The sequence below is a fragment of the Microcystis sp. M015S2 genome (genome assembly GCF_020245945.1).
In the GTDB taxonomy this organism is placed as follows: domain Bacteria; phylum Cyanobacteriota; class Cyanobacteriia; order Cyanobacteriales; family Microcystaceae; genus Microcystis.
The window spans coordinates 1-57189 of sequence record NZ_JADBTX010000011.1; the positions used below are offsets into that span (position 1 = coordinate 1).

The window sequence follows — 57189 nt, forward strand, 5'->3', positions numbered from 1 at the left end:
AGATTCGCTTAACATAAAACTACTCTTTCTCTACAGTGATAACAAGAAAATTTTCGATTTTGTACAGTTGTCTAGAGAACTTGACAGAATTTTTTCTCCCCTCTCCCCAATTCATAATTCATAATTCATAATTCATAATTCCCACCTAATTTTTTTGACGGGGGAGAGTGACTTGTAGGCGAGCGCCGCCGGTGTTAGGATCGTTTTGAGCGACGATCGAACCGCCATGGGCTTGAATAATCTCTTTAGCAATCGATAAACCTAAACCGGTACTATAATCCTTTGTGCCTTGTTTTTGACGGGTGCGGGAAGGATCACCACGAAAGAGGCGATCAAAAACGTAGGGCAGATCCGCTTCGTTAAATCCTTTACCGTTGTCGATAACGTCAATTCTCAGCCATTTTTTCGCGATAGTATCGGATATTTCCCGAATTTCTAGGCGAATTTCCCCCCGCTCGGGACTATACTTAATGGCATTATCAAAGAGATTCAGGAAAACTTGCAGCAGACGAGAATGATCCACTTCCAGCGTCCAATCCGCCAGAGAGGAATAATCTAAGCTAATCTGTTTTTGGGCCGCTAAAGGGGTGACAGTCTGCCAAGCGGTGGTGATTAGATCCTGTAGATTAATGATTTGGTATTGTAAAGAGCGCCCCGCATCCGCTTGTAATTCACTAATTTCTAGCCAATCGCAGACTAATTGACTCAAACGCTCCACTTCTTTCCCCATTTGTTCTAACCAGCGTCTTTCGGGAGCTTGGAGGCGTTTTTGTAAAGCTTCGGTAAGGAGAGAAATGGAGGTTAAGGGAGTGCGTAACTCGTGAGTTAAGTCAGAGAAAGCTCGCTCGCGATTTTGCGATAATTCCACTAAAGGCTGTCTATTTTCGATAAATACAGCGATTTCACCTTCTGGCAAGGGATAACCGTAACCCTTCAAGGCAATCGATTTAGGAGCAATCACTTGGCGATCGCTAATGGGGTTGACAGGATAATTAGTCGGGTAAAAAGTCCAAGTTTGCACCTGTGGACTCTGTTTTTGGCGCGTTTCTTGAATTAATTGATCTAATTCGTAGGAGCGCACCAATTCTAGCAGCAGACGTACCTGATCTGGCTGCCAGCGATCGAGTTTTAAAAGGGTTATTGCCTGTTGATTGCACCAGAGCAGTTGATTATCGGCATCTATATGAAGATAGGCGATCGGCGCTATTTCTAGCAAGGATTTCTGAATTTCTAAGCTCTTTTCTCGCTCTTGCAGACTTTGGGAGAGAAACTGTAATTCTCGACGCACTAGGGAGGTAACGGGAAAAGAAGCCGACAAATCCACCGAATCCGAGAGAGCGCTTAGGGTTCGCTTTAACTCTCTATTTAAGCGTGAGACTTGCCAGTAACAAATACTCAAACCTAAAACTACTCCCAAAATAAAAGCGAAAATAGTCATTATCTGCGGGAACGGCGATCGCTAATCGGGAAAATATAATCGCTCACCTAGCCAAAACGATAACCGAAACCGCGTACAGTAATCAGGTATTCCGGTTGACTGGGATCGATTTCTAGTTTTTCGCGTAACCAGCGAATGTGAACATCGACGGTTTTGGTGTCTCCTAAAAAATCTGGTCCCCAAATTTGTTCAATTAACTGCTCTCTTGACCAAACTCGGCGCGGATAACTCATAAATAGGTCGAGGAGACGGAATTCTTTAGGAGAAAGGTTAATTTCTTCATCTCGCACTGTCACCCGACATTCCTGGGTATAGAGAAGAACATCGCGGAATTTTCGCACGGTAGCGGCAGCTAGGGAAGTAAATCCTTGACGACGAATGAGAGCGCGACAACGAGCGACTAATTCGCGCATACTAAAGGGTTTAGTCAGATAATCATCGGCACCCACTTCTAAACCCAAAACTCGATCGGTTTCGCTGGCCTTAGCACTTAAGATTAAAATCGGGATAATATTGCCGTGATAGCGCAACAGACGGCAGATATCAAGACCGTTGATTTGGGGTAACATTAAATCCAAAACGACCAAATCAAAACGAGACTCACCGTGATGAGATTCTTGACTTTGCAGTAATTCTAGGGCAACGCGACCATCACTAACACCGAGAGCCTCGTAACCTTCTTCTTCCAAAGCCAAAATAATCATATCCCGAATCACTTCTTCATCTTCAACGATTAAAATCCGATGATTGGGAACGAAATCCGTACTCACCGACAAGGGGGGGGTGTCAAGGGTTAACATAAAAATACTTGATTATTCGTCTTGATTTTATCTCAATTTGTCAACCCGCACTCGTTTTGGAAGGCTAGAGCCGAATGTTATTACAGTTATCTACCTGGTTAGAGGTGGAATCCTATCTAGAACAATCTCAGGGAATTATTATTCCCATTGGTTCCACGGAACAACACGGGCCGACGGGACTGATTGGTACAGATGCTCTATGTGCGGAGGCGATCGCTAAAGGAGTAGGGACACAGGTACAAGCAATGGTAGCACCTACCTTAAATGTGGGTATGGCCCTACATCATACGGCTTTCCCCGGTACAATTAGCCTTCGTCCTAGCACTTTGATTCAAGTAATCCTCGACTATGTGACTTGTTTAGCTAGAGCGGGTTTTCGTCAATTTTTCTTTATTAATGGTCACGGGGGCAATATTGCCACCCTAAAAGCCGCTTTTGCGGAAACCTATTATCATTTGGATTCCCTCAATTTACCTAACACAAACGAGGTTAAATGTCAAGTGGCCAATTGGTTTATGGTGCGAGAAGTTTATCTTTTAGCCAAAGAATTGTATGGATATCAGGAGGGTTCCCACGCTACACCGAGCGAAGTGGCGTTAACTCAGTATCTTTACCCTGAGAGCCTTAAAAACGCCTTTTTATCGGAAAAAGTGGCTTCTGGTCATGGTATTTACGGTGCGGCTAATTTTCGCCAAAACTACCCCGATGGTCGTATGGGTTCCAATCCTGCTTTAGCCACTCCCGAACACGGTCAGAGATTCTATGAATTAGCCGTGAAAGAATTGAGTAATACTTATCTGGAATGGCTCTCTTGTCCTGTGTCTGAGTGATAGTGACTAAGCCACCGAGACCCGGAATAATTTGGCTGTAACCCTAGAGACAAAACATAAATATCCAAGGACAAAATTGATGATTACCACCACTGACAATAACTCCAATCAACCTCTGGTTAGTTTGCGGGAAATACAAGAACTTGCCATCGCAATTACCGCCAAAAGCCTTAATCCCGCCATGCTAACGGTTGATTTCCTCAAATATTCGGGAATAGTTCCCCCCGACTGGGAATTAAATGGCCAGCCGGTACTCAATCCTAATTACGCTCAAGTTAATTTTCAAAATGGCATCAGCATCGTCGCTCAACCCCGGAAAATTACCTTTGTGGAGATAATTAACTCTCCCGATAGCCTGAACCTGAAACTGCCAGAAATTGTTGGTTTATATCTAGATAAACTCCCTTTAGCCGAATATCAAGCCCTGGGTATCGCGCCGAAAAGTATTGTTCCTTTCCCTAGTAGTCCCGATGCCGCTAAAAAATACATCACCGAAACTCTTCTCGCCCCCGGTCCCTGGCACAATTTCGGTACAGCCCCCCTACAAGCCAGCATCAATCTACTTTATCAGTTAGAAACCTCTCAGCTATCCCTGGCGATTAACGAGGCAAAATTGCAATTACCCGATGGCCAAACCTTAGCGGCGCTATTATTTGCCGGTAACTTTAACTATAATCTGGCCGAGGGCAGCGATCGATTAAATCTGCTCAAACAATCTCTGGGACAATGGCAAAAAGACCTAGAGATTTTCCGAGAATTAATCACTCAACGCTTTCTGGAAAGACAAGTCCAGGTTTTCCCCTCTAATATCAATCTGCCCCTAGGACCCCAAGGTGGACTGTAATCAGTAGTCAGTAATCAGTAATCAGTAATCAGTCAGAAAAATCTTTAGACTTCCTGCAAAAGTAAGTTCTCGAACCGCTATCAGGTCAAAATATCTAAGAACTCAGATAACCTAAAACACATCCACCCCCGCAAACCCTTGCATTTTGGCATTAGCGGCTTCCCCACAGCTGCGCGGGGTGGGGAATAATTTCCCCGGGTTAGCTAAACCTTTGGGATTAAAGCAGTCCCGCACATAGCCCATAGTTTCTAAGTCAATCTCGTTGAACATGGCGGGCATATAACAATTTTTATCGATGCCGATACCATGTTCGCCCGATAAACTGCCCCCAACCCGCACACAAAGTTTGAGAATTTCACCGCCTAATTCCTCCACTTCTGCCCAGGCCCCCTCTACCCTGTTATCGTAGAGAATCAACGGGTGTAAATTGCCATCTCCGGCGTGGAAAACATTGGCGATTTTATAACCGTATTTTTCACTTAAAGCCTTAATTTCCTCAAGAACATACACCAATTGAGTGCGGGGAATCACCCCATCTTGGACAAAGTAATTAGGGCTAATTTTCCCCGCCGCCGCAAAAGCCGCTTTTCTGCCCTTCCAGAGTTTCAAGCGGGTTTCGGCATCATTAGCCGTGGTGATATTTCTCGCCCCATTTTGACGGCAAATCTCGGCAACCCGATGTTTATTCTTGGCTACTTCTACCCCTAAACCATCCAATTCCACTAATAAAACTGACTCGGCATCCCGGGGATAACAGCCGGTAGCCACCACGTCTTCCACGGCGTTGATACTGAGATTATCCATAATCTCCATCCCCGCCGGAATCATTCCCGATTTAATAATATCCGCCACCGCTTGGCCCGCCGCCTCGATACTGGTAAAATCGGCCAGTAAAACACAGATAGATTCCGGAGTTTTCAGGATTCTTAGGGTGATTTCCGTGGCGATGCCTAAAGTTCCCTCGGAACCCACAAATAAACCGGTTAAATCGTAGCCCGGTTGTTCTGGTACTGCCCCCCCCACATCGATAATTGAACCGTCGGGAAGGACGATTTTTAAGCCCATAACGTGATTGGTAGTCACGCCGTATTTTAAACAGTGAACCCCGCCAGAATTTTCCGCCACATTACCGCCGATCGAGCAGATAATTTGACTAGAGGGATCCGGTGCATAATAAAATCCCGCCCCGCTTACCGCTTGCGTCACCCAATTATTAATCACCCCGGGCTGTACCACCACCCTTTGATTATCTAAATCAACCCTGAGAATCTGATTCATCCGCGCCGTGACGATGAGAATCCCCTCTTCTAAGGGTAACGCCCCTCCCGATAAGCCCGTTCCTGCCCCCCTCGCTACCCAGGCAATCTCGTTATCGTGACAGAGTTTCACCACCGCCGCAATTTCTGCGGTGCTGCGAGGCAGTGCCACAAGAGCGGGTCTTTGTCTGTATCCTGTGATACCATCGCACTCGTAGGTTAATAATTCATCTTTGCGACGGATGACTCCATCTTTACCAAGGATCGTTTCTAGCTGTTTAATCAGATTGGGGGAGATTTTCGGGGGATTTTTGAGTAACATAGGTTTCAGGGCGGCGGAGTCGCAGTAAAATGGCTCTATAGGTTAAAATATCGCAAAAAAGCCAGAAATTAAGCTTTAAAAACTGCTCTCTCCTATTTTACCACTATAACCCCTTCCTCTGTAGATAGAAACCTGCAAGAGTCTGGATTATAGAGAAAATTGCCGATAAATTTCCCAGCGCTTACCGTTATGAATTAGGAGGGTAATTTGATCGATCATCACCTCAAAAAATAGCTCTTGATTAGCATATTTTGACCAAGCTTTCCAGAAATTATCTTTAGTTAAATCTCGGAAGCCAACGGTTAAATGGGGCGAAAAAGCTCGGCTTTTTGAGGCATTATCAATGATATTCAAGGAAGATTCTAGCTCCTGTAAAAGCCGTTTTTGTAGGGTTAATAATTCTGGGGTTTTCTGGACATTAATATAAATGACTCGCGGTTTAAAGGCGGCAAAATTCTGGAGAATCAGGGGAATAGGAGAGTGCCAGAGGGCAAATTCCTCTAAACATCTTTCTAAATCGGGTAATTGTTCTAAATTCCACCGGAAAGGGGGTTGGAGAGTGACGTGGGGAGGCGATTTCAGGGCGGCACGACTATTGTAAATTTCTGCAAACTCTAACTTGATTTTTGTGGCAATTTCCTGTACTTCTGGCGGCGGCAAAAGCGCAATAAAAAATAGATATCCCTGGGGTTGATTCATGGAGACAAGCAAGGTAGAGAAATGAAGATATTATCTCGATTCTAGCAATCTTCAACAACTCTAGCTAATTGTATATCTCTGTTACATGGCACCATCGACGGCCAAGATTAATCGGTATAATTATATGATTGTTAATCAGTCCTAGCCTCCTGAGAATTTATGCCCTGGTTTGTCAAGATAGAAAAAGGCATTGTTGATAAAACTACCTTCGATCGCTATGTCAGCGCTCATAAGGACTATGTGCGTGATTTAATTAGCCAAGGACGAGAAGCAAAAACCGGTTATTGGGCAGAAAGAGGCGGCGGAATGTTATTATTTAAGGCCGATTCTCTTGAGGAGGCTCAAGCAATTATAGTTAGGGACCCTTTAATCGAGAATGGTTGTGTGGAATACGAACTCCATGAATGGCGAATTGTCGTCGAGTAATCTAGCTTTTCAGTGAACAGTGAACAGTAATCAGTAATCAGTGAAAAGACAGCAATGTTAAGCTGTTGATTATCTAAATATTACTCGTTAATACTGCCTGGGAGTGGGGAGATGGGGGTGGGGAGTGGGGAGTGCCGGAGATGGGAGTGGGGAGATGGGGAGCTTTTTTGCTGTGGACTGAAAACTCACATCTGAGTTACTGATTACTGATTACTGATCACTGATAACTGATAAGCTATACTGGGGGAATTGTGCTAACAGCACGGTTGCTGCTGCCGCTCATTAAATTGTCCCCAGTGAAATTGAGGAATTAACTTTGTCTAAACAAGATCTCATCGAAATGGAAGGAACCGTCACCGAATCCTTGCCTAACGCCATGTTTAGGGTGGATTTAGATAACGGTTTCAACGTCTTAGCCCATATATCTGGCAAAATCCGCCGTAATTATATCAAAATCCTCCCCGGCGATCGAGTTAAAGTGGAACTGACCCCCTACGACCTAACCAAAGGCAGAATTACCTATCGCCTGAAAAATCAAAAAAAATAGGGACAAATGGGGGCAGAGAAGCCAAAAAGTCTAATAAGCGGCCAAATTTATTTTAAAAAAATAGGTGACACGAGTAAAAGAAATCTGATATAATAATAAGCTTGCAGTGTTGCCAGAATAGTTAGGCATGAAAGTTAGAGCGTCTGTCAAAAAAATGTGCGAAAAGTGCCGCGTCATCCGTCGGCGCGGTCGAGTCATGGTAATTTGTTCTAACCCCAAACACAAGCAGAGACAAGGTTAAACCACCAAAGTCACTGTCTTGGGGCAGAGAATCGTTACCGTTAATTGTAGTCGTTTTCGGAAAAAAAATCGTTCATAGGGAGAAAGAAAAAGCGTGGCAAGGATAGCTGGTGTAGACCTACCTCGCGATAAGCGTGTGGAAATCGCCCTGACCTACCTCTACGGAGTGGGTCTATCGCGTTCCCAAGAAGTCTTATCTGCGACGGGTGTTAACCCTGACACTCGGGTCAAGGATCTCAGCGATGAAGACGTGGCGGCGCTACGGACTTATATCGAGACAAATTATCAAATCGAGGGGGATTTGAGACGCTGGGAGGCGATGAACATCAAACGCCTCGCCGATATCGGCACCTATCGAGGTCGTCGGCATCGGCTAGGATTACCCGTGCGCGGGCAACGGACGCGAACCAATGCGCGGACTCGTCGCGGTCGTCGGGTGACAGTGGCAGGGAAGAAAAAAGCCCCCTCCAAGAAATAATTTTTTATTCATTGCGATATCCCCCAATCAAGAAAAACTATGGCGCGACCAACCAAAAAAACCGGACCAAAAAAACAGAAGAAAAATATTCCTACCGGAGTCGCTCACATTCAATCGACCTTCAACAATACCATTGTCACGATCGCCGATACCAAAGGCGATGTGATCTCTTGGGCATCGGCGGGATCGAGTGGTTTTAAAGGAGCCAAAAAAGGAACCCCCTTCGCCGCCCAAACCGCCGCCGATAACGCCGCCCGCCGAGCGATCGAACAGGGAATGCGTCAACTAGAAGTGATGGTTAGCGGCCCCGGGGCAGGACGGGAAACCGCAATCCGGGCCCTGCAAGGAGCAGGATTAGAAATCACCCTGATCCGGGACGTGACCCCCATCCCCCACAATGGTTGTCGTCCTCCCAAACGCCGGAGAGTGTAAACAGTGAACAGCTTTTTCAGGTGACAGGGATCTTGAGGCTGGCAGCCGTTAGCTTTTGGCGCATCAGCAGGAGAATCGGGTCGTCAAAGACCATCGGATCAAAAAACTGAACGCTGAAAGCTAGAGAAAACTGATAACTGATAACTGATAACTGAATAACTGAACAAGGGAGGTCAATCGGTGGCGCAATTTCAAATCGAGTGTGTAGAAGCAAAAACTTACAAGAATCAGAGTCAGTACAGTAAATTCGTACTAGAACCTCTAGAAAGAGGCCAGGGTACAACCGTAGGTAATGCCCTGAGACGGATTCTCATTTCCAATCTGGAAGGAGCGGCCGTGACGGCCCTGCGGATCGCGGGAGTCAATCACGAATTTGCCACCGTCCAGGGAGTACGCGAGGACGTGATGGAACTCATGCTCAACATGAAAGAAATCATCCTGAAAAGCTACACCAATCAAACCCAGATCGGGCGTTTAGTGGCAACTGGGCCGGCGACGGTAGTGGCGGCACAATTCGATTTACCCTCAGAAATCGAGATAGTTGATCGCAATCAGTACGTCGCCACCCTAGCCGAAGGAGCCAAGCTAGAGATGGAATTTCGCGTGGAAAAAGGCAAAGGCTATCGGGCGATCGATCGCAGTAAAGAAGAAGCCACTTCGCTCGACTTTCTGCAAATCGACTCTATCTTTATGCCCGTAACCAAAGTCAACTACAGCGTCGAAGATATCCGTTCCGAAAGCGGTCAAGCTAGAGATCGTCTGCTCTTAGAAATTTGGACAAACGGGAGCATTAACCCCAAAGAAGCCCTTTCCCAAGCGGCCGATATGCTAGTTAATCTCTTTAACCCGCTCAAGGATCTAAACGCCCTCGAATCCTCCGGTAACTTTGACGACCAAGAGATCAACCAAGAAAACCAAATTCCGATCGAGGAACTACAATTATCCGTGCGCGCCTACAATTGCCTGAAGCGAGCGCAGATCAACACCGTAGCCGACCTCCTCGATTACAGCCAAGAAGATCTCTTAGAAATCAAAAACTTTGGGCAGAAATCGGCGGAGGAAGTCATTGAAGCCCTACAAAAACGGTTAGGTATCACCCTACCCCAAGAAAAAAGCAAGTAAACCCAATTCCAGGAAAATACCATGAGACATCGGTGTAAAGTGCCTCAATTGGGTCTACCAGCTGACCAAAGAAAGGCACTGCTGCGCAGCTTGGCCACCCAGCTAATTCGCCATGGTCAGATCACCACCACCCTAGCGAAAGCGAAAGCGGTGCGAGCAGAGGTAGACCACATTATCACCCTAGCTAAAGACGGTTCCCTGAGCGCCCGTCGCCAAGCTATGGGCTACATCTACGACAAACAACTGGTTCACGCCCTCTTTGAAGGCGCACAAGCCCGTTATGGCAGTCGTAACGGCGGTTATACCAGGGTGGTGCGTACCCTGCGCCGTCGCGGGGATAATGCCCCCATGGCGATTATCGAACTGATGTAACGATGACAGCTTGCCCCCAGTCGCGGATCGCCCTAGTTATCCAGTATGTGGGAACTAATTTCCACGGCTGGCAACGGCAACCCCATCACAGGAGCGTGCAGGAGGAAATCGAGAAGGCTCTGGCCGATATTCTCGGTCATGCCGTCACTCTGCACGGGGCCGGACGTACCGATAGCGGTGTTCACGCCGCCGCCCAAGTTGCCCATTTCCAGCAGCAGAGTCCGATCCCACCCTCCCATTGGTCCAAGGTTCTCAATGCTCGGCTAGATGACGATATCGTCATTCGGGCTTCAGCCCAAGTTCCCGATCGCTGGCACGCCCGTTTCTCGGCCCTCTGGCGACGTTATCGTTACACCCTCTATACGGACCCCATCCCCAATCTCTTTGTTAGCCCCTTTAGTTGGCACTACTACCATCGTCCCCTCGATGCCGATTTGATGGCCAGGGCCTTACGGCCCCTATTGGGCAAGCACCATCTGGCCGCCTTTCACCGTGCTAACTCTAGTCGCGACCATTCCTGGGTAGAAGTACAGGGGGTGGAATGCTACCGTCAAGGGCCATTTGTACAGATGGAAATTCAGGCCAATGGCTTTTTGTACGGGATGGTGCGCCTATTGGTGGGAATGTTGGTGGAGGTGGGAACTGGTGAGCGATCGCTAGAAAACTTTACCGACATCTGGGTCAATCAGCGCCGAGAATTGGTCAAATACGCCGCACCAGCTAAAGGACTATGTTTACTGCGGGTGGGTTACGCCGATTTTCCCTTTGCCGATAGCGTCTGGTTCGAGACTCAGCCTCTTTATTATTTCCGAGCATAGAGATTAAAAGTTTATTTTTGTAAACCAAGGCAAACTGACCATGAACAAAACACCTCTACCAAATTTAGAGACTCTAGAGCAGAAATGGTACGTCATCGATGCGGCCGATCAGCGTCTAGGTCGTCTGGCCACCGAGATCGCTATGATTCTACGGGGCAAAAATAAAGCCACCTTCACCCCCCATCTGGATACGGGGGATTTTGTCATTGTTATTAACGCCGAAAAAGTGACGGTAACGGGCAAAAAACGCCAACAGAAAGTTTATCGCCGCGACTCCGGCAGACCGGGTGGTATGAAGGTAGAAAGCTTCGAGAAACTGCAAAAACGCATTCCCGAACGGATTATCGAACACGCTGTTAAGGGAATGCTCCCGAAAAATAGCTTAGGTCGGAAATTGTTCACGAAACTGAAAGTTTATGCCGGTGCGGAACATCCCCATCAGGCACAACAACCGGAAGTTTTAGCGATTAATACGATTCCCGCAGGAGGAAATTAAGTCAATGCAAGCCACGGACAGTAAAAATAAGGTAGTTTATTGGGGAACGGGACGACGCAAATCGGCGGTCGCTTCCGTGCGTCTGGTGCCGGGGACGGGGGCAATTACCGTTAACGGTCGCGATGGAGAAACCCATTTTAACCGCATTCCCACCTATATCCAGACGATTAAGGCTCCTCTGGAGACTTTGGGACTGGAAAACGAGTATGATATCATCGTTAAGGCCGAGGGCGGTGGTTTGACCGGCCAAGCGGACGCGGTGAAATTGGGGGTCGCTAGAGCTTTATGTCAATTAGCGCCGGAAAATCGTCCTCCCCTTAAGAGTGAAGGTTATCTGACTCGGGATCCCCGGGCGAAGGAACGGAAAAAATACGGTCTTCACAAAGCGCGCAAAGCGCCTCAATACTCGAAACGTTAGGTTAATAGAGAGGTTTATTATGCCGAAAAAAATTCATCCTACTTGGTATCCGGAAGCCAAGGTGATCTGTAATGGTGAACTGGTGATGACGGTGGGTTCGACAAAACCAGAAATTCATGTGGAGGTTTGGTCGGGTAATCATCCTTTTTATACGGGAACCCAGAAGATGATCGATACGGAGGGCCGGGTCGATCGCTTCTTGCGTAAGTACAAAATGGGCGATAAGTCAAGCAAAAAGGCCGATCAGAAATAATTCTTTACTTTTGCCTTTTTGACCCGGCGGGGAGATTTTTCCGCCGGGTTTTTTGCTATCTTTAGGCTGGTAGAGTCATTATAGTTATTTCAAAGAAGAACGAGACACTAAGCGACACAATAAGTACGAATAATTTCATCAAGGTTTGTACCCAAAAGAGCATACATTAAGGCTTTATCATTGCGGCGTAAACGAGATATTACATCGTTTAACGGAAACAACAGGTACTTACGAGGTTATAACTGGTGCTATGAAATCTAAGCGATGATCGCCTCACCTCAAATCTAGAGAACTAACGCTCTTTTAATACCATAATTCCGGAATCAGGTCATAATAACCAGCTTGGGGCGGTGGGTAAACACCCGCTTCAATTTTTTCGATAATAGTCGGCCAAGCTTGCCTAAAAGCGGCAGATCGCTCGTTGGGGTGCAGAGTCCAACCCTTGGCATTGGTGAGAGTGGCGCGATAATAGTTGCTTTGTTCTAGGGAGCGAGAAACCATAATTTCCCAAGAGTCGAGTTTTCCTTTGCCGGTCAAAATATTGCCCCAAGCTTTTAAACCATCGGGTAAGTGATCGAGAAAGGTATTTTTATAAGAGCGCCAGAGGGGGGTCATCGGTAAAAGGCGATCATAGCGACGACAATTAAGTAGATAGGCACGACTGCCAAAAAATTTAAATTGATAGAATCCGTCGGGATTTTTCGTGCAAGGATGGGGAGAATAAATCGTACCATCGGGCCGCGGTGGACCGGACAAAGGACGCACAAACATCATTTCTGGATGGGTTTCCATTAACTCGATCCCTTCGCGGATCCAACTGTAATCCGGTTCTTGGTAGAGCATCATGTCACTGTCATAATGGACCATATAATCACTGCGACAGGACTCGATTTTGAAGATTGAGCCAAAAATCGGATAACCTTTGTAGTTATGGGTGGAACGGAGGGGACTGCCGAAATGCTTTTGATAGATACGCTGACGATAGCTGGGATCGTAGTTAAAATCCACTAGGCGATCGATTATGCCATCTTTAACTAATTTTTCGCCACAGGCTCTTAATTCCTCCATTGTACCCAGTCCGGGGCGATTAACCTTTTCCCCGCTTAAAGGGGCCGTATCAATAGCGAGTACCTTTTCCTGGAAGGGAAACTGACTCATTTTGACTAGATGAGGGATAGTATTCATCATAAACCAGACATCGGTTCGCGCCGTAAAAAACCAGAGCGAACAACTTGGCAATCCCATTTTGTATAAACCTCACTTTTGTTTGGGTCTTAAATGGGATACATTATAGGGGAATCTTAGCGACAAGTTGACACAATTCTTTATTAACCTATGACTATAGCCATCGATCGCCTACCCCAATCTTGGCAGGATTTAACCCATCGTTTAACTTATAAGTATTTTCAGATCCGCATTGATACACCTAAAGACCCCTATAAAATCCTCTTTCGTCCCCAACCCTATCAGGTTTTATTTATTCTTAGCCATATGCGATCGGGTTCGTCTTTATTGACCCATATCCTCAATTCTAATCCCGAAATTATCGGTTTTGGCGAAACTCATCTGGTTTATGAGAGTGAACAGGATTTTAAAACTTTAATGTTTAAACTCTACTGGCGTTTGAAAGATTTAAACATGAATCATAAATATATTTTAGATAAAGTTCTTCACGATCAGAAGTTTTTAGATCATAGTTTTTTGCAATCTGATCCAGTTAAGACCATATTTTTACTACGAGAACCGCAGCGCACTTTAGCTAGTATTCTAGATATTAAACCCCATCAAAATGAGCAGCACGCCCTGGGTTATTATACTGGTCGTTTAGCCACCTTAGAAAGTTATGCTCGATTAATTAACAGCAAAGAAAAGAGTTTATTTATCAGCCATGATCAGGTATTAAACCAAAGTCAATTGGTTTTTAATAGTTTACAGAGTCATCTCGATACTAAAACGGGATTTTCTGAAGAATATCGAGTTTTAAAAACCACTGGCAGCCGTGGTATAGGAGATTCTTCCGAGAATATCAAAGCGGGTAAAATTATCAAACAAGCCAGAAAATTAGATATAGAAATTTCCGACGATGTTTTAACCCAAGCCCAAAAAGCCTATGATCAATGCTACGAAACCCTCAGCCATTATTGTCATTGTATCTAAGCTGAATTGGGGATTAGTAATAGCCTTGATTCTCTCCTCCGAGTCCAAAGAAAATCCCCCTAACTCAACTCTAAGTTGATCATTTAAAAGGTCCCATTAGCCTTCAATATTAGCAATTGTAAAGCCCATCTGACACTCGTAGAGATTGGGCTGCTGGCTGCCCCCTTTGCCCAAGGAGTGACCACAGCCTAGTTTACCCTCTCGCCACCGGGGTTGCCCCTGCTGGTTGGCTAAAAGACAGCCCTGACACACAGAACCCGTATCGAGAATGTGTTCGTCGGTTAAAATCACTAACATGACGTTCACCCCCATTGATCTCCGATCACTTTTGTCTCTATTGTAAGAGGTTTTTTCTGAGATGTAGTGGCGCGCTATACATTCCGCTACTTTTTGGCTTTTTTTCGCCTGGACTCTTCTTATACAAGGTATTTACCGATCGATCAATTAGGAATGCTCAGAAGATGAGGCGGCTCTTCTAGGTTCTGTGTGAGGATGTTATAATATTAATACAGAATAGGAGGTGGGTTATCTGGATAAATTTTGAGCAACTCCTCGATTTACCAAATGTAACAGTGGTCAATTATCAAAAAATTGAGAAGATATTAAGAATTAAACAATTTGACAACAACCATCGTAAGTCATGGGAGATAAACCCTGTATTCGTGATTAGCGAGTCACCGTGAGAACCTAACTAAAAAACTTTATGAACCCACCAGAATTAGCCATTGCTACCGTTGGTTTAACCAAACAATTTGACCGCCATGGAGCTGTTAATCAAGTGGATTTACAGATTGAAGCGGGGGAAGTTTACGGGTTAATCGGTCCAAATGGAGCGGGAAAAACCACTTTAATTAGGATGTTAGCGGCAGCGGAAGAACCGACAACCGGAGAAATATATCTGCACGGAGAACGTCTTTTAAGAGATGAGAGTAATCCCCGTCTCAAAAGAAATTTAGGTTATCTACCCGATAATTTTCCTCTCTACGATGACCTAAATGTCTGGAATTATCTGGATTATTTTGCCCGTCTTTATCATATCCCTCGCTCCCAACGTCATCGCCGCATTTATGAGGTTCTAGAACTGGTACAATTAACCAATAAAAGCCATAATCCGATCGCTACTTTGTCCCGGGGGATGAAACAACGTTTAAGTTTAGCCCGAACGATTATCCATGAACCTTTAATTTTACTTCTCGATGAACCGGTTTCTGGATTAGACCCGATCGCTCGTTTACAATTTCGTGAGATTATTAAAGTCTTACAATCGGCAGGTATGACTATTTTAATTTCCTCCCATGTCCTTAGTGATTTAGCGGAACTTTGTAGTTCTGTGGGCATCATGGAATTAGGTTATCTAGTGGAAAGTACCTCTTTACAAGAATTAAATCAACGTCTAGCTGGCCAATACTTGCAGATCACGACTCTAGGCAATTTAGAAGCCTTAGAAACGGCTCTTAAACAATGTGTTTTTGTGGAAAGTTGGCAAAGAGTTATTAATACTAATACTCTCCGAGTTAAATTTACGGGAACCCTAGAAGATAGTGCCGAATTGTTGAAATCTTTAGTCGTTTCTGGCCTGACCTTAAGCGAGTTTTATACTTGCCGCGAAGATTTAGAAACTATTTTCCTAAAACTGGGACATCGACAGGCATCCTAAGGAGAAATAATAATTTTCAATCTAGGATAGTAACTTTTCGACTAATTGAATTTGCTCCTGACTAAAACCAGCTTCCTTCAGGTGCGCCAGAAACCATTTTTGTCGATAACGACCGTCTAAATCCACAGCCTTTCTATAGGTATCATGCGCTTTTTTACTATCACCTTGGTCTAAATAAATCATTGCCAAAGCCACAAGAGGATGGGGATTATTTGGCTCTAATTTAACTGCTTTTTCAGCGTTAGTAATAGCTGAATCAAAATCTTTTAAGCGATGATAGGCGAGGGATAAATTATAGTAGGCGATTTCATTATCGGGTTTTAAATTAGCGGCTTTAGTATGAGTGACTACGGCTTTTTCAAGATGACCCGCCACTAGATAAACAATACCCAAAGCATTATAAGCAGCCACATGATCGGGAGCAATTTTAATCGTTTCTTCGAGAGTTGTTTGTGCCGCTAAAGGTTGTTTAGCTAGGTGTTGTGTCCATCCTAAAATTACTCTCCCGTCTAGATGATTGGGGTTTAACTGTACCGATTTTTTAAAAGCTTCAATACTTTTGATAAAATCTCCCTGTTGACGATACTGTAATCCCAATTGACGATAACGATTAGCAGCTTTAATGTCTGATGCGGAAATAATCGGACTGGGAGAAGGAGAAACGAGCATCTCGGCCGTAGGCTCTTTTTTAAGGGGAGAGGGAGGACTACAGCCCCAAAAAACCGGGGAACTAAACATGATCAAAATAGTCAGGAGTCGATAACTATTCATGGGACAATTAATACCAGTCCAATTGTTAAGGGTGTCATCAAATTATGAATTATTCCCCCGAATCCGTGCAACGGCTGCTCGATTCCGATGATTATGGCCATCGCTTATCGGGAGTTAATCAACTGCGTTATTTAGCCCCAGAAATCGCCTTCGAGATGTTACAGCCTTTAATTAAGGATAGTAACGCTAGAGTGCGTTATTCGGCGGTAAGTCAGCTAGATATCCTCGGTCGTCAGAATCTCGATCTGGCCTTAACTATTCTACGCGATCGCTTGTTGCATGATCCCGAAGCAGACGTGAAAGCGGCCGCGGCCGATGCGATCGGGGGGTTAAAATTAACGGCAGCCTACGATGATCTGGTGGCCGTCTATCAACAATCCTGTGACTGGTTAATTCAATTTAGCATTGTGGCAGCTTTGGGCGAATTGGGGGAACCCCGGGGCTTTGAACTGCTCGAAATCGCCCTTAACTCCGATAATGAATTGGTAAAAACGGCCGCCGTTAGCGCTTTTGGGGAACTAGGCGACCCTCGCGCCGTCTCTTTACTCGTTCCCTTGGCTAGTGATGATGACTGGCAACTGCGCTATCGTCTCGCTCAAGCTTTAGGCCGCTTAGGGGGGGAAGATGCGATCGCTGTTTTGACCCAGTTAACCAGCGACAAAAGCGCCCAAGTCGCCCAAGAGGCCCGCAATAATCTCGTCCAAGGGTGATGCAGAATAGTTGATTTTTGTCAATAGCATTTACAATAAACTTTAATTAAGAATCGTTAACAAAGGTAAAGCGATGAAACAATTTACCCGTTTAATCTTGCTCGTCGGTCTTCTCGCGGGGGGCTGTTTCTCTGCCTCAATTGCGATCGCTGATAATCCGGCGGGGGCAATCGTGAGCAAGGATTCACAGGTTAACGAACTACTGCGTCAAGCGCGGCAATTGGTCAAAAATGGCAATTATGGGGAAGCTATAGCCGTTTACGAGCGGGCTGCCGCCCTTGATGGCAATAATGCCAGAATTTTCTCTGGGATTGGCTTTTTACAAACGCTGCAAGGGGATTATAACGCCGCCGCCCAAGCATACCAAAAAGCTTTAAGTCTCGATCCGAGTAATCCCGACTTTTTCCATGCCCTCGGTTATAGTTTGGCTAATATCGGCGATTATGACAATGCCGCCACCGCTTACTATTACGCTATCCAAATAGAACCGAAAAACGTCCAACACTACCTCGGTTTAGGGGTGGTATTATTACGGCAAAAAAACTATGCTAAAGCGGGCGAAGTTTACCAATGGGTTTTAGCTCTCGACCCCAATAATCAGCAAGCCCACGAAATCATGGGTAAGGCCTTGATTGAACAAAATAAAAGCAGCGAAGCCCTCGATTTTCTCCAAAAATCCTTGCAAAGATTCCCTAACAATAGTGAATTAAGATTGCAACTGGCCAGCCTTTTGCTTAAACAGGGCGATTTAAATGGTGGAACCCAAATTTTAAAAGAAATAGAGCGACAAAATGCAGGAAATTTTTTAATTCAGCTAAAAATAGGGATTTTACTCGAAAAACAAGAGCGTTTTGACGAGGCTCTCCCCTTTTATCGGCGGGCTGTTTTCCTGCAACCCCAATCTTTGGAAGCACAAGCGGGAATCGGTCGCATCCATCTGGCCAGAAAAGATTATCTTGCGGCAATTATCGCCTATCAAGATTTGGCCAAAATCGCCCCCAATAACGCCGATGTCTATCTTAATCTCGGTCGGGCCTACGCGGGCCGAGGACGAAAAAGAGAGGCGGAGGAAGCTTTTAAGCAAGCGCGAGCGGTTTATGTGCTGAAAAATAATCAATCCGGCCTGAAGGAAGTGGATGCCCTACTGAAGAAATTGCTTGAGTAAAACCAGATCAGTGATCAGTGATCAGATTTGAGTTTTCAGATTTGAGTTTTCAGTTCACTGATGACTGTTTAGCGATCAAGGAGTAATTTAGATAGTCAATAGTTTATTCCCAATCGATTGGCAGCCATTGATTATCTAAAACCTGTTCGAGATTAAAAATTATCTGACTAGGTAAACCGCCGGGGGATAAACCCATTTTTTTCCGGACGGCCTCTAAAGCTGTATGGTAGGATGGCTCAAAAATCTCCCGAAGATAGGGCTTTAAACTAGGGCTATCCTCCAGTAAATCTTGAATTTCTGCCCGAAAATTATTGATTTCTCCATTCCAATGATTGCCATTCCGGTCTCTTTCCGATTGCCAGTAAGTTAATTTGAGTAAATGTTCTAGGAGACGAGTTAAAAGACTTTTGAGCGCGTGTCTTTCACTTCTCCCCATCGATTCAATCTCCTCAATTAAATTGTCTAAATCCACCTCGGCAAACTGGCCTTTTTTTAATTGTTCTGCCGTAGTTTTTAGCCAGAGATAAAAATCTTCTTCGTATAGTGTTGGGGTCGCTGTTTCTGTTGATCTAGTCATGACGGAACTGCCACAGGTGAAAACTAATCGGGATTCTATATTAATTAAACCCAAAAAAAAGAGAGCTTGAACTCTCCTTCTTGGTTATTTGCTAATCTTACTAACTAGCGACAATATATTCCTTGACGTTGGCCCGGCGACGGCGTAAATGGGCCAGGGCCTGGTGTTCTAATTGTCGCACTCGTTCCCGGCTGATATTCATTCTCTGGCCGATTTTGGCTAGGGATAACTCTTTGCCATCGGTTAAACCGAAACGGAGAGTAATCACTTCCCGTTGTTGGGGAGTTAATTCGGCCAGGAGATTGGCTAAGTCTTGCCGTAATAACTCTTGGGTGATGAAGGTATCGGGAGAAACTCCGCTATCTTCTAATAATTCCGACAATTCCGTATCTTGGTTATCGCCGACGCGCACATCAAGGGAGATGGGTTGACGAGCCATACTGAGATATTCGCGGATTTGAGCGGGTTCTAGCTCTAATTCCAGGGCAATCTCGGCAGGAGTGGCACTTCTCCCCAGTTTTTGGGCGAGTTCGCGCTGGGTTCTTTTGATTTTATTCAGTTTTTCGGTGATATGGATGGGTAAACGAATGGTGCGGGCCTGTTGAGCGATCGCGCGGGTAATCGCTTGTCGAATCCACCAGTAGGCATAGGTAGAAAATTTATAACCTTTGGTGGGATCAAATTTCTCTACACCTCTTTCTAATCCCAGACTACCCTCTTGAATTAGATCTAGGAATTCCATGTTCCGCTTTTGATATTTTTTGGCGATCGCAACTACCAAGCGGAGGTTAGCTTCAATCATTTTCCGTTTAGCTCGATCGCCGGTTTTCAAGGCGCGATCCAGTTCATTTTCGCTTAAATTCACCGAATCCGCCCACTCCAAGCGATCTGGTTCCCGTCCTAATTGCTTCGATAGTGCTTCTTTCGCTTCTAACAGGCTCATCATCCGTTGGACTTGTTTGCCGTAAATAATTTCTTGTTCGTGAGTTAGGAGAGGAACTCGCCCAATTTCGTGCAGATAGGTACGCACCATATCGGCATTGAGGGTGGGCTGTGATTGAGTTTGGTTGGTTTTTGCGGTGGGCATTGGTTTGGTGGTGACTCCTTGACACAGAAAAAGTCTGTTACTATTCCGACTCGCGGGTGAGTCTGGCTTATCTGAAGTCGGTATGAGTTTGATCGGAATTTCTTTGATTGTATCCTGCGCTTTTAGACGCGGGCAATCCCCTAAAGGTTCAAAGTTAATTCATTCTTTGGTATGATGTTAAGTTTATCCTCTTTTTTCAACACCCAGAACAGAAGTATTATACCAAAGGGCTATCAACTGAAATCGCTTGTTTTTGGGTCGCTTTTTCCTGAATCCTCGACAGTGCCGCTTGTATTGTTAGGTAAGATTACAAGACAAAAAGGTTATTTTCCCGATTAGTCACAAACAATTTGGCTGACTTCCGACCCTTTCGCCCTCAGCTTTGAGAGCAAAGCAGAACCAAGCTGAAAACTGACAGCCGAGAACCGACTTCTATATATATAATGACCGATCAACACCAGCAAAGGGAGATGTAATCATTGCGGATTTCCGAACTATTTTCTGTAGTATTTGCTACAAAATGCCAAATTAGCCGCGATTGAGAATCGGGAAAAATTGTTATAAAAATTAGGATTGCTAGGGGGGTAATAACTATCATAGAGACAGCAGGGCGGAGATCGGGATAAATTATCGTTGAAACCAAGCTCGATCGCACTCTCCACAATACCGTTCTGTGGAACTCCTGAACAATGAGGACTTACTATGACTAAAACCGTCGTTATCGATCCCGTCACCCGGATCGAAGGCCATGCCAAGATCTCGATTTTCCTTGACGATGGGGGGGAAGTGGATGACGTGCGTTTTCATGTGGTCGAGTATCGCGGTTTCGAGAAATTCTGCGAGGGACGGCCGATGTGGGAGATGGCGGGAATTACTGCCCGAATTTGCGGCATTTGCCCCGTTAGTCACCTACTTTGTGCCGCCAAAACTGGTGATAAAATTCTAGCGGTGCAAATCCCCCCCGCGGGGGAAAAACTGCGGCGCTTGATGAATTTGGGACAGTTAACCCAATCCCATGCTTTAAGCTTTTTCCATCTTAGCAGTCCCGATTTTCTGCTTGGTTGGGAAAGTGACGCCGCTAAACGGAATATTTTCGGTTTAATCGCCGCCGATCCCGACCTAGCGCGAGCGGGCATCCGTTTACGTCAATTTGGACAGAAAGTTATTGAACTTTTGGGAGCAAAAAAAATTCACCCCGCTTGGTCTGTCCCGGGAGGTGTGCGTTCTCCCCTGAGCGAAGAAGGGCGACAATGGATTAAAGAACGACTGCCGGAGTCTAAAGCGACTCTTTACACGGCCTTAAACCTATTTAAAGGACTTCTAGACAATTTAACCACAGAAATCGCCGCTTTTGGTAATTTCCCTTCCCTGTTTATGGGATTGGTCGGTAAACGGGACGAGTGGGAACACTACGGCGGTCATATTCGTTTTACCGATAGTCAAGGCAATATTGTGGCCGATAACCTCAGCGAAGACAATTATCGCGATTATATCGGCGAATCAGTGGAAAAATGGTCTTATTTAAAGTTTCCCTACTATAAACCCCTCGGTTATCCCAACGGTATCTATCGGGTTGGTCCGTTGGCACGGTTAAATGTTTGTTCCCATTTTGGCACGGAGGGAGCGGATATCGAGTTACGCGAATATCGCCATCGGGTCGGTGGTGTAGCGACGTCTTCTTTTTACTATCATTATGCCCGTTTAGTGGAGATTTTAGGCTGTTTAGAGCGTATCGAACTTTTAATCGACGATCCCGATATAGTTTCTCAACGCTGCCGGGCCGAAGCGGGAATTAATAATCTGCAAGGGGTGGGAGTTAGTGAAGCGCCCCGGGGTACTTTATTCCATGATTATAAAGTGGATGAAAATGGTTTAATTGAAACGGTGAATTTAATTATTGCCACGGGTAATAATAATTTGGCCATGAATCAAACGGTGAAACAAATCGCCCAACATTATATCCATGGTGGCGAAATTCCCGAAGCGATGTTAAACCGGGTGGAAGCGGGTATTCGTTGCTATGATCCCTGTTTAAGTTGTTCCACTCACGCTATGGGACAAATGCCGCTACAGCTAGAGTTAGTTAATGCAGCCGGTGAGGTGATTAATACTCGACAAAGGGGTTAATTATCTAAGTTGTTAGGGTGTTAGGAAATAGGGCCAATTCCTCCTAACACCCGGCGCTATTTCATTCTATAGCGGTTCTCACACCTGTGTGGCACAGTTAAACCTTTGCTGATTAAGCTTTTCAACATTAATAATGTACCTCGTGCGAACAGGAAACGCTATAGATGATATAATATTGAGGTAAAACAGACCTCTTGCAAAAATCAAAAATCTTCCGTTAGGTGAGGAGTCTCCGAGCCAGTAGTCAGGAGTCAGGAGAATTAAGAATGAGTATTAATCAATTAAATGCTCTATTTAGGGATTTTATGCAATTTTATGTCTATTTTTCTCATTTTTGCACTCTCAAAAATTAATTAGGGTTTGCTGAAAAAGTGTATTGGTGGGGTTAGGAGTCAGGAGTCAGTAGCCGGTCGTTTCAGGCTTTGTTGCCCTTGTTTTTGTACAAGCTTGTGTACTACAAGAAGGATAATGCAAGGTTTTTGAATGTCCCAATCCTATTTTCTTGCACTAACATCGGATTTTAACAGGTCAAAAGCCTTATTTTAAAAGGGTTTTCCCATTATTCAGCCAACCCTATAGAGAGGGAGATTTAATAGCAAAATGTAGTATATTTTTTTCCGGTTCGGTTATGGTTTCTGGAAATCGCTGATCGTTAAAATTGATCTGCTCGGAATATAGATGATAGGCTGTATTGTAAAAGTTACGAAGGATAAAAGCAATAAATACACTGGGTGTTAAAGGGGAGGACACTGGAATTCGGCAGTTTTTGAATTGTCCTAGGGTGAGATGACATCTGGGGTGATGAATCTCTTGAAAATTATCAGGATCGTAATCAAATCTAATCGGTACAGCTACAATATTTTTGGCGATAATATCGGCAAATATCTCGTCTTCTTCATATAGTTCTGGCTCATTTTGAAAAGATTCTAAATAAGGGGATGAGAAGAAAGCTAGTCTATGGGATAATAACTGCGATCCTTGGAAGCGATAAAGTAATTGAATCAAGGCTCCATCAATCATTTTAATATTATAATTCTTACCGCGATCAAGCTCATCATAAATATCTTGATAGGCAACATTTTTTAGGGCAATGGATAAGTCGGAACTATTGGCATAGCTAATCTCAGAAATATTTTGACTCAATTTATTCAAAGTCGGAAAATTCTGCTGACTTGATAATCCTACTTCTATCAATTTAGCCGTTAAATTTTTAACATCTTTAAAGATATTCTGAACATTAAGCATTTCTTAACTATTCTTGGAATATTTTGATAATTTCGTTTTTTTCATCTGATGAAAATTCTATACTTTTTAACTTGGCAATTAATTCTTGCTTTTCCCTGTCATTTTTATATCTCTTGGTATTAAGAGTATCTCGATAAACCTTCTTCATTTGTTGAAGTTCTTCTGGGGTTGGATAGGTAAACTCAAGAGCAAAATTTCTCGATTTAATTTCCTGAAATTCCGTCTCTAAAGCTTGCATATTTGCTCCATAACCAATAACTCTTAACCAAGCTTTACTTCTAGTCATCGCTGTAAATAAAATATTGCGTTTACTAGCAATTTCTGATGGTGAACCAGAGAAACCTTCTTGAGCGTTAATGAAATAAACCATTGCCGCTTCATTGCCTTTTGCACGATAAATCTGTGTAAAAGCAATCGAGTTTTCTTGAAAAAACTCATCGGGAGAAGATGTGCTGCCTGCTAAATGAGAATTAATATTTTTTGTAAATAACATTTCTCTAGCTTTTCCAAAAACGTTGCGAGCATTTTTAGGTATTGGATGGATAACCATAATATCTTGGCATCTTAATTCATCTTCGTTGAGATTCTTTTCAATTTGTTCCACTAGCCATTCAAGTTGCTCCTGATTGTTATCGAAAGATTTAAAGTTGATAATATCATCGATAGAAGAATGGTCTTCAAGGAATTTAGGACTGGTTTTCGAGGTTCTAATCAGTTTAACAAATTCTCCTGATTTTAATTCTCCTTCTTCAACCTCATAACCAATATCTTGCCATAATTGAGGATTATCAAACATTTGAATTATTCCCTTTGGATAATAAACTCCAAAACCTAGAGCATGAGCAGAGGAAAGAATAGGACGAGAATTTCTGTAACAAGTATTTAAAACTACATCTTGTTGGGGTTCGCTGGGTAAATTCTCCAATTTAACTCTAGGATTACCATGGTTATCATTTCCAAAAATAACTTCGGGAGAATCCATGACTTTACTATTTAAGCTTTGCAACTCATCATAGGCATAAACTAAACGTTTATCATCTTTCAAGATTTCATAGCAGAGTCTTAAGAAGTCTTGAGGAAAATCTTGAGCTTCATCAATTAAAATAACATCATAATATTGATGAAAATTTTTAATCTCTCGCAAGGCTTTTTGACAGGCAAAGTCAAAAGGTTCTTCATGCGAATATGTTAGGTTGTCTGCTTGACTAAAATCTAAATATTCAATATTATGTCGTTTACATAGCTCATAATAAATTCCTTCTATCTTAGGACTTCCCCACGCATGAATAATTTTTACTTTTTCCCAGTCTGGTTCGGAATTTTTATGCTCATAACTAAACCGAGTAATTAAATCTTTGTATTGATCCTTTAACGAGCGTGTATAGAAGGTAACAGCAATATTCCAATCGGGATGAGTTGCATGAAGATAAGCTACTTTCAGCGCTAAGACAATTGTTTTTCCCGAACCTGCTAAACCTCTGATTCTTTGTACACCTTTAGTGGTTTCTAAAACAGCCTTATTTTGAGTTTCATCAAGATTAGCGATAGAATCTTCTAATTTTTTTAACTTTGCTCCCCTAGAATCTGGTTTAACAACATAACTGCGAGCGTCTTTTTTTCTAATGGTTGTAACAGCTTGTATAACTGAGTTGACTTTCTCGAAATATTCAGAATCATTGCCTTGACATTTCTTGATAAAATCATCAATATCTTTATCTTTAATAAGAACAGGATATTCCTCTGGGTTAATTGCTTCTGGATAATTATTCCAAATCGGTGCATAGGTGGCTACAGAAATGTTAACTATTAGCTTTCTTTTTTGAACAAGCTCTTTATAAGACAGCAGTTTTGCTTCTAACTTGGTTATGCTCTCATCTTGAGTGCCTTCAATATCCAAATCATAATTTTTTCCCTCATCAATATTAAAAATAATAATCCCTTGCTGACGAGAGACTAATAGAGCATCAATTTGATATCCTCCTTGGGGAGTTCCAATAATAGGATAGCCGATATACAATGTTCCCTCTATATCTGTTCTTTCCTCAAAATATTTAGCTAATCTTTGAGAAGATACAGGTTTAGCTGAAGAACCGCGAATAACGTTAACCATAATTTTTACCTCGGGAGTTCTTTTAGCAGAATCATTAGATGCCTATTGATTCTTGAGGAGGGCAACAAAATTACTATAGCATTTTTTCAACCATCAAGTCATGTTATGCTCATCGGTTAATCCCCAGTTTTGACCTAAAGCTATAAATATAGATATTAACCTCTCACAATAAACCGCGATAGCGGATAAAAACGAGGATTACTGCCCAGGAACCTAAAGCTACTTTAACGGCAACTAAAATGTTTAGTATTGGTAAAATGCCGCCACTAAATAGCGCTCCTAATTCCCCGTGGGGTAACTCAAATCCTGAGAGAGTAATGGCGGCTAAAACAATAAAAACTAAGACGGAAATTTTCTCCCATGTTGCCGCTTGCCAACGGCGATAAATTGCTTGCATCCATTCGGGAGACGAGGTAATTGCTATTAAACCAATTGCCGTACCTCCGGCGACTCCGGCGGCAAAACCTCCCCCCGGACTTAAATGTCCGCGGATAGCTAATTCAATGCCCACTAAAGCGGCAATTGTTGACCCTAAACGGGCTAAAATAATTGAAGGTTGGTCGGTAAATTGATGGATTTTACTGGCGGGTTTTTCGGTGGCTAAAAGAAAATTTGCCCCCATAATGGCAATGGTAAAAACAACCACTTCATAGATGGTATCGTAGAGACGATTACGAAAAATAACCACCGAAACCGCATTAGGAACACCGCCGTCGCGCACCAGGGATTCAACAATTTCTAAGGATAATACAGGGGAAGCAGTATTCGGAATAATTACCATTTTGACAGCGAAGGCAATGGCGGCTAGAGTGTAAATCCATTTCATTAGTGTTTCTCCTCTAATTTTGGGGTTTCAATACAGGTTAAAATCGTGTTTGCTGCCGTTAATTCATTTTTAAAAATATCGTAGAGATAGGGTAATCTAATTGTGGTTTCGTAGGGGATGTTTTCTGGATTATCTTGACGGATACAGACGGCATGAACATCTTTATCAATAAGTGCCTGTTGCAAAGCTTGCCTGTCACTGTAGGCAACTAATTCTAAACGCATAAAACGCTTACTTAAAACCGTTTGTAGTTGAGTTTTTAACTGTTCTAAAACCGATACGGTTTCCTCAGCAATTACTCCTAAACGCATAACCAAAGAGGAACGAATCGCCACCGCGTAGAGAGTTACAGCTAACATGGTTCCCATCAAAGCTTCGGTTAAAGATACATCTGCTGCCCCTAATAAAGCATAAACTAAGGCTGCTATTGCCCCTAAAACCCCGCGAATTACTAGAGCTTGGTAGGGATTAGATTGTAACATCACCATCGCCGCAGTTAAAGGCAAGAGGGCAACAATAACATAGAGATAACTTTCATTCATCTTTAATTCTACTCTCGATCGCTAGAAGTATAAGCTAAAACGTAGCCTAACATGGTGTTCCAAATTGCTAGGGAAATTATTGCCAATAATAATAAAGGCCAATTTTGGGGAACTTTCAAAAGTAGCCCGAAAATAATCGCCATGGAACCTAATGTATCAGCCACAGATAGACCGTGTAATTTATATAATACCGAGCGCTTGTCTAAAAGATGCGCCGTTCCCCAAAACCAGAAAAAAACTCCGATAGTGATGCAGATATAACTTAAAATGTCAATCATGATTCGTTCAATCGTTTAAGAATTTGTGCTAATAACATAAAGCCAGCATTACCGACACTGAGAATAATCACTGCTACCACTCCAATCATCCAATCATCCCGCAGAACTGAAACCACTAGAATAATAATCGATGATTTACTGGAAGCACTGGCAAAGGCAGCCATTTTTTGCCAGATGTCATCATTTTTTGCCACTTCATAAAGGGGAATTAATAGGGCGACAATCATGGCAATGAGAACAATATTCATCCCTGGGGACTCCGTTTAATTAGATGAACTTCATAACCTTCATTTTCCTTGTATTCGGTGACGATAGTTTTCGGGGTAAAAGTAATGAGAAATATATCCCAAAAAGCTAATCTAGGTGAACGTTTACCCGAAATTCTCTCTAAAATAATTTCTTCTTCCTTGTGGGGACGAAAGATAATTTCAAAAGCTTCTTTATAAGCTTGGGGAATAGCCAGAAAGACTTTAATTATTACCTTTAACCAATCGCCTAAAGTTTCGCTAGAGGCGAAATTACGGGGCAAAAGAAAAGCAATAGCCACCCCGATCATAATATTAGCGGGGGTAAAATTAGCGGTGAGTAAAAACCACATAGTTAAACGCAGAATTATATGTCCGATCATGCTAAGACCATCCAAAACAATAGAACTAACATTATACTCATCATCCCGACGAGATTATCAAATTGTTCCCAGGCTCGCGATAATTTTAGGGATAACTTTTTGAAAACTCCCAGATATAACCACCACCCGGCACCGATGACGGCTAAAGCTTTGATAATATTGGGTAGATTATAAGCTTCAACATAGACGGCATTGGATAAAAATAGGGCGGCAAGGAGCAGAATTATTGCTATCCAGAAACCGATAGTTAGCTTCTGTTTGCTTTCGCCACCGGCGTGGGGTAAAAAGATAAATTTAGCAAAGGAAATCGCCGTCCCCACCGCCACAAGATTGATCATAATTTCTTGCCAAGGGACTAAATTTTTCATCGTTAACGCTTTCGCACCAAAACCAGATAATAGGGGGAATCCGGAGATAGAAAAACTAGCAACCACTAGGGCAATCCAGAGAGAATTAGGGAGCGATTGTTGCTGTAATTCTTTAAAATTGCGACTGGGTAAAACTCCCGCTAACAGAAATAGGCAAGATTTAACTAAACCGTGGGTAAGGGTATAAAAACCACTGACTACCGGGGCAGCTAAAATAAAACCTAACTGGGAAATAGTATGGAAGGCTAACATCCGCTTGCTATCCTTTTCAAACACTGCGTATGACACGCCAAAAATCGCCGTTAGCACCCCGAAAAGCCGAATTAGGACATCCAAATCGTCTAGGATTAAAGCACAGCGCAGGAGGGGAAAAATGCCAGCTTTTACCACCACCCCTGACATCAGCGCCGAGACGGAGGTTTCCGATTCCGAGTGTGTCATCGGTAGCCATAATCCCGAGACAAAGATTCCCCCTTTGACTAATAATCCCATGAAGATTAAAGCCAAGGCTTCGGGAGGTGCGTCCTTTAAACCAGCAAAAGCAAAGGAATTATTGGCTTTATAGACTAAAACTGCGCCAATAAGGTAAAATAACATCGCCACATTGCTGATAAACAGATAACGCAGGGCAACCCAGAGAGAGCGATCGCTGCGAGGATAGGCAATCATCAGAAAAGCGGCAATACTAATTACTTCTAGGGCAACGTAAACGCTAATAAAATCCTCACAGACGAAGACAGAGTTAATACTCCCGTGGAGAATGATAGCTTGAGCGTAAAAAAAGGCGGTTTTGCTACTTTCCCAGTTATAAAAAATAACTGCCATCGTCACCAGGGCATTGGTGAGGATAAAATAGGCACTTAACTGATCGGCTACCAGTTTCACGCCATAATTATCTAGTAGGTTAAGGGTTATGGGAGAGGATTGGCTAAATAGAAGGAGAGAATAGGCGAGAGAGATAATAGTGGCGGCGAGAGCCAGATATTTGTCTAATCGCGGCAATAAATAGATGATAAAGCCGATCAAAAAGGGTAAACTTATCCAAGCGATCGTTAAAGTATTCATGGTGTGTTATTTTTTTCTATCTCACTGCTGTCGAGGGTGGGGTTATCTTTGGCTAATTTCATTACTCCCACCAGCATTAACGCCTGAATGGAAAAACCGATGACGATCGCTGTTAAAATCACTGCTTGGGGTACAGGATCGGCGTAATTTTGCTGTTTAACTGTACTGAGGATGGGAGTAAATAAACCGTCACGGGAAGAAATCACCACATAGTAGGCGATAACGCCGGTACTCATGACATCCATGGCGATAATCTTCATGATTAAGTTTTTTTTCAGGAATGTTCCTAAAAATCCGCACAAAACGGTGGCGAATACAAACAACTCTAGCGGGGGGATCGTCACTGGGCTTCTTGATTAGATTTGGTTATGAGTCAAAATACTTTTTCTAATTATCCTCGATCGAGTCCCAATTGATCAAAAAATTCTCAAGATTATGGGGGGAATTTTCGGGCGGCAAATAGATTGTTTTGGATCTATAATTATTATTGAAAAAAATAAAAACAAGCGGTTTCGCTTTAATAATGTATATCTTGCCAGAGAGCGCAATCAGTAATGTTTTGGAAATCTTTGATATTTTTGCTGGGCATAATAACCCGACGACTGGGATATTTTTCTTTGAGTAGAGACCATTGAAACGATAGGATACAATCTATATCAATATTTTCTTTAACTTTTCAGCCCAAAGATAAGCGGCTTTTTGTAGTAAAATAAAACTGACTTTCTGAAACTCAATTACATTCCTTAACTTATCTAATTCTTGCACGCTTTTACTTCTCGTCTAACCTCATAATCACATAGATCAGATGAAGTCAGACAAGCTCCTCTTGCCAGCAGACGATAAAACCATTCGGTACATTGATAAACTTCTGTAAATAACTTTTGATCTTCTGGCCAGTCTTCAGCGATCGGGGTTACTAATAAGCTTAAAATGTTAGAGTCCAGAATTACAATCACTCTTTTAATCCCATCCCTTAACTTTTCTCAGATTTTCTAACTGTTCCAAGCGAGATTTTGCCCATGCTATCGCTGGCTGATTTTTTTGTTTCTGCACTTGATCAGTATCGGATTTATTCGAGGTATAAAAGTCTGTCCAATTGAGAGGTTTAGTTTCTTGATTTTCGTATTCTTGTATTTGCCAGAGGATTGCTCTAGCCGTATTCTTTAAAGAGATTAAAACTTGCTTAAACTGACTTGTTTTCTCTGGTTGCAAGCTAGGATCATCTAAAAAAGCCTTGGCGATCATCTTAAAAGATTCTAGGTAGTTGTGGGGAAAATAGCCAATATATTTTTCTATTATTATCTCTGAGAGTATGGTAAGACCGAAGCAAATACGATTATATTGAGCGGATTTATCTGTTGATTTTAACGAAGCATCTAACATTATTTTCTTCACTCGAATTAACTCGATAAAACCCTGTAAATAATTATCATAATATGCCATTTTTTAAGCTATCAGCAGACAAAAATTCACCATACTTAGCTTGAAATTCTCTTGTTATTGGTTGATATTCAAGAGAATAAATATTCTCCGCTTGAGGTGGAGTTTGAGCTGCTCTGATTTTTTCTATAACTATCGTCTAATTCTAGAAAAATTCCCTCGGCATTGAGGACTAGATCTTCATCAGATAAGGGCGGAAAATCCAGGTGAATTGTCCGCTTCAGAATCTCTAATAGCAAATCTGAGCGCTCTGAGTCTGTCAAGCGGTCAAAGGTATCTAAAAGTTCCTGAACTATAGCAGTCATAGCAGTTACCCTATATCTGCTCAATACTATAACACAAGCTTAACAAGGCTCTTAGTTATTGCTTGACAGCCCCAATAAATTCTGAATGTAAGTTTGGAATCCCCCCAAACCGCCATCGTCATCCCAACGCTGTCTGAAAGTTGGTAACTTCTCCAATTCCATCACATTCCCACCCTGATACCTGACTCGATAATCAAACATCGCATCTGCTTTTGCTGATACAGGTGGATTATCAAAATCAATAGCCCAAAGCACCTTAACAATTCGATAGATGTCATAATCATCCTTGCCAATTTCACGTTTGGCTTTGCAGTCGAGAACTTTTACTAAATGGGTAACATACCCTTGCTGCCTGAGTAGTATCAAACTACCTTTTTCGGGTTTATTGGCATTGACTTCATCGTCTTTCCATGCCAGTTGGAAGGAATCAGAAACCTTATATTCCCGATATGCCCATGTACCATCGTTTCGCCTTACATTTTTAGTCCACTTCAGAGCTTGTAAATCCATGTCAATATCTCTAAATAAAACTATAAGTTAAACTCGATCGCGATGACGTCGATCAGCGATAAAAGACTCCACCAATTTAACATCTTCGACACTACCGATCACTAAAGGTGTGCGGTAGTGTAATTTATCGGGAACGATATCTAAAAGATTTGTCACCCCATCACTAGCTTTACCTCCTGCCTGTTCAATTAAAAAAGCAAGGGGTGCAGTTTCATAAATTAAGCGCAATTTTCCCTGGGGATTTTTAACAGTACCAGGATAGAGAAAAACACCGCCCTGCATTAAAATTCGATGGATATCTCCCACTAACGCCCCACTGTAACGGGCCGTGTAACCATCATGGCGGTGGACATAACGGGTATAGTCGCGAATTGCCTCATCCCACTGCCAAAAATTGCCCTCATTGGTACTATAAATCGGGCCATGGTCGGGGATAATAATATTCTCTTGGGCAAGGATAAATTCCCCTAAACTGGGGTCAAGAACAAAGGCATGAACACCGCGACCGATCGAGTAAACTAAAATAGTTGAAGGTCCGTAGAGAATATAACCGGCGGCGATTTGTTGACGACCATTTTGCAGTAAATCCCGCGCCTCTCCGTCTAAATCATTGCCTTCCTGTTGACGGATGGCAAAAATCGAACCCACATTTAGGTTAATATCCACATTAGAAGAACCATCGATCGGGTCGTAGAGTAGGGTATAGCGACCGATGGGACAGTTTTCCGGGATATAATAGGGTTTATCCATTTCCTCGGAAGCAAGACGGCAAACTAAGCCACTTTGCTTAAAAACCGAGATAAATACCTCATTGGCAAAAACGTCCATTTTCTTGACCGATTCCCCTTGGACGTTGGTTTCTCCAGTAAAACCTAGCACATCCGCCATTAATCCCGCTTTACTGAGACGACGGGCAATTAATTTTCCCGCTAGGGCAATTCGACTCATAATTGCGCTTAAATCCTGCGCGTCGGGGGAAAAACTTTGTAGTTGTTGCAGGACGTGACGGGAGAGGGTGGTACAATCTCGATCGAGGCTATGTTCGGGGATAGAAAAGGGAATATTGCTAACCATAACTGTAATTGCCAGTAATAAAGTAAAAAAGGAAAACCCGTCTAGTCTCAATTGTGACTATGATTTGATCCTAGCCAAGATTTTCCCTATTGTTGGCCAATTTTTAGATCAGTTTTAGAGTTGGCTAATTTTCCCCTCATTGATCATTAAATTTTGGGCAATAAGTAGCTGTTTATAATTAAATTGAAGATGGATCCCCCCTTAATCCCCCCTTGATAAGGGGGGTGCCGATCCCCCCTTAATCCTAGGGTTGATTCAAGGTAAGGTTGATTCAAGGTAGGGTTGATTCATGAATCAACCCTACCCTTAATAAGGGGGGTGTCTGACAGTTTTTAACACCTAACTACTTAGTTGCCCTCTCAATTTAAGTCGATGGGGATACACCGGGCAAGCGTTTATATTTCAAGTAATAGGCAAAACCTGTTATTAAAATAATAACTATTGTGCCGATACCTAAATAGTTAGGAACCCAAAAAGATGCCGCAATGGTGTTAATTTCTCCCGGTTTTAAATGCCAAATTAACTGATTATCAACTTTTTCTACCGGGGGATTTAATCCTGAGTCATCTTCAATATTTTGACCAGCGAAGGGAGTCTTTAAAGCGAAGTCGATATCGACTAAGGAACCGGGACTAACGATAATATTTCCCTGTTCAGAAAGTACACCTAAAGCCCGCAAATCAACGGTTAATTTTAAGTTTTTCTGAGTCAAAAAGAACCAATCTCGTTCTGTAACTGCCAGTTTTGAGTCTAGTTGCAGTAACTTTATATCATCGGTATCGGCGGAATTTTTGATTTTAAAGGAAGAACTAGGGTCAAAAAATTGATTGAATTTTTCCTCTAATTCCTGACTATTACTAAAGGGAATAGTCACCATTATTTCTCGTTCGGAAATAGGAGCGGTTTTCCCCTTAAGTAATTTTGCCCTCTGTTCGATACTATTTAACCATTTAGTGGCTTCGGTTTGACTGAGACTGGTTAAGCGTTGTCCGAGGGTGATATGTTGAATAATTTCCCCGTGGTGTTGGTGGGGAAAATTAATGCCCACATCGTAACGGACACAGCCGGTTAAAAAGAGAAAAATACCGCATAAAAAGGGCAGAATAAAGCGGGTTTTTCCGATTTTTTCGGTGGTTGGTTGATTCATAATTAATCTTCTTCTAAGTCGTCATAACTTGCTGAACTGCCACCGCTAACCGTAACTAGATCGATTTGCTGACGATAATAGTCTACATCTTTTACCTCCACTTCTACCTCATCACCGAGACGATAGGCAACGCGATTTTTCCGTCCTACCAAACAGCTATGACGAGCGCGATATTCGTACCAATCATCCTTGAGAGAAGAAACATGAACCAATCCTTCCACTAATAAATCGGAAATTTCCACGAAGAAACCATAGGATTGTACACCAGTAATTAAGCCGCGAAAAACTTGACCCATTCTTTCTTTCATTTTCTCGGCTTTTTTCAATCCTTCTAGGTCTTTTTCGGCATCTTCAGCAATTTTTGAGCGATCATTGAGATGGGAAACAATTAGATGGCTTTCTTCTTCTAACTCCTCCTGAATTTGACTTGGGAGAATATTCCAATTAATCTGTCCATGACAGCTATTACTGCCCAAATTAACCCCGACTTTGACAATTTTGCTGCGGCGATCTTTCCCCTCTGTTAATAGGATTTTTAACACCCGTTGTACCCAAAGATCGGCATATCTTTGCAGGGGTGAGAGACAGTGGGTATAATTGCCAGGATAGGCCAAACCAAAATGGGGTAAAGGATGGCTGCTATATCTAACTAATTTGAGAGTTTCTTGCAGGAGATAATTGAGGACTTTCACCGATGTGGAAGCGGAAAAAGTGCGGGTGAGATTTTGATAGTCATTGGGTTTAATCTCCTCCTCGGCAGTTAAATTTAATTCTGCCCCTAAATTATTGGCTAATTTGAGTAAATCCTCCAATTCATCCCAATCCGGTTCCGATTGTCCGCAGTAGATACAGGGCAATTTTAAGGCCTGTAAATGTTCGGCGACAACTTTGCCAGCTAAAATTGCCACTTCTGTCAGTAAAGAACGGGCCGGTAAATTATTAGAAGCGAGAACAGTCCCCCCCCGTCCCTCGTCTTTGTAGGGAGAGATTTTGTCTAATTGAATATCAAAACTACCCCGCTGCAGACGTTGGGATTTTAGGGTGGGGCAAACGCTAAAAAATAAATCTTTCAGGGTTTCAACCGTATCGGTGGGGGCAGCGACGCTATCTTCTTCACTGAGCAGATCGCGCACCTGTTGATAGGTAAAATGTTGATCCACTTGGATGAGGCTGCGAGTGATTTCGTACTCCACTAGCTCCCCCTTGTCATCGAGGGTGACGAGGATAGAAATAGCGGGGCGCTGTTCTTGCGGTGACAGGGAACAACGACTGGCAAGGGCAGCCGGGACTAATGGCAGCACTTTTTCGCCTAAATAGACGGCAGTTCCCCGTTTTTTGGCAACTTTATCCAATAATCCGCCCCGTTCAATGTAACGGGTGACATCGCTAATATGAATGGCGACTCGCCAGCGATTTTGGTTGATTTTCTCTAAAGAAAAGGCATTTTCAATGATTGGGGGATAATCTAGGGGGGTGTCATCTTCGATGGTAAAGGTGAAGAGTGGGGTTAAATCTCGCAGTTGTTCTTTTTCGCCACTATCGAAGAAATCCGCTAAATTATCGGCAATTTCGAGGGCTTCTGGCGGAAAATTATGGGGTAGATCGTGTTTACAGGAGACGATATCTGTGTCGGCAGCGGCCTCAGCCGTGGAACCGAGAACGCGAGTAACTTTACCGATGGGAGGCATTTCCCCTAGGGGATAACGGAGGACGGAAACATGAACGAGGTGATCGATGTTTTCTAGGAGATTTTGACCATTTTCGAGGAGATTAAGGGTAAATTTCAGGCGATCATCGAGGGGAACCGCCACGAACTGCTCATTTTCCTGTTTTACTTGCGCTAGAAGCGAAGGATTAGCTCGTTCGAGAATTAATCTCACCTCTCCTTCCGGGGAACGACGACGGGTTCCCTCGCGGATGATTTTGACTAAAACTCGATCGCCATTCCAAGCGTTACTTAAATGATTTTTCGAGACGTAGATGTCATCAGCATCTTCGCTATCTTGGATAGCAAAGCAAAATTCTTTACTGGAACAGCGCAGCTTTGCTTCTACGATATTTTCCTCGATCACACGACGATAGCGCCCGCGTTCTTTGGCAACCATTCCCAGACGTTCCAAAGCATCGAGAATCACTTGCAATTTTTCGCAGCTTTCGGGATTGTCTTCGCAGCCTAGTTTTTTTTCGAGAATTTTACCCGTAGCTAATTTATCATCACTAAGATGAGAGAGGAGTGTGGCGATCGAGAAGTCCATCTAACAATAATCCTTACTTACAAGACACTGACGGAATGGTGGACAATTAAGTTTAAATACTTATATAATGAGAGGATTGATTTAAACCATTGACTCGAGAGATTATCTCTATCGGGCTAATTGCGATCGCTGGTGGTGACAGTGAAGGTAAACTGACCAAGCATCGAACACCCGAACCTACCCTGAGAATTATCGAAGCCTTCGTTAGTATAAGCCAATAGCGAACACCAGCAAACTTTTCGGCGATCGCTAGTCTCTCTGGCAGAAGCTTCAGCCTAGTAGAATCTTGTTACTGTGGGCAAGGCTAATCCTAGGACTGAAAATTTTATCTAACCTTTAATCTTAGCAAGAACTTGCTACATTTTTCCAGAATTACGATAGAGTATTCTAATATAAGTACAAAAGAACTCGAAAAAGTCACCATGTTGCAAAAGTTACGCCAACGTTACCCCCAAGTTGCCCTGATTAGCGAGTTAGTTCAAATCGATCACGGCAAGTATATTGTGAGAGCGATCATCGAAATTGAGGGAAAAACGGTCGTTACAGGTTTAGCTGCGGCAGATACGGTGGAAATAGCGGAAGATAGAGCCAGAGAACGGGCTTTACTGCTTTTAGAGGCTGAAAACACCCCCGATCTCCAGCTTGTGGAAAAAGTCAGCCCCAATAATATTTCTCTACCGTCCGATTTACCTAAACCCCTCGCTAGTGCCAAAAAATCGACCAAAACGGCTAAAGTCACTGAAATACCTCGTCCTGAAGCTAAAATTGAACTGGAATTACCTCAAGTTAAGGATATTCCCCCAGCTAAAATTGAACCAGAATTACCCGAAGTTAAGGATATTCCCCCAGCTAAAATTGAACCAGAATTACCCGAAGTTAAGGATATTCCCCCAGCTAAAATTGAACCAGAATTACCCGAAGTTAAGGATATTCCTTTACCAGAACCAGAGCCTTTATTATTAGAAATGGAAACCGATAATTACTCCTTATTAACAGAATTGCCAGAAGAAGCGAGTTTAACCGAAGAAGAACCCCCAGAACCGGAACCAGTTGTTGTTATTGCCGAAGAAATCGATTATTCAGTGCTTAAAACTAAAATTGATGTGGAGATGAAACGATTAGCTTGGACCACAGAAAAAGGTCGGGAATACCTGATTTCTACCTATGGCAAAAAGTCCCGTTTACTACTAACTAATGAGGAGTTATTAGAATTTTATAACTACTTATCTAGTATCAGTTCCTAATCACTAAACCTGCTGCAAAAATCAAAAATCTTCCGTTAAGTGAGGAGTCTCCGAGTCAGTATTCTCCGAGTCAGGAGAAGCAGAAAGAAATAGATTATTTTCTGGCAGTAGAAAAGCGATCGTTTTCTGGAAAATGCGATTAAAAACTCACTTTTGCGGGAGATATAATAAAAAAGGAAGCTATTAGCTGCCAGTCCTTTTCTCCCTATCTCCCCCTCTCCCCACTTCCCTATCCCCTAACCCCCTATCTTACTGATAACTGAATTAGTTTCTTACTGCTTCTGTTTCCGCTTCTTTGGGAACAATAACCGGCACTCCGCTGACCGTTTCAATTTGATAAATAACGCGACTTAATTGGGAAGGACAACAGAGAGGATCCGTGTCTTTATAGCGATTAAAAACCACAATAATTCTATCGCTATTTTGTAAAACAATTCTCTGAGATGCCCCATCAGCGCGAGAATCCATCGGTCGCGGGGAAAGAGTGCCAGCGAATTTACCATCGACAAAAACAAAGTCTTGATAACCCATCGGTCGGCACATTCCATCCACTCCACTCATGGCCGAAATAATGCTAGTTTTACCATAGGTTTGCACGGCCCCGTAAAGTAACCATCCCGCTTTATTAAGCGCTTGATCATTGGCAGTAATTGCCGAACGAACCTGTTCACGACACTGGTTATCAATCACGGTTTTAACGGGAGATTTGGGGATAGGTGCCTTGGCTTTATTCCAATTAGTTAACGGTCGATCAAACCAAGATCGCGGAGTCTCTTTTTCTGGGGTTTGGCTAATAACTTCTAATAGCTTCCATGTTTCTGAATTTTGATTATTAGTTGGATTGGATACGGTTTCAATGCTAACTTTAATTTGATAGAAAAATCCCGGTTTATAATCAAATCCCTCGATACTATTAGGGAACAATCTCCAGTTTTCCTCTGGTTTTTCTCGAATCTGTAAACAGTCTTTGGTTGGGCCTTGGCTACAGGGTTGTTTCCTAGAATTGATATAAATTGTCTTTTCCGTGCGCGTGGTGGTCGGTGCGGGGGTAAAAGTGAGGATTCCTAAACCTTCGGGAGTACGATAAAATAATTGTAAATCGCCTTTAGCTGTCACTTGGAATTGTTCCACTCCTTGCAAGGCGGCAAGATATTGATTTTCTTGTTTCATCTGCGGTTCCGGACAAGCTTTTTTCGTAGTAGCGATCGCTTGGTTGATCTGGAACGTGCCATTATCGACTTGATAGCCAGTATTATACTGGTTGCATCCAGCCGAACCACTGAGGATATTTTTCTGGAAAGCGGCAGTAATTTCCGTTTCTTTCACCAAACTCCCGGCTGTCCACCCCCTTAGTTTCCATCGAGTCCCCTCCAAAGGGGAAGTATTAGCGATCGCCGCTTTCCCCGCTAAAACACAACTTAGGGCAATTGTCAAGAAAATTCCCGTTTTTTTGGCGTTCAAAATTGCTATTCTCCTCGTCAAAGCAACAATTGTATTATGGCGTGGGGTAATCGACTGAGTGGTTAGGATAATTTTTCGGATTTCTCTTTCTGACCATCCCGTGACGGATGAAGAGAGAACAAGTTCCCTCAAACCTTAACCCAGTCAGAAAGCCATCGTTGTCATTAATCACTTTTTGCCCTCAAATGGCCAAAAGTTGACCCCAGTTCACCTTAAGCAGTACAATAAAAACCTTGAGTGACCCCTTAAACAAAAAAAAACATCATGGCACAAGGACAAGGATTCGGATTCGGTCTCGGTAAGATTAAAGAACTACAAGACGCTTTCCAAAAAGCGCAACAGGTGCAACAAGGGGCCAAAGTTCTGCAAGAAGAACTGGAAACTATGGAAATTCCTGGCCAGAGTGAAAATGGCTTGGTGACAGTCTATCTCAGTGGCAACCAAGAACCCCGGGGTATTGAAATCGACCCTTCTCTCCTCTCCCAAGATCTGGAGATTGTGGCTGGGTCTATTCTAGAAGCCATGAAAGCCGCCTATGATGCCTCCACGGAAACCATGCGCAGCAAAATGGAAGAACTGACCATGGGTTTAAATATCTCCAGTATGTAATCGCTTTTGACCGCAATGATAAGATGGAAAGTTGGACTAACAAACAAGGAGGTTCAACTTTGCTGACTTTGGGTGTCAATATCGACCATGTGGCCACAATTCGCCAAGCGCGTCGAACCGTGGAACCAGATCCCGTGGCGGCGGCAGTTTTGGCCGAAATCGGCGGCGCTGATGGCATTACCGTTCACTTGCGCGAGGATCGTCGTCATATCCAGGATCGCGATGTGCGGATTCTCCGGCAAACGGTGCGGACTCATCTGAATCTGGAAATGGCCCCGACGGAGGAAATGATCGCCATTGCTCTCGATCTTAAACCCGATTATGTCACCCTTGTCCCCGAAAAGCGCGAGGAAGTGACCACGGAAGGGGGGATCGATATGCTGGGCAATTTTGACCGTTTTTGTCGGGTTGTAGAGCGCCTGCAAGCGGCTAATATCCCCGTTAGTTGGTTTATTGATGCCGATTTTACCCAAATTCAAGCGGCCGCTAACACGGGGGCGAAATTTATCGAACTCCATACTGGTCAATACGCCGAAGCACAACAGGAGAGCGATCGTCAAGCATCATTAACAATTCTTAAAGAAGGTTGTGAATATGCTTCCTCCCTCGGTTTGCGGGTGAATGCCGGCCACGGTTTGACCTATTGGAATGTTTATGCCGTCGCCTGTTTGCCCAATATGGAAGAATTGAACATTGGTCACACAATTATCAGTCGTGCGGTTTTGGTCGGGTTAGAACGGGCTGTTAGGGAAATGAAATTGGCTATGCGTGGGCAATTGTAAAAGCCATCAGCTATCAGCTAATCTCCCGACTAACGAACAATTACACTGAAAAATTAAAGGAAAGATCATGACAACTTATTATTATTTGGTAGCCAGTCAAAAGTTTTTAGAAGAAGAAGCGATCGAAAAGGAAGTTTTGAAGGAAAGAATCAGGAATTATCAAGAAAAAGGTCAAGAAATTGATTTTTGGTTAATTGCCAATCCAGCTTTTTTAGATACTCCCGGTTTTGCCGATATCAAAAAGAAAACTCCCCAACCAGCAGTGGCGATTGTTTCTCTCAATCAACAGTTTATTACTTGGCTAAAATTGCGTCTAGAATACGTTATTACCGGACAGTTTGAAGCTCCTTCCGATAGTATTCCCGAACCGTTAAAATAACCCTTTTGGACTGGGGCAAAAAATACAGACGAGGCAATCATCACCAGCTGACTTTGCCTTGCAGCTTGTTGATTTTTCCCTGACCGATTCCCGATACTCGATCCAAATCTTCTAGGGAAGTAAAGGGTTTTTCTTGCCGGGCCGCGATAATTTTTTCAGCTAATTTGCCACTGATACCGGGTAAACTATCTAGTTCTTCTCGCGTGGCGGTGTTTAAATTAATTAAGCGATCGCTTTTAATTGTTACAGATTGGGGGCAGTTTTTTCTATCCTGTTCGATCCGATTTTTAATAGTTTCCGGCAGTCCTAATTTAGCGGTACGGTAAAGATATTGAAATTCTCGATCAAAATGAGCGGCAACGGTGGGATTATCGATAATAACTAAAGCTTCATCGTTTTGATGGTTAGCGGCTCTTGACCAATTATGAGAACCAGTAATCACAATTTTATCATCGATTAAACCGAATTTATGGTGTAATTTATCTCCCCGGGCTAGATCGGGAACTCCTAGGGTATTAATGGGGTTTTGCCAAGGCTGATTATCTGGTTCATAACGACATTTATTACTGAGAGCAACTCCTAATAAATCTAATCCTTCGCTATAGTATCGGAAGGCAAAACTAGGATCAATTAAAGCCTTAATTTCTATCCCTTTTTGATGTCGTTGGGCGAGAATATTAGCTAGAGGCTGTTCCGTAAAGACAAACAGGGCTAAATCCACGGATTTTTCAGCTTTATTTAAAGTTTCACCGATCAGACCATTGCTAGTAATTGCCCAGGGATAAGTGGTAGAATCGGGGGAAAATTTTACCGTCAGACTACTATTACCGATAGGGATTGTTTGCGGTTTTCTGTGGGGTTTATCTAACCCAAATCTAGAACGATCTTCCCTTCCCCACATCAGATTAAATTCTCTTTGAAAAACTCTAGCTAGTGGGGGATTAGTAATCACTAATAAGTGATTGGCATTACCGACAGTTTTGGGATTAGAAAAGTCTCCATGAATATCACTTAAGGTATAGTTAGCTGAACTGATTAAAGTAGTGTAATTATCAATAACCATGAATTTATGGTGCATTAAACCGCTACCTTTTGAGCGATCATTTCTATCATCAATTAGGGTAATACCAGCTTTTTTGAGGATAGTAATTGCATCTCTTTGGGCGATTTCCTCTGGAGTTAATTTACCATCGCGATTTATGTCAACTAAGTCAAAAAGATTTTGATAACGTTCCTGTTCTCGATCACTTAATTGTTCTTGGTTTTTGGCTAAACTATTAATAGGTTTATTGTAAATATTTTCGAGAATAACCCTAACTTTAATTCCCCGTTGCTGACGAGCAACTAAAGCTTGAGCGATGGCAGGTAAACGTAACTCTTGCACCGCTAGATCGATCGAACTTTTGGCCGAGTTGATATTATCAATAATAACCTGTTCTAAATTATCCCCCGGGCGATTAATTTGGCGATAGGGATCGGTATAATTTGACCCCTGGGCCTGATTATAATTAAAATAGACTTGAATATATTGATCTTGGGGCAAGGGTTGGGGACGATTTTGGATAGCATTCAGAGAATGACAGCCACCCAAAAGAAAAACTGTTCCTAACAAAAATCCTAACTGTCCCATAGTCCGAATTTTTTTTAATCTCAATTTATCTATTGCCATTTTTGCCCACATAATTATCATTACCCTAGGATTCAGGAGGGAATTTTTACCTAAGGAGGTTCTCGGAAATCGGTATGCACTAAATTGATTATAATCAATCCTGATTCTAGATTGAAGACGATGACTTTGTCCTTGATTGTTTAAATCGCTGACCAAAGATGTGACATCTAGTTAGGGAATTTTGTTATAATCTGGGGAACAATAGCACTGTTCTTCTAGATTTGGGTTTTATCATGACTGAACTTTTACCCCAATGCAGTAATCTGGCTGGTAATGTTAACAGTATAATTGAACTATTCAAAGGCGAATCCTCTCTCCGCAATCAACAGGATACCAGCAAGATAGAAATTGCCCTACAAAAAGCCATTTCTCCCAAATTTGAAATCGTTTTTGCTGGTGCTTTTAGTGCCGGGAAATCAATGTTAATCAATGCACTTTTAGAGCGAGAATTGCTGTATAGTGCCGAAGGACACGCAACGGGTACAGAATGTTATATTGAGTACGCAGAAGCTGATGAGGAAAGAGTGGTTTTAACCTTTCTCAGCGAAGTAGAAATTCGTACTTTAGTCGATACCGTCTGTCAAAATCTACAATTAACTAATCCCAGTAACATTAATTCCCCCGAATACTGTAGTCAGTTAAACCAATACTGTCAAAAAATTATCGAACAGGAAGGGGGAGAAGGTAAATCCGAGCGAGCTAAACAAGCTCAGGGTTTAAAATTATTAATTGAAGGATTTACTCAAAATCGTGAGCGGATCCATACGCTGCATAATGCCACCTATTCCATGGAACAATTTCACTTTTCTAATTTAGCAGAAGCGGCCAGTTTTGCCCGTCGTGGTAGCAATAGTGCCGTCTTAAAACGTCTAGAATATTACTGTTATCATCCTCTCCTTAAAGATGGTAACGTTTTGGTAGATTTGCCCGGTATTGATGCCCCAGTCAAAAAAGATGCCGCATTAGCCTATCGTAAAATAGAGCATCCTGATACTTCGGCAGTGGTTTGTGTTTTAAAGGCTGCTTCTGCGGGAGAATTAGCCATAGAAGAAACGGAATTACTCGAAAAAATTGGCTCTAATGCTGGTATTCGTGATCGAGTTTTTTATGTTTTTAACCGCATTGATGAAACCTGGTACTCAGCCCAACTAAAACAGCGTTTAGAAAACCTAATTCAAACGCAATTTCGTGATACTTCCCGCATTTACAAAACCAGTGGACTTTTAGGGTTTTATGGGTATCAGGTGAAAAATCAAACCAATATTAATCAGCGTTATGGTTTAGATTCTATCTTTACCGAAAGTGTTAAAAATTTAGGAGGAGAAGAAGAAACACCGCAATTTGTCAGCGAGTTTAATAACTATTGTGCCAACTCCGGTAAATTACTGGCAACTTCCTTTAAAGTTTCCATCCACGGTTATGAAACTCCTAATAAAAATTACTTCCGAGTTTTAAGCGAGTGGGGAACTCCTTTACTAGAGCAGTTAATTGCTGATAGCGGTATCGAAGAATTTCGCACGGCAATTACTCGTTATCTTACCGAAGAAAAACGCCCGCAATTGTTTGCAACTTTAGCTGATGATTTACAATCTCTCTGCATCACTCTCAAAAATCATTACCAAGGTATTTATCGTGATTTAGAAAGTCAACCACGAGAAATTGAGGCGATGAAAGCTCTGGAGTTAAATCACCTCAATCAAGAGTTAAAGGAAGTGGGAGAGAAATTAACTAAACATATCGATGGTTATGTCAATGCTATCGTGGTTAATAGCGATGAAAACTTTGAGGAAGACTTTAAGAAACTGAAAGCGAGAATGGTATCAAGATTGGATGAGTTATTAAATACTTTTTCTGTTAAAAATGCTTACTCGCAAGCGACTTTAACTCATCCTCGCAATGCTACAGCACCTTTATTAGCAGTATTGGTAGAAGCTTTTTATTATCTGTCTAACCAGCTAGAAGATGTGTTAATTGAGGAGTCAACCAGTTTAATTAGTCGCTTTTGTCAGCGTCTTTTAGATGCGGTAAGGCAAGGTGATTATTATCGGCAAATCTATCGTTTATTGGGTAATGATGGGGGCATAGAAAATCAGCTAAAACAGCTAGAAGATCAGTTAATTCATGCCTTAGTTTCCGAAGCGAGAACAGAGTGTGATCGCTATGTAAGAGAAAATCACAATTTTTACAACGAAGGCACTTTTTCTATCTTTCAATTTCGGCAAACTGTCCAACAAACTGCCCAAGGTTATGACTGTGAAAGTATTCTTGGTGCTGAACCCGCTATCCGTCAATTACTTAAGTTAGATTTTGAGCCAAAAGTATCAGTGACAATTCAGAAAAACTTCCGTCAAACTATTAATAATACTTTAAAAAATCAATTGATACCAATGGCAAAAAAACAAGCCGATACTATTCTACAACAGTTTAATCAAGCTCGTTCTTATCTAGAACAAACCTTAGAACAGGAAGCGGCGGAAAAAATTGCGAATAATGCCCGCAAACAGGAAGAAATTCACCAAAAAATTGAGGATTATAACCAAGCGATAAACTCTCTCAATACTTGTTTAACTGCTATGGGTTTACAGAAAAATCATTTACCTATAATTGGTGAACAAGAATTAGAGATTGTCCCTGAAGTTGTTAATGACTCCAGCAATTAATATGGGGAGTGGGAAGGTGGGAAGTGAGGGGGAACAATCCAAAAAATTAATTAAAATTAAAACTGATCGGGGGATAAGCGATCGAAGTCTTGTTATTCTTAAACTGGTAGGTTTCGAGATGTTTTTAGGCTCGCAGCTGAACCTGATCAACCGATAACCGATAGAGGGGTGCAGAATGGGAGAATGGTTAGATTTTACCGATGAGGTGGTCACTGTTAATGGCAAAGGTGAGGAAATTAAACGGGAAAAAGTCACTAATCGAGGTTATAAATATTTTTTAAGCAAAAGAACCTTTTTAGAGATGATTTCTATCCCTAGCGGTCAATACCTCATCGGTGCGCCTAAAAGCGAGTTAGGCTGGAAATTGAGTCAAAGTCCCCAATCTCTGGTTAATATTCAGGCTTTTTGCCTGAGTCGCTACCCAATTACCCAACGACAATGGCGCGAGGTGGCAAAATTAGAACCAGTAAATATTGAACTTAATCCCTATCCGGCCCATTTTGAAGGTTACGATCGCCCTGTAGAACAAATTAACTGGTGGGAAGCGGGGGAATTTTGCGATCGCCTATCCCGTCTCACCGGACTGAATTATCGTTTACCCGCAGAAAAAGAATGGGAATACGCTTGTCGGGGAGGAACATCAACCCCCTTTCACTTTGGCCCGACAATTTCCACTGATTTAGCCAACTATTCCGGAGTGGACTGGGATTATGGCGGGAAAGTGTGCAGTTCTGGTCGTTATGGGGAAGGTCGCCTCGGTTGCGATCGCAGGGAAACCACACCGGTAGGAATGTTTGCCGTCGCTAACCCTTTCGGACTCTACGACCTGCACGGAAATGTCAGGGAATGGTGTGCAGATTACTGGCGCGATAACTACGAAGCGACCACAATAGAAGATAGGGACAGACGAGTTTTACGCGGGGGTTCCTGGAATGACGGCCCTAACAAATGTCGCTCGGCCTACCGGGTCAAATTTCTGGCTACTGCTGGACTCTATGATATTGGTTTTCGTGTCGTTAGCGATAATTCCCCTTAAATCTAAAAACCGATCACTGATTACTGGTGACAGGGAGGTGAAAAAATTGAAAATAGAACTACCCCAGCAAATAATCAGTGAGTTTTGTCAGAAATGGCAGATATCTGAAATGTGTTTATTCGGATCGGTTTTGCGGGAAGATTTTCGTCCAGACAGCGATATTGATATACTGGTCAGTTTCCAAGATAGTGTTTCTTGGGGACTTCTGGAGTTTTCGAGGATGAAACGGGAATTAGAGAATTTATTGGGACGGAAAGTTGATTTGCTAACGAACCCTTGAAACTTTAGAAGAATACGTTCTTATCAGTCAAGAACGCATCGGTGTAGATTGTTTTCGTCGCAATGATGAAGGATTTTGGGTTCTTTATCCCTACAGCAAAGGAGCAGATATTTATCTAGCTAGTATCGATTTTCACTGTGCAATCGCATCTTTATACGAAGATATAACAGAAATCCGTTAAAAAGTCAGATAAGTTTTTTTCTATGTACTATTTACTTTTTACTTGATTAATGCTTGCTATTCTCTCCGCTATTGTTCCAGTGGGTTTTATCATCCTCATCGGTGTGATAGCAGGAAAAATTCTCACTGTTGAAGTGCATTCCCTTTCCCAAATCACGGTGTATATTCTTGCTCCCGCTTTGGTGATTGATGGACTCTATCGCACCACTTTATCCGCCAGCAATATCGGTTTAATTCTCCTAGGCTTTGCCCTTATTTCACTGGTAATGGCGATTGTCGTCGAAATTATGGCCTATTGTCTCAGTCTCGATGATGATACCCGCAAAAGCCTCATGGCTGCCGCCGTGATGCCCAATAACGGTAATATGGGTTTACCGGTGGCTAGTTTTGCCCTGGGTGCGGCCGGACTGGAAAGAGCGATAATCTATATGATTGGCTCTAGTATTCTTTTATTTGGTATTAGTCCCGCTTATTTGCGAGGAAAAAGCTTTCTTTCAGGATTTCGCCTAGTTTTTCGCTTGCCCTTAATCTGGTCAATTTTTATCGGCATTAGCTTTCAAACTTTCTCTTTTCATCTTCCCCTGCAATTAGATAAAAGTGTTAGCTATCTAGGAGAAGCAGCAATTCCTTTGGCTTTAATTATCCTAGGTATCCAATTATCTCAGCAAAAATTAGCGATCGGTAAATTAGAATTATTAGGGGCCGGTTTGCGTCTTTTAGTCGCTCCTCTTTTGGCATTTGCGATCGGCAATAGTTTAGGATTAACTGGTATGGATCTAAAAATTCTCATCCTACAAAGTGCCATGCCCACCGCCGTTAATACCGTCATTTTAGTCACAGAATTCGGTGGTTCGGCTGCTTTAATGGCCCGCACAGTTGTTGTCACTACTCTTGCTAGTTTTCTGACTATTCCTTTCTTTCTTTGGTTATTAAAAGTCTATTTATAGCAGTTATCTTAATGGTGAAGTGCGAAGTTTTCGTTTTGTTAACTGTTCACTGAAAATGCTCCGGCGCTCCCTTCTCCCTTCTCCTCATCTCCCCAATTCATAATTCATAATTCATAATTCATAATTCATAATTCCCAATTCATAATTCATAATTCATAATTTAACCTTTGACTCACCCCAGCAATGGCAGCCAAGAGAAGCCAAACAATAGTATTAATCTTGACATCGGAGAGGGTAACATCGACGAGATTAAATAAAACACAAGCACCAAAAGCTACCAGATAGGTAAAGATAATTAACTCACCCCCGGCTTTTTGTTGCCGTAGAAAGATAAATAAACGCACCCCTTGGGCATAAATCCAACCCACCCAAACAGACAATAAAATTAAGCCGATAATTCCCGTTTCTGCCATTAACATCAAATATAAATTATGGGGATGACCTAACCATAATCCCTGACTTTTTTCGTAGAGAGGTGTAAAACTGCGTAATCCCCAACCGAATAGGGGTCTTTCTTGGGTCATTTCTAGAGTAAAACGCCATTGAGTTGATCTGAGAGTCGCTAGAGGGCGATCAGGGAACATTTCATCGGATAATCGCGCCCAAATCGCCCTAGGAACCAAAAAACGCACACTATCCCTGAAAGGATTTGGTCCCCAAGAAGCGAGGGAAATCACCCCCCCCAAGAGGACAAAACCGGCGACTAAGGCATTCCAACCCAGATAAAGGGCGAAAATTAGGCCTCCTAAAAAGGCTAAGGCCCAAGCATTGCGAGAATTGCTTAAAAATAGCCCTACACTGTCGATAAATATAGTTAAAGTTAAAAACCCGACTTTGAGATTTAAATTCCGATTTCTTTGTCTGTGCCACTGCCGCCAAGTTAGAATTAATAAACCGATCGCTAAAATCAGAGTTATGAGTAAATAAGCCCCCAAAAGATTAGCATACATAAAAACCGAAGACATCCGCCCGCTCGGTTCACCCCCCACCCCGTAGGGCCAGGTAAAAATCCCTTTTAATGCTTCCGGTTTTTGCCAACCGAGAAAAATTTGTCCCCATCCCATCACCACTACCCAAACCGACGGAATAACCATCACCCAAGCTAGTTGACGCAACTGAGAGGGTTTTTTAATTAATTGTCTGATATTGCTAAAAAAGAAGAAAAAAGGCAGGAAATTTCCTAAACCAATCCAAGCATCCCCCGGAGTTGGGGAAAGACTGGCACTAATCATTAACCAAAGAGTGACGAGACCGAGACCTTGATTGAGACGTGACTGGATAATTGCCCGAAAATTGCCAGTAAAAACCCTAATTAAGACGATAATAATGCCGATACCCGCCAACTCTGGCAGGATCAGGGCGATAAAAACTGAAAAAAGTGTTAAATTCCACTCCCACCCTTGACAAAAAATCTTTTTCATGTTAAGCAGGTTGCCAACAATCGTCACGAGTCAGACGAATTTGGGCGATGGCAAAAATAGTCGGGATAATCCGGCCGTAATCAGTGGCGATCGCCTTCCAACCGAGATCAGCAATAAACCAACCCCATAAAGCCGGTCCCACCAAACTTAACACGGTTCTGACCGCTCCATAGCGGGCGGCAGCCCTAGTCATGCCCTGTTTAGCCGTTTGTAGGGCGATTTGATTAGCAATTGCCCCACCCTGGACTAGGGCAGTCTTTGCCCCTTGATAGCGGGCAAAATGGAGAGCGAACTGCCCGGCGATATGTTTGAGCAGAATCGGTTTCAGGATAGAATTAACGGCGATGACGCTACTGCCTTTGAGGACTATATCGAGGGGATTATGTTGTAGGTGAACGGGTAAGGGTTGGGGAGTGTGGGAATCCGCGAGCGCCTTTTGAATTTGAATCGAGAGGGATTTTTGTTCCGATGGGGGGAGACGTTTCCAAGCTTTGTTAACCAGATGAAGATAGATTTCCGCTTCAATTTCCGTTGTCGGCATTTTTTGGGAGTAGGGAACCTTGAGGAAATGACAGACACGGACGAGAATTTGACGATAACTAACTTTTTCGGTTTGACCTTTTAATACTGTCACACCATCGGCAGCCAAATAACGAAAACGATCCTCGACGCTATCTAACCAACTATCCCAATCTTGACTTTGAACGGCGATTGCGTCCGGCGCTCGTAGATAATCGAGAGGGTTAAAACGACGGCAAAAGAGGATGTTAGTGATTTGCTGTAGTTCCTCCTCGGTGGCTAACTCCAAAGCTGTGCGTAGTTCGTCCAATGTGGTTTGTCCTCCTCAGCCCCAATAATCAACTTAGTTTCGCTAGTGCTGATTACTACTAATATTAACTCAAGGGTTCACAGGATTAGGAAGGCTAGTGACAAATTTTTCGATTAAGGTTGGGATCATTGGTGCGGGTTTAGCCGGGTTAACCTGCGCTCGTCAGTTGTGCGATCGAGGTTATACTGTTAAGCTATTTGATAAGTCTAGAGGCATTGGTGGTCGTTTAGCCACGCGACGGGTTAATCGAGCCAATCAAGAGATGGCTGTGGATCATGGCTTGCCTTTTTTGACTATTCAGGGCGAAAAAACGGCGGCTTTAATTGATAATCTCCTGAGAGAGAATATAGTTACTTCTTGGTTTGATTCTAGCTATGTTGCTCCTTCTGGCATGAATAGCGTGGCGAAATTTTTAGCTAAAGGTTTAGAAATTGAACGAGATTTTCTGGTTACTCGTCTGGAAAATCGTCAAGAAAAATGGGTTTTAAACAATAACGGTCAAATTCGGGGAGAGTTTTCGGCGATTGTCCTGGCTATTCCCGCCCCGCAAGCGGCGTTATTGTTAGAAAACTCTCATATAACTACTATGCCAGAATTGCGATCAATCGTTTACGATCCCTGTTTAACGGTAATGGCGGGTTATGGCGATTCTTTACCCGCAGTTGCTCCCTCCACCGCTATCGCTTGGTTAGGACTTGATAGCAGTAAACGGCAATCATCCCCTGATTATGTCTTTGTTGTGCATAGTAGTGCCGATTTTGCGGTTAAATATCTCGATAGCGAGGATTTAGAAGCAGTTAAGCTAGATTTGCTCGCTCGCGCTTCTTTGCCTCTCCCCGATTGGTCTCAGCTGCACCGTTGGCGTTATGCTTTAGTCCGTCAGGGTTTAGCTGTACCCTGTTTAAGTGTTAATAGTCCTTTACCTCTAGTTGCCTGTGGTGATTGGTGTCAAGGGGGAGATTTATCGAGAAATTCTTCCCTAGAAACGGCCTTAACTTCTGGGATAGCGGCAGCTAATCAAGTTCAGCAGCTACTCTCTTAAGAATCTAGAGACAGGTTTAAATTCTTAGGTTAAGCATAAGTTAACAAAAGTTTAAATATATAATAATGTAGATATCCTATACTGGGGGGTCGGTAACAATGGAAAAATTCAATTCTAAAGATAACTTTCTCTACCCTAAAACCAGCTACAGGGGTTTATTCACGCCACAAAATTTAGTTTTTAACGCTAACTTGCAGGAATTCGCCTTGAGAGTCTCTTTTATCGCTGGTTTACACAGTGGGGGAAAGCTTACCTCCACGGAAGCTTACGAGAAAATTAACCAGCTTTGGCAAGAGTTGAATACCAGTCAAAAATTCCTACTAGCTAATCATTTTGAGGATCACGGAGATTGAGAGATGGGGTTTTTCAGTGACCAGTAAACAGCATCTAGACTGCCACAGTAACAAAAGTGGGTCAAGTAGTTATTAGTTATCTCAGAGCTTTCTCGCCATAGTTGGCAGTATTCTGAGAGACTGGGACTGGGTAAGTAGCGACTAATTCCGGTTTAGTCGTCAGAATCGAATATTCACAAGACTGCGGATTGTCCATCCGCTCCTGAGCATTTCGGCAGATGACTTAAGGTGATTTTGAGAGCATCAACGACCGGATCATAGGTCACTTTCGTCTTCGAGATAAAAATGTTACCAAAAGACAAAAACGGGTAATTCTCCCGCTACAATGTGATATTGAGTTGTCAAGAGAACAGTAAAAGAACTGCCAATTGCATCTAGATGCCCCAATATACTACTAAACAAGCAACGGAAAACCCTGTTGTGTCCGACCAGTCCGCCAAGAATCCCTTTTCACTATTTGGTCAATTTTGGGAAAGCCTAAAAATTGTGGCTCAACCCTATTGGTATCCAACGGAGTTAAATGGACGTGCCTTTGGAGATGTGATCATTTCTTGGGGAATGTCAGCTTTGATCCTTTTAAGTATCTTGGCAACGGTGGGGGTAGAAGCTTTTAGTAGCTACTGGAATCGTTATGTACTCGATATTATTATTGAAGATAGAGACCTTTCTAAATATCTCAATACGCTGTGGTTATCCAGTTTGTTGATTATATTAACAACGGGGTTATTTGCTTTTTCTCAATTTATTCGTCGTCAAGTGGCATTGGATTGGTATAAGTGGTTAACCAAACAAACCGTTAAAAAATATCTCAATTATCGCGCTTATTATAACATTGATTTTACCTCGAACTTAAAAAATCCCGATCAAAGATTATCTCAAGAAATTGAACCAATTACGACCATGACCATGAGGTTGTTAATCACCTTCGTGGAAAAAGGGTTACAAATGATTACTTTTGCGATTATTCTTTGGACAATTTCTCGGCAAATTGCGGTTTATCTAATAATTTATACGATCGCAGGAAATTTAATAGCAATTTATCTAACTCAAGAATTAAACAAAATTAATCAATCTGAACTTAATGATAAGGCGGATTATAGTTATGCTTTAACTCATGTGCGTAACCACGCCGAATCCATTGCTTTTTTTCAGGGAGAAGAGCAGGAAGAAAAAATCATTGAAGGCCGTTTTGAACGGGTTATTCAAAGCTCGGAAAACCTGATAAATTGGGAACGGTTTAATAATATTTTTAATCGAGGCTATCAGTCAGCAATTAGTGTATTTTCAATGTTTATTTTGACCCCTATGTTTATTCAAAATGAAATCGATTATGGGGAAATTAGTCAAGCGAGTTTATGCTGTTTCCTTTTTTCTAATGCCTTGGGACAATTAATTACTGAATGGGGAACATCGGGTAAAGTTTCAAGTTATATTGAACGGTTAGCTACCTTGACAGATGCCTTAAAAGTTGCTAGTGAAGAGCCGAAAAACTTAAGTCGTATTATCACCCTGGAAGATAATCGTCTAGCTTTTGAAAATTTTACCCTACAAACTCCCGATTATGAAAAGGTAATTGTGGAAAATTTATCGGTTTCTGTCCCTTTGGGAGAAAGCTTACTGATTATTGGCCCCAGTGGTCGAGGAAAAAGTTCCTTGTTACGAGCAATCGCCGGTTTATGGAAAGCAGGTAGTGGTCGTTTAGTTCGTCCTCCTTTAGCTAAAATGTTATTTTTACCCCAACGTCCTTATATTATCCTTGGCACTTTACGCCAGCAATTACTTTATCCCCATACCAATGAGCAGGTGAGCGATGAAGAATTAGAAAACATCTTAAAAAAAGTCAACCTGCAACATTTATTAACTGACAAAAATACCTTGGATAAACAAGTCAATTGGGAACAGATTTTATCCCTCGGAGAACAACAAAGATTAGCTTTTGCTCGACTATTAATCACTAAACCTACCTTTACTATCTTAGATGAAGCAACCAGCGCTTTAGATTTGGCCAATGAAGCCAGCTTATATCAGCAATTACAGGAAAGTGAAACCACTTTTATTAGTGTTGGTCATCGGGAAAGTTTATTTAATTATCATCGATGGGTCTTAGAGTTAACAGAAAATTCCCATTGGCAGCTGTCAACTGTAGAAGATTATCAGCGCAAAAAAGTGAATAACCTAGTGATGATGTCAAAAAAATCAGAAAATTTTTCGGCGGTAAAAATAGAGCCTTTGTCTGAGGTTAAAACTGAGCATGATGCGGAAATTGCAGGAATTTCTGAAATAGCCGAAGGTTTGTCCCATCAACAAATGCAGTCCCTAACTGATTATTCTTTAAGTAACGTTCGGAGTCGTGCCAGTTTAGGTAAAATCATTACTGCCAAAGATGGTTTTAATTATCGTTACGATAAAGACCCAAAAGCCTTAAAATGGGTGAGAATATAGCTAATGGGGTGACAAACAGATTGAAAGTGATACAGGGTATGAGGTGTGGTGGGTAGGGAAAATTTTTCAGACTTCCCCCTCTCAGGAGAACTAGAGAATGAGGTTTTTGCTGGGTAAGTTGATTAACAAGCTACTAACTGATAACTGGTATAGGAATTTTATCAAATGAAAGCACTGGAAAAACTGGTGACGGAACGATTATATTTAGTCCCCTTCAAGCTTGAACTTCTCAAGGCCGCAATTATAGGTATCGATGAATTAGCAACAATTTTGGGGGTAAAAGTTGCAGCTGACTGGGCCGAACAAGAGTTGATTCAAGCTTTCCCTGATATTGCCAATATTTTGCTGCAATTCCCCTTACAAAATGAGTGGGGGTGGGGGAGTTTAATTATTCATCAAACAGAAAATACTCTTATTGGTCATGTGATGATCAAAATTATTCCTGATGTCACAGGTTTACCCACAGATGCTGTAGAAATTGGCTATCAAGTAGCGCCGTTATATCGACGACAAGGCTACGCATCTGAGGCGACAAAAGCAATGATGGACTGGACACTTTCTCAACCTGGTATGCAAACAGTGACCGCCGGCTGCGCTCCCGATAATATAGCTTCAAAGCGAGTTTTAGAAAAAATCGGCATGGATCTGATAGAAGCACGAGAGAAAGTCTTGGTCTGGAAATTAAGTAGGGTTTGCTGAAAAAGTTTGTTGGTGGGGTTAACGGATTTAGTATTACTTCCCACTTGATCACTCAATCCAAGCTTTTGGGGGGTTCTACCCCCCAAACCCCCCGTTGGGGGCGTGGCGCCGCCCCCAAACCCCCCGCGCATTAGTTTTTCGGTGGGATGCTTACACGCAGCCGCTGACGCATCTGTAATAATTTAAGAGTCACTCCCCTTGTAGGAGTATCTCTCCTGATATGTAGCCTATACTCAACGGATTTAGTATGTTGCGTTATTTCAGCCTCTATTTTCAAGTCAGTAGTCGGGGGGGAAATCTGGAGTCAGAGCCTCGTCGATGCGATAAAATACTCTGGCTCTGTCTTTGCCAGTTTATGAGTTGACAAGGATTTCAGCGATTGCCTGGGAGATGGGAAAATAAGGAGGATAAAGTTCTAGCCAGAAAAACTCGCCAACGGGATTAATTTCTAAAAAGATATAACGTTCATCTGGTGTGACAATCATATCAATTGCACCATAATTAAGACCGAAATATTTCACTAATTCTAGTAGTTGTTTTTCAATAGTTTTCGGTAAATCGTAGGGTTGCCATTGTTGATGGAGCGCTCTTCCCTCTTTTCGCCAATCGTAGATAGCGCCGTCTAATTGTTGGGAATTAATCGCCGCCGTAAATATTTGTTCACCGACGATAGTGATGCGTAATTCCAAAGCTTTAGGAATGTTTTCCTGAAAAGTCATTGGACAAAATTGCAAACCTTCCAAATTATCTAGGTCTTCCTTAGTAACAGGACTGGTAAAAACAACCATTTCCTCTTGCTTGTCTCCATAAATAGCAAATTGAGAAAGCATTTTAGTCACAATTCCTGTTGCTTCAAACTCCTGAGCAAATTGCTTGACAGCTTCAGGATTATTAGAAGTTAAAGTCCCCGGAATTAATAAACCTAATTGTTGCGCCACTTGTAACTGCAATTGTTTATGATTGGCATGATCTACCTTAGCAATTGGATCAAGATGAAAGCCAGATAAACTAGCAATCATTCCTCGAATACTTAACCGACATTCCTTAAGAGAAGCTTCGCGAAATTGACTATCCATCCCATCGGGTAATTTTAGTCCGTATCTCATGCGTCGATACCAAACAGAAGAAACTTCTTTTAGCTCTAATTTTTGTTCTCCATCGGTAATAATTCCGCCTTTTTGACCGCCTGAGTAAAGATCAACTTTCACCTCTGTAGGGAAGCGATCAGTATCAAAACGGAAGGCTTTTTTACCCATCGTTTCTATGGCTTTGATTACCAGAGGAATACTTTCATTATCGTGGCTAAAAGTAACAAGTAAAACGGTCATAAATCTCCTTGATGATTTGGGATTTTGGATTGAGAATCCTGATTAGATTTGGGATTAAGAATCTTGATAATCCTAAAATCCTCAAAATCCTGATTAGGTTTTGGTTTGATTTTTAGCCTACTAAAAAATCGGCGATCGCATTGGAAATAGGTAAATCTAAATCCCTTTCTAACATTCCCCACTCACCACCCGGATTAACTTCTAAAAAAACGTATTCTCCCCCAGGAGTTAAGATAAAATCAAATGCCCCAAAATTCAACCCTAAATTAGCCATAAAAATCTGAAGTTGCTGCAATAGTGAATCGGGTAAAGTATGATGTTGCCAAGCACCTGGATTAATACCCGGTCTTCGCCAATCTACGGCTGAATGATTATACTGAGAAGAATCTAAAGCACCCACAAATGTTTGTCCATTAACCACGACAATTCTCAATTCTAATTGTTTGGGAATTTCCGCTTGAAAAACCATGGGACAATAACGTAAAGATTCTGCTTCCTCAAGGTCTTCTGCTTTCACCCTACTGGTATAAAGAAAAAATTCCGGCGACTCCATACTGTGGGCGATCGCAGTTAACAATTTACTCACCATTCGTCCCTGAACCTGGGAAAAAAACTCCCGGGCAGCATCAGGATTATTGGTAACTAAGGTAGGGGGAATAATCAAGCCAACTTCTGAGGCCAAACGAAGTTGTAATAACTTATTTTTAGCCCTCTCAATTTGAGCTAAATTATCTAACCAACGCGCTGACCTTAAACTATCCCAAAAACTAGCCAAAGTCGTCTGGGATTCTCGCACACAAGCCTCCCGAAACTGAGGATCTAAATCCGCTGTTATTTCAGGTTGCCAAATACGTCTTGTCCAAACAGATTGCACCTGTTCACTATCAATAGATTGATGGTTATAGGTTAATTGATAAAAACTTTTTTTACCATTAAATTGGGCTGCTAATTGAACCTCTAAGGGAAATTTATCGGTATCTAAGCGAAAAGGTGTGGCTCCTTTTTTTTCTATCGCCTCAGCCACGCGGTCAATCGTGAAAAAATCGCCGCTATGGGTCAACAATAAAACAACTTTAGGCGATTCTTTCATGTCAATTGCAAATCCCTATATTTTAACCCATTTTAAGGCTTTTGGGCGGATATTTATCGAGAAGAATCTCAATAAAAGGCGGAAAAAATTGCTGCTTTTGCTTAACTAATTGCAGTATTTGTTTTTTTCTTGAGTAATTACTAAAGTTACTTTACAGCACTTCTCAGGATCTCAACGTATAGTTTTTTGGCTGCGAGCCTTGCTTAGTGGAGCTTTTAGCTTTTTGTCTGTACGGTGTAATCAAGAAAAGTGCTGCAATTACTCATGTAACCTGAGTTTAATACTCTTCCCAGTCAGAAGGGAATTTGCGTGTATTGAACTCAGGCTCAGGGGAAGGAGACTTGATGGAAGATTCCTCTTTGCTTACGGACAAGAAACGAGCAAAGAAAGGATGTGCTTTACCTTGTTGATCGTTGGGATATGCCATTGTTATTCCTCTGGTAATTTCGAGTGAATAGGTTTAATCACTCAGACAAAACTAACAACCTGTACTAAACCTTGAAAGCTTTGCTGTGCATGGCTTTCAGAATTGGGATTGTGCAAATAATTTGCTTTTATTTGGGTGATGGGAAACATCATAAGCACTAATCTGGCCAATGTCAAGCACTTAAGAAAAATTTCAGAAAAATTTCCGCTAAATCCGACATTCAGCACATCTTCATATACTTTTATATATTTTTACATTCCCCAAGATGTTTTAACGAAAAACCTTGATTGTAGAAACTACTATTGAGAACATTTTCAATAATTGATTTTTTCTGAGAAAAAAATTGACAATTCTTCACCTTGATCAAAATCCATCATTGTAGTTATAATTCTTACTGGCAAGGGTTTGGAAGGAATATATTAGTAAAAATCATCAATTGAATGTTAAGAAGTGCGGAAAGTGGAATTTAATACTCC

60 protein-coding genes and 2 pseudogenes are annotated in these 57189 nt (G+C 42.4%); 31 read left to right on the forward strand and 31 right to left on the reverse strand.

Annotated features, from left to right (window positions below; genetic code table 11):
• Positions 1-145: 145 nt before the first annotated feature.
• Positions 146-1438: a sensor histidine kinase gene (locus IM473_RS01830; protein WP_287657138.1), complete on the reverse strand. Its 1293-nt coding sequence runs from the start codon at positions 1436-1438 to the stop codon at positions 146-148.
• A gap of 47 nt (positions 1439-1485) precedes the next feature.
• On the reverse strand, positions 1486-2238 hold the full coding sequence (locus IM473_RS01835; protein ID WP_287657135.1) for a response regulator transcription factor: 753 nt from the start codon (positions 2236-2238) through the stop codon (positions 1486-1488).
• 74 nt (positions 2239-2312) lie between these two features.
• Here IM473_RS01835 and IM473_RS01840 point away from each other — a divergent pair, with 74 nt between their 5' ends.
• Both IM473_RS01840 and IM473_RS01845 read left to right on the forward strand, forming a co-directional pair.
• On the forward strand, positions 2313-3068 hold the full coding sequence (locus tag IM473_RS01840) for a creatininase family protein (protein WP_287657134.1): 756 nt from the start codon (positions 2313-2315) through the stop codon (positions 3066-3068).
• A 79-nt stretch (positions 3069-3147) separates the two neighbouring features.
• Complete coding sequence (locus IM473_RS01845) at positions 3148-3912, forward strand: hypothetical protein (RefSeq protein WP_287657132.1); 765 nt, start codon at positions 3148-3150, stop codon at positions 3910-3912.
• 111 nt (positions 3913-4023) lie between these two features.
• Here the strand turns inward: IM473_RS01845 and glcD are convergent, their stop codons facing one another.
• Positions 4024-5490 carry a glycolate oxidase subunit GlcD gene (gene glcD / locus IM473_RS01850; protein WP_287657131.1) on the reverse strand — a complete coding sequence of 489 codons (1467 nt, stop codon included), beginning with the start codon at positions 5488-5490 and terminating at the stop codon, positions 4024-4026.
• A 147-nt stretch (positions 5491-5637) separates the two neighbouring features.
• Entirely contained in the window at positions 5638-6189 is a 552-nt protein-coding gene (locus tag IM473_RS01855) for a 2'-5' RNA ligase family protein (protein WP_287657130.1), read from the reverse strand.
• 159 nt (positions 6190-6348) lie between these two features.
• Between IM473_RS01855 and IM473_RS01860 the strand changes: the two genes are divergently transcribed.
• The 11 genes from IM473_RS01860 (at position 6349) to rpmE (ending at position 11791) form a co-directional block, all read left to right on the forward strand.
• Positions 6349-6615, forward strand: coding sequence for a YciI family protein (locus tag IM473_RS01860; RefSeq protein WP_110578914.1), 267 nt, complete (start codon positions 6349-6351; stop codon positions 6613-6615).
• A 316-nt stretch (positions 6616-6931) separates the two neighbouring features.
• Positions 6932-7162, forward strand: coding sequence for a translation initiation factor IF-1 (gene infA, locus IM473_RS01865; protein WP_002737109.1), 231 nt, complete (start codon positions 6932-6934; stop codon positions 7160-7162).
• Positions 7163-7289: 127 nt separating this feature from the next.
• Positions 7290-7403: a 50S ribosomal protein L36 gene (gene rpmJ, locus IM473_RS01870; RefSeq protein ID WP_012593611.1), complete on the forward strand. Its 114-nt coding sequence runs from the start codon at positions 7290-7292 to the stop codon at positions 7401-7403.
• Between the two features lie 93 nt (positions 7404-7496).
• Complete coding sequence (rpsM, locus tag IM473_RS01875) at positions 7497-7880, forward strand: 30S ribosomal protein S13 (RefSeq protein WP_002735415.1); 384 nt, start codon at positions 7497-7499, stop codon at positions 7878-7880.
• 39 nt (positions 7881-7919) lie between these two features.
• A complete protein-coding gene (gene rpsK, locus IM473_RS01880) occupies positions 7920-8312 on the forward strand; it encodes a 30S ribosomal protein S11 (protein ID WP_002735413.1) in 393 nt (130 codons plus the stop codon).
• 180 nt (positions 8313-8492) lie between these two features.
• Complete coding sequence (locus IM473_RS01885; RefSeq protein ID WP_002766101.1) at positions 8493-9434, forward strand: DNA-directed RNA polymerase subunit alpha; 942 nt, start codon at positions 8493-8495, stop codon at positions 9432-9434.
• A 21-nt stretch (positions 9435-9455) separates the two neighbouring features.
• Positions 9456-9806 carry a 50S ribosomal protein L17 gene (gene rplQ, locus IM473_RS01890; protein WP_002801078.1) on the forward strand — a complete coding sequence of 117 codons (351 nt, stop codon included), beginning with the start codon at positions 9456-9458 and terminating at the stop codon, positions 9804-9806.
• Between the two features lie 2 nt (positions 9807-9808).
• On the forward strand, positions 9809-10624 hold the full coding sequence (gene truA / locus IM473_RS01895; RefSeq protein ID WP_287657128.1) for a tRNA pseudouridine(38-40) synthase TruA: 816 nt from the start codon (positions 9809-9811) through the stop codon (positions 10622-10624).
• A 40-nt stretch (positions 10625-10664) separates the two neighbouring features.
• Positions 10665-11120: a 50S ribosomal protein L13 gene (gene rplM / locus IM473_RS01900; RefSeq protein ID WP_287657126.1), complete on the forward strand. Its 456-nt coding sequence runs from the start codon at positions 10665-10667 to the stop codon at positions 11118-11120.
• A 4-nt stretch (positions 11121-11124) separates the two neighbouring features.
• Positions 11125-11538 (forward strand): 30S ribosomal protein S9, encoded by a 414-nt coding sequence (gene rpsI, locus IM473_RS01905; protein ID WP_002737094.1) that lies wholly within the window; start codon positions 11125-11127, stop codon positions 11536-11538.
• Between the two features lie 19 nt (positions 11539-11557).
• A complete protein-coding gene (gene rpmE, locus IM473_RS01910; protein WP_002760058.1) occupies positions 11558-11791 on the forward strand; it encodes a 50S ribosomal protein L31 in 234 nt (77 codons plus the stop codon).
• A 303-nt stretch (positions 11792-12094) separates the two neighbouring features.
• On the opposite strand, the gene IM473_RS01915 is transcribed toward rpmE, so the two are convergent.
• Entirely contained in the window at positions 12095-13036 is a 942-nt protein-coding gene (locus tag IM473_RS01915) for a hypothetical protein (RefSeq protein ID WP_287657124.1), read from the reverse strand.
• Between the two features lie 90 nt (positions 13037-13126).
• Between IM473_RS01915 and IM473_RS01920 the strand changes: the two genes are divergently transcribed.
• Entirely contained in the window at positions 13127-13948 is an 822-nt protein-coding gene (locus IM473_RS01920; protein ID WP_287657122.1) for a sulfotransferase family protein, read from the forward strand.
• A 96-nt stretch (positions 13949-14044) separates the two neighbouring features.
• Here IM473_RS01920 and IM473_RS01925 read toward each other — a convergent pair whose 3' ends face one another.
• Positions 14045-14245 carry a hypothetical protein gene (locus IM473_RS01925; protein WP_002735656.1) on the reverse strand — a complete coding sequence of 67 codons (201 nt, stop codon included), beginning with the start codon at positions 14243-14245 and terminating at the stop codon, positions 14045-14047.
• Between the two features lie 406 nt (positions 14246-14651).
• Between IM473_RS01925 and IM473_RS01930 the strand changes: the two genes are divergently transcribed.
• Complete coding sequence (locus IM473_RS01930; RefSeq protein WP_287657121.1) at positions 14652-15605, forward strand: ABC transporter ATP-binding protein; 954 nt, start codon at positions 14652-14654, stop codon at positions 15603-15605.
• 21 nt (positions 15606-15626) lie between these two features.
• Here IM473_RS01930 and IM473_RS01935 read toward each other — a convergent pair whose 3' ends face one another.
• A complete protein-coding gene (locus IM473_RS01935; protein WP_287657119.1) occupies positions 15627-16376 on the reverse strand; it encodes a tetratricopeptide repeat protein in 750 nt (249 codons plus the stop codon).
• A 44-nt stretch (positions 16377-16420) separates the two neighbouring features.
• Here IM473_RS01935 and nblB point away from each other — a divergent pair, with 44 nt between their 5' ends.
• Both nblB and IM473_RS01945 read left to right on the forward strand, forming a co-directional pair.
• Entirely contained in the window at positions 16421-17086 is a 666-nt protein-coding gene (gene nblB / locus IM473_RS01940; RefSeq protein WP_287657117.1) for a phycobilisome degradation protein NblB, read from the forward strand.
• 73 nt (positions 17087-17159) lie between these two features.
• Positions 17160-18251 carry a tetratricopeptide repeat protein gene (locus IM473_RS01945; protein WP_287657116.1) on the forward strand — a complete coding sequence of 364 codons (1092 nt, stop codon included), beginning with the start codon at positions 17160-17162 and terminating at the stop codon, positions 18249-18251.
• 103 nt (positions 18252-18354) lie between these two features.
• Here the strand turns inward: IM473_RS01945 and IM473_RS01950 are convergent, their stop codons facing one another.
• Positions 18355-18828: a DUF29 domain-containing protein gene (locus tag IM473_RS01950; RefSeq protein WP_287657114.1), complete on the reverse strand. Its 474-nt coding sequence runs from the start codon at positions 18826-18828 to the stop codon at positions 18355-18357.
• Positions 18829-18928: 100 nt separating this feature from the next.
• A complete protein-coding gene (locus tag IM473_RS01955) occupies positions 18929-19915 on the reverse strand; it encodes an RNA polymerase sigma factor, RpoD/SigA family (RefSeq protein WP_002782393.1) in 987 nt (328 codons plus the stop codon).
• Positions 19916-20617: 702 nt separating this feature from the next.
• On the opposite strand from IM473_RS01955, the gene IM473_RS01960 reads away from it, so the two are divergent.
• The gene (locus IM473_RS01960) at positions 20618-22042 is read left to right on the forward strand and encodes a Ni/Fe hydrogenase subunit alpha (protein ID WP_061431264.1); all 1425 of its coding nucleotides are present in this window, start codon (positions 20618-20620) and stop codon (positions 22040-22042) included.
• Between the two features lie 573 nt (positions 22043-22615).
• Here the strand turns inward: IM473_RS01960 and IM473_RS01965 are convergent.
• The 15 genes from IM473_RS01965 to IM473_RS02035 form a co-directional block, all read right to left on the reverse strand.
• The gene (locus IM473_RS01965) at positions 22616-23287 is read right to left on the reverse strand and encodes a DUF2290 domain-containing protein (protein ID WP_002801097.1); all 672 of its coding nucleotides are present in this window, start codon (positions 23285-23287) and stop codon (positions 22616-22618) included.
• A 7-nt stretch (positions 23288-23294) separates the two neighbouring features.
• Positions 23295-25397 carry a DEAD/DEAH box helicase gene (locus tag IM473_RS01970; protein ID WP_002801098.1) on the reverse strand — a complete coding sequence of 701 codons (2103 nt, stop codon included), beginning with the start codon at positions 25395-25397 and terminating at the stop codon, positions 23295-23297.
• 163 nt (positions 25398-25560) lie between these two features.
• Positions 25561-26223, reverse strand: a complete 663-nt coding sequence (locus tag IM473_RS01975; RefSeq protein ID WP_287657113.1) for a Na(+)/H(+) antiporter subunit B — start codon at positions 26221-26223, stop codon at positions 25561-25563.
• The gene (locus IM473_RS01980; protein ID WP_287657112.1) at positions 26223-26765 is read right to left on the reverse strand and encodes a DUF4040 domain-containing protein; all 543 of its coding nucleotides are present in this window, start codon (positions 26763-26765) and stop codon (positions 26223-26225) included. Before IM473_RS01980 ends, IM473_RS01975 begins: the two co-directional genes overlap by 1 nt.
• Before the next feature lie 8 nt (positions 26766-26773).
• On the reverse strand, positions 26774-27043 hold the full coding sequence (locus IM473_RS01985; RefSeq protein WP_002801101.1) for a monovalent cation/H(+) antiporter subunit G: 270 nt from the start codon (positions 27041-27043) through the stop codon (positions 26774-26776).
• Positions 27040-27291 (reverse strand): hypothetical protein, encoded by a 252-nt coding sequence (locus tag IM473_RS01990; protein ID WP_002739224.1) that lies wholly within the window; start codon positions 27289-27291, stop codon positions 27040-27042. Before IM473_RS01990 ends, IM473_RS01985 begins: the two co-directional genes overlap by 4 nt.
• Positions 27288-27671, reverse strand: a complete 384-nt coding sequence (locus IM473_RS01995) for a Na+/H+ antiporter subunit E (protein ID WP_287657111.1) — start codon at positions 27669-27671, stop codon at positions 27288-27290. The genes IM473_RS01990 and IM473_RS01995 overlap by 4 nt, the downstream gene beginning before the upstream one ends.
• Positions 27668-29104 (reverse strand): cation:proton antiporter, encoded by a 1437-nt coding sequence (locus tag IM473_RS02000; protein WP_287657109.1) that lies wholly within the window; start codon positions 29102-29104, stop codon positions 27668-27670. Before IM473_RS02000 ends, IM473_RS01995 begins: the two co-directional genes overlap by 4 nt.
• Positions 29101-29448: an NADH-quinone oxidoreductase subunit K gene (locus IM473_RS02005; protein ID WP_079207877.1), complete on the reverse strand. Its 348-nt coding sequence runs from the start codon at positions 29446-29448 to the stop codon at positions 29101-29103. Before IM473_RS02005 ends, IM473_RS02000 begins: the two co-directional genes overlap by 4 nt.
• A gap of 408 nt (positions 29449-29856) precedes the next feature.
• On the reverse strand, positions 29857-30060 hold the full coding sequence (locus tag IM473_RS02010; RefSeq protein WP_287657106.1) for a hypothetical protein: 204 nt from the start codon (positions 30058-30060) through the stop codon (positions 29857-29859).
• A 4-nt stretch (positions 30061-30064) separates the two neighbouring features.
• Positions 30065-30547: a hypothetical protein gene (locus IM473_RS02015; protein ID WP_235614754.1), complete on the reverse strand. Its 483-nt coding sequence runs from the start codon at positions 30545-30547 to the stop codon at positions 30065-30067.
• A 353-nt stretch (positions 30548-30900) separates the two neighbouring features.
• Positions 30901-31359 carry a hypothetical protein gene (locus IM473_RS02020; protein WP_287657104.1) on the reverse strand — a complete coding sequence of 153 codons (459 nt, stop codon included), beginning with the start codon at positions 31357-31359 and terminating at the stop codon, positions 30901-30903.
• 27 nt (positions 31360-31386) lie between these two features.
• Complete coding sequence (gene fbp / locus IM473_RS02025) at positions 31387-32433, reverse strand: class 1 fructose-bisphosphatase (protein ID WP_002801107.1); 1047 nt, start codon at positions 32431-32433, stop codon at positions 31387-31389.
• A 364-nt stretch (positions 32434-32797) separates the two neighbouring features.
• A complete protein-coding gene (locus tag IM473_RS02030) occupies positions 32798-33580 on the reverse strand; it encodes a DUF3153 domain-containing protein (protein WP_287657102.1) in 783 nt (260 codons plus the stop codon).
• Positions 33581-33582: 2 nt separating this feature from the next.
• Positions 33583-35835, reverse strand: a complete 2253-nt coding sequence (locus IM473_RS02035) for a ribonuclease R family protein (protein ID WP_287657101.1) — start codon at positions 35833-35835, stop codon at positions 33583-33585.
• A 422-nt stretch (positions 35836-36257) separates the two neighbouring features.
• Between IM473_RS02035 and IM473_RS02040 the strand changes: the two genes are divergently transcribed.
• The gene (locus tag IM473_RS02040; protein WP_287657100.1) at positions 36258-37079 is read left to right on the forward strand and encodes a slr1353 family protein; all 822 of its coding nucleotides are present in this window, start codon (positions 36258-36260) and stop codon (positions 37077-37079) included.
• Between the two features lie 264 nt (positions 37080-37343).
• Here the strand turns inward: IM473_RS02040 and IM473_RS02045 are convergent, their stop codons facing one another.
• A complete protein-coding gene (locus IM473_RS02045; protein ID WP_287657098.1) occupies positions 37344-38540 on the reverse strand; it encodes a DUF4377 domain-containing protein in 1197 nt (398 codons plus the stop codon).
• 264 nt (positions 38541-38804) lie between these two features.
• On the opposite strand from IM473_RS02045, the gene IM473_RS02050 reads away from it, so the two are divergent.
• The 3 genes from IM473_RS02050 (at position 38805) to IM473_RS02060 (ending at position 40310) form a co-directional block, all read left to right on the forward strand.
• On the forward strand, positions 38805-39149 hold the full coding sequence (locus IM473_RS02050; protein WP_002733791.1) for a YbaB/EbfC family nucleoid-associated protein: 345 nt from the start codon (positions 38805-38807) through the stop codon (positions 39147-39149).
• A gap of 59 nt (positions 39150-39208) precedes the next feature.
• Complete coding sequence (locus IM473_RS02055) at positions 39209-39931, forward strand: pyridoxine 5'-phosphate synthase (RefSeq protein ID WP_287657144.1); 723 nt, start codon at positions 39209-39211, stop codon at positions 39929-39931.
• Positions 39932-39998: 67 nt separating this feature from the next.
• Complete coding sequence (locus tag IM473_RS02060; RefSeq protein WP_287657096.1) at positions 39999-40310, forward strand: MgPME-cyclase complex family protein; 312 nt, start codon at positions 39999-40001, stop codon at positions 40308-40310.
• 40 nt (positions 40311-40350) lie between these two features.
• On the opposite strand, the gene IM473_RS02065 is transcribed toward IM473_RS02060, so the two are convergent.
• On the reverse strand, positions 40351-41991 hold the full coding sequence (locus IM473_RS02065) for a DUF655 domain-containing protein (RefSeq protein ID WP_287657093.1): 1641 nt from the start codon (positions 41989-41991) through the stop codon (positions 40351-40353).
• Between the two features lie 221 nt (positions 41992-42212).
• On the opposite strand from IM473_RS02065, the gene IM473_RS02070 reads away from it, so the two are divergent.
• From IM473_RS02070 to IM473_RS02090, 5 genes and pseudogenes are all read left to right on the forward strand, one after another.
• Positions 42213-44639 carry a dynamin family protein gene (locus IM473_RS02070; RefSeq protein WP_287657090.1) on the forward strand — a complete coding sequence of 809 codons (2427 nt, stop codon included), beginning with the start codon at positions 42213-42215 and terminating at the stop codon, positions 44637-44639.
• A gap of 175 nt (positions 44640-44814) precedes the next feature.
• Positions 44815-45675: a formylglycine-generating enzyme family protein gene (locus IM473_RS02075; RefSeq protein ID WP_287657088.1), complete on the forward strand. Its 861-nt coding sequence runs from the start codon at positions 44815-44817 to the stop codon at positions 45673-45675.
• Positions 45635-45946, forward strand: a pseudogene (locus IM473_RS02080) (nucleotidyltransferase family protein); the annotation flags it as partial. The gene IM473_RS02075 and the pseudogene IM473_RS02080, both read left to right, overlap by 41 nt.
• Positions 45945-46136: pseudogene (locus tag IM473_RS02085) on the forward strand (Uma2 family endonuclease); the annotation flags it as partial. The pseudogenes IM473_RS02080 and IM473_RS02085, both read left to right, overlap by 2 nt.
• Before the next feature lie 49 nt (positions 46137-46185).
• Positions 46186-47082: an AEC family transporter gene (locus tag IM473_RS02090; protein ID WP_287657084.1), complete on the forward strand. Its 897-nt coding sequence runs from the start codon at positions 46186-46188 to the stop codon at positions 47080-47082.
• A gap of 146 nt (positions 47083-47228) precedes the next feature.
• On the opposite strand, the gene IM473_RS02095 is transcribed toward IM473_RS02090, so the two are convergent.
• On the reverse strand, positions 47229-48503 hold the full coding sequence (locus IM473_RS02095; protein ID WP_287657083.1) for an O-antigen ligase family protein: 1275 nt from the start codon (positions 48501-48503) through the stop codon (positions 47229-47231).
• Position 48504: 1 nt separating this feature from the next.
• Positions 48505-49332 carry a YaaW family protein gene (locus tag IM473_RS02100; protein ID WP_287657081.1) on the reverse strand — a complete coding sequence of 276 codons (828 nt, stop codon included), beginning with the start codon at positions 49330-49332 and terminating at the stop codon, positions 48505-48507.
• A 97-nt stretch (positions 49333-49429) separates the two neighbouring features.
• On the opposite strand from IM473_RS02100, the gene IM473_RS02105 reads away from it, so the two are divergent.
• The 4 genes from IM473_RS02105 to IM473_RS02120 all read left to right on the forward strand — a co-directional run bounded on the left by IM473_RS02105 (position 49430) and on the right by IM473_RS02120 (position 53868).
• Positions 49430-50374, forward strand: coding sequence for an NAD(P)/FAD-dependent oxidoreductase (locus tag IM473_RS02105; RefSeq protein ID WP_287657080.1), 945 nt, complete (start codon positions 49430-49432; stop codon positions 50372-50374).
• A 98-nt stretch (positions 50375-50472) separates the two neighbouring features.
• Positions 50473-50727 carry a DUF7219 family protein gene (locus IM473_RS02110; RefSeq protein WP_002740468.1) on the forward strand — a complete coding sequence of 85 codons (255 nt, stop codon included), beginning with the start codon at positions 50473-50475 and terminating at the stop codon, positions 50725-50727.
• A 378-nt stretch (positions 50728-51105) separates the two neighbouring features.
• Entirely contained in the window at positions 51106-53169 is a 2064-nt protein-coding gene (locus IM473_RS02115) for an ABC transporter ATP-binding protein/permease (RefSeq protein ID WP_287657078.1), read from the forward strand.
• Positions 53170-53334: 165 nt separating this feature from the next.
• Positions 53335-53868: a GNAT family N-acetyltransferase gene (locus IM473_RS02120; RefSeq protein ID WP_012265552.1), complete on the forward strand. Its 534-nt coding sequence runs from the start codon at positions 53335-53337 to the stop codon at positions 53866-53868.
• A gap of 353 nt (positions 53869-54221) precedes the next feature.
• Here IM473_RS02120 and IM473_RS02125 read toward each other — a convergent pair whose 3' ends face one another.
• From IM473_RS02125 to IM473_RS02135, 3 genes are all read right to left on the reverse strand, one after another.
• Positions 54222-55196 (reverse strand): MvdD family ATP-grasp ribosomal peptide maturase, encoded by a 975-nt coding sequence (locus tag IM473_RS02125; RefSeq protein WP_287657075.1) that lies wholly within the window; start codon positions 55194-55196, stop codon positions 54222-54224.
• A 112-nt stretch (positions 55197-55308) separates the two neighbouring features.
• Positions 55309-56286, reverse strand: coding sequence for an MvdC family ATP-grasp ribosomal peptide maturase (locus tag IM473_RS02130; protein ID WP_287657074.1), 978 nt, complete (start codon positions 56284-56286; stop codon positions 55309-55311).
• Between the two features lie 277 nt (positions 56287-56563).
• Positions 56564-56713, reverse strand: a complete 150-nt coding sequence (locus IM473_RS02135; RefSeq protein ID WP_287657072.1) for a microviridin/marinostatin family tricyclic proteinase inhibitor — start codon at positions 56711-56713, stop codon at positions 56564-56566.
• Between the last annotated feature and the right edge of the window lie 476 nt (positions 56714-57189).

What these genes read in the sequence shown, in the direction of transcription:
- IM473_RS01830 (WP_287657138.1), bottom strand. Translation starts at nt 1,438, where the DNA reads ATGACTATTTTCGCTTTTATTTTGGGAGTAGTTTTAGGTTTGAGTATT.
- IM473_RS01835 (WP_287657135.1), bottom strand. Translation starts at nt 2,238, where the DNA reads ATGTTAACCCTTGACACCCCCCCCTTGTCGGTGAGTACGGATTTCGTT.
- IM473_RS01840 (WP_287657134.1), top strand. Translation starts at nt 2,313, where the DNA reads ATGTTATTACAGTTATCTACCTGGTTAGAGGTGGAATCCTATCTAGAA.
- IM473_RS01845 (WP_287657132.1), top strand. Translation starts at nt 3,148, where the DNA reads ATGATTACCACCACTGACAATAACTCCAATCAACCTCTGGTTAGTTTG.
- glcD (WP_287657131.1), bottom strand. Translation starts at nt 5,490, where the DNA reads ATGTTACTCAAAAATCCCCCGAAAATCTCCCCCAATCTGATTAAACAG.
- IM473_RS01855 (WP_287657130.1), bottom strand. Translation starts at nt 6,189, where the DNA reads ATGAATCAACCCCAGGGATATCTATTTTTTATTGCGCTTTTGCCGCCG.
- IM473_RS01860 (WP_110578914.1), top strand. Translation starts at nt 6,349, where the DNA reads ATGCCCTGGTTTGTCAAGATAGAAAAAGGCATTGTTGATAAAACTACC.
- rpmJ (WP_012593611.1), top strand. Translation starts at nt 7,290, where the DNA reads ATGAAAGTTAGAGCGTCTGTCAAAAAAATGTGCGAAAAGTGCCGCGTC.
- rpsK (WP_002735413.1), top strand. Translation starts at nt 7,920, where the DNA reads ATGGCGCGACCAACCAAAAAAACCGGACCAAAAAAACAGAAGAAAAAT.
- rplQ (WP_002801078.1), top strand. Translation starts at nt 9,456, where the DNA reads ATGAGACATCGGTGTAAAGTGCCTCAATTGGGTCTACCAGCTGACCAA.
- truA (WP_287657128.1), top strand. Translation starts at nt 9,809, where the DNA reads ATGACAGCTTGCCCCCAGTCGCGGATCGCCCTAGTTATCCAGTATGTG.
- rplM (WP_287657126.1), top strand. Translation starts at nt 10,665, where the DNA reads ATGAACAAAACACCTCTACCAAATTTAGAGACTCTAGAGCAGAAATGG.
- rpsI (WP_002737094.1), top strand. Translation starts at nt 11,125, where the DNA reads ATGCAAGCCACGGACAGTAAAAATAAGGTAGTTTATTGGGGAACGGGA.
- rpmE (WP_002760058.1), top strand. Translation starts at nt 11,558, where the DNA reads ATGCCGAAAAAAATTCATCCTACTTGGTATCCGGAAGCCAAGGTGATC.
- IM473_RS01915 (WP_287657124.1), bottom strand. Translation starts at nt 13,036, where the DNA reads ATGGGATTGCCAAGTTGTTCGCTCTGGTTTTTTACGGCGCGAACCGAT.
- IM473_RS01920 (WP_287657122.1), top strand. Translation starts at nt 13,127, where the DNA reads ATGACTATAGCCATCGATCGCCTACCCCAATCTTGGCAGGATTTAACC.
- IM473_RS01925 (WP_002735656.1), bottom strand. Translation starts at nt 14,245, where the DNA reads ATGTTAGTGATTTTAACCGACGAACACATTCTCGATACGGGTTCTGTG.
- IM473_RS01930 (WP_287657121.1), top strand. Translation starts at nt 14,652, where the DNA reads ATGAACCCACCAGAATTAGCCATTGCTACCGTTGGTTTAACCAAACAA.
- IM473_RS01935 (WP_287657119.1), bottom strand. Translation starts at nt 16,376, where the DNA reads ATGAATAGTTATCGACTCCTGACTATTTTGATCATGTTTAGTTCCCCG.
- nblB (WP_287657117.1), top strand. Translation starts at nt 16,421, where the DNA reads ATGAATTATTCCCCCGAATCCGTGCAACGGCTGCTCGATTCCGATGAT.
- IM473_RS01945 (WP_287657116.1), top strand. Translation starts at nt 17,160, where the DNA reads ATGAAACAATTTACCCGTTTAATCTTGCTCGTCGGTCTTCTCGCGGGG.
- IM473_RS01950 (WP_287657114.1), bottom strand. Translation starts at nt 18,828, where the DNA reads ATGACTAGATCAACAGAAACAGCGACCCCAACACTATACGAAGAAGAT.
- IM473_RS01955 (WP_002782393.1), bottom strand. Translation starts at nt 19,915, where the DNA reads ATGCCCACCGCAAAAACCAACCAAACTCAATCACAGCCCACCCTCAAT.
- IM473_RS01960 (WP_061431264.1), top strand. Translation starts at nt 20,618, where the DNA reads ATGACTAAAACCGTCGTTATCGATCCCGTCACCCGGATCGAAGGCCAT.
- IM473_RS01965 (WP_002801097.1), bottom strand. Translation starts at nt 23,287, where the DNA reads ATGCTTAATGTTCAGAATATCTTTAAAGATGTTAAAAATTTAACGGCT.
- IM473_RS01970 (WP_002801098.1), bottom strand. Translation starts at nt 25,397, where the DNA reads ATGGTTAACGTTATTCGCGGTTCTTCAGCTAAACCTGTATCTTCTCAA.
- IM473_RS01975 (WP_287657113.1), bottom strand. Translation starts at nt 26,223, where the DNA reads ATGAAATGGATTTACACTCTAGCCGCCATTGCCTTCGCTGTCAAAATG.
- IM473_RS01980 (WP_287657112.1), bottom strand. Translation starts at nt 26,765, where the DNA reads ATGAATGAAAGTTATCTCTATGTTATTGTTGCCCTCTTGCCTTTAACT.
- IM473_RS01985 (WP_002801101.1), bottom strand. Translation starts at nt 27,043, where the DNA reads ATGATTGACATTTTAAGTTATATCTGCATCACTATCGGAGTTTTTTTC.
- IM473_RS01990 (WP_002739224.1), bottom strand. Translation starts at nt 27,291, where the DNA reads ATGAATATTGTTCTCATTGCCATGATTGTCGCCCTATTAATTCCCCTT.
- IM473_RS01995 (WP_287657111.1), bottom strand. Translation starts at nt 27,671, where the DNA reads ATGATCGGACATATAATTCTGCGTTTAACTATGTGGTTTTTACTCACC.
- IM473_RS02000 (WP_287657109.1), bottom strand. Translation starts at nt 29,104, where the DNA reads ATGAATACTTTAACGATCGCTTGGATAAGTTTACCCTTTTTGATCGGC.
- IM473_RS02015 (WP_235614754.1), bottom strand. Translation starts at nt 30,547, where the DNA reads ATGGCATATTATGATAATTATTTACAGGGTTTTATCGAGTTAATTCGA.
- IM473_RS02020 (WP_287657104.1), bottom strand. Translation starts at nt 31,359, where the DNA reads ATGGATTTACAAGCTCTGAAGTGGACTAAAAATGTAAGGCGAAACGAT.
- fbp (WP_002801107.1), bottom strand. Translation starts at nt 32,433, where the DNA reads ATGGTTAGCAATATTCCCTTTTCTATCCCCGAACATAGCCTCGATCGA.
- IM473_RS02030 (WP_287657102.1), bottom strand. Translation starts at nt 33,580, where the DNA reads ATGAATCAACCAACCACCGAAAAAATCGGAAAAACCCGCTTTATTCTG.
- IM473_RS02035 (WP_287657101.1), bottom strand. Translation starts at nt 35,835, where the DNA reads ATGGACTTCTCGATCGCCACACTCCTCTCTCATCTTAGTGATGATAAA.
- IM473_RS02040 (WP_287657100.1), top strand. Translation starts at nt 36,258, where the DNA reads ATGTTGCAAAAGTTACGCCAACGTTACCCCCAAGTTGCCCTGATTAGC.
- IM473_RS02050 (WP_002733791.1), top strand. Translation starts at nt 38,805, where the DNA reads ATGGCACAAGGACAAGGATTCGGATTCGGTCTCGGTAAGATTAAAGAA.
- IM473_RS02060 (WP_287657096.1), top strand. Translation starts at nt 39,999, where the DNA reads ATGACAACTTATTATTATTTGGTAGCCAGTCAAAAGTTTTTAGAAGAA.
- IM473_RS02065 (WP_287657093.1), bottom strand. Translation starts at nt 41,991, where the DNA reads ATGTGGGCAAAAATGGCAATAGATAAATTGAGATTAAAAAAAATTCGG.
- IM473_RS02070 (WP_287657090.1), top strand. Translation starts at nt 42,213, where the DNA reads ATGACTGAACTTTTACCCCAATGCAGTAATCTGGCTGGTAATGTTAAC.
- IM473_RS02075 (WP_287657088.1), top strand. Translation starts at nt 44,815, where the DNA reads ATGGGAGAATGGTTAGATTTTACCGATGAGGTGGTCACTGTTAATGGC.
- IM473_RS02090 (WP_287657084.1), top strand. Translation starts at nt 46,186, where the DNA reads ATGCTTGCTATTCTCTCCGCTATTGTTCCAGTGGGTTTTATCATCCTC.
- IM473_RS02095 (WP_287657083.1), bottom strand. Translation starts at nt 48,503, where the DNA reads ATGAAAAAGATTTTTTGTCAAGGGTGGGAGTGGAATTTAACACTTTTT.
- IM473_RS02110 (WP_002740468.1), top strand. Translation starts at nt 50,473, where the DNA reads ATGGAAAAATTCAATTCTAAAGATAACTTTCTCTACCCTAAAACCAGC.
- IM473_RS02115 (WP_287657078.1), top strand. Translation starts at nt 51,106, where the DNA reads ATGCCCCAATATACTACTAAACAAGCAACGGAAAACCCTGTTGTGTCC.
- IM473_RS02120 (WP_012265552.1), top strand. Translation starts at nt 53,335, where the DNA reads ATGAAAGCACTGGAAAAACTGGTGACGGAACGATTATATTTAGTCCCC.
- IM473_RS02125 (WP_287657075.1), bottom strand. Translation starts at nt 55,196, where the DNA reads ATGACCGTTTTACTTGTTACTTTTAGCCACGATAATGAAAGTATTCCT.
- IM473_RS02130 (WP_287657074.1), bottom strand. Translation starts at nt 56,286, where the DNA reads ATGAAAGAATCGCCTAAAGTTGTTTTATTGTTGACCCATAGCGGCGAT.
- IM473_RS02135 (WP_287657072.1), bottom strand. Translation starts at nt 56,713, where the DNA reads ATGGCATATCCCAACGATCAACAAGGTAAAGCACATCCTTTCTTTGCT.